General features: G+C 57.4%; 61 protein-coding genes and 1 tRNA gene (2 of these 62 running past the window's edge). 52 read left to right on the top strand and 10 right to left on the bottom strand.

Features of this window, described 5'->3' with window-relative positions; genetic code table 11:
- From rplJ to RAE21_RS14135, 10 genes are all read left to right on the top strand, one after another.
- Positions 1–287 carry the 3' portion of a 50S ribosomal protein L10 gene (gene rplJ / locus RAE21_RS14180; protein WP_313874240.1) on the top strand. 241 nt of this gene lie to the left of the window's left edge, so only the last 287 of its 528 coding nucleotides appear in the window; its start codon lies beyond the left edge, outside the window; its stop codon occupies positions 285–287.
- A 42-nt stretch (positions 288–329) separates the two neighbouring features.
- Entirely contained in the window at positions 330–704 is a 375-nt protein-coding gene (gene rplL, locus RAE21_RS14175; protein WP_296510512.1) for a 50S ribosomal protein L7/L12, read from the top strand.
- 269 nt (positions 705–973) lie between these two features.
- Positions 974–5086, top strand: coding sequence for a DNA-directed RNA polymerase subunit beta (rpoB, locus tag RAE21_RS14170; protein ID WP_313881924.1), 4113 nt, complete (start codon positions 974–976; stop codon positions 5084–5086).
- A gap of 19 nt (positions 5087–5105) precedes the next feature.
- On the top strand, positions 5106–9332 hold the full coding sequence (rpoC, locus tag RAE21_RS14165) for a DNA-directed RNA polymerase subunit beta' (RefSeq protein ID WP_313881923.1): 4227 nt from the start codon (positions 5106–5108) through the stop codon (positions 9330–9332).
- 87 nt (positions 9333–9419) lie between these two features.
- On the top strand, positions 9420–9968 hold the full coding sequence (locus RAE21_RS14160) for a hypothetical protein (protein ID WP_313881922.1): 549 nt from the start codon (positions 9420–9422) through the stop codon (positions 9966–9968).
- The gene (gene rsmB, locus RAE21_RS14155; protein ID WP_313881921.1) at positions 9965–11290 is read left to right on the top strand and encodes a 16S rRNA (cytosine(967)-C(5))-methyltransferase RsmB; all 1326 of its coding nucleotides are present in this window, start codon (positions 9965–9967) and stop codon (positions 11288–11290) included. Before RAE21_RS14160 ends, rsmB begins: the two co-directional genes overlap by 4 nt.
- A 25-nt stretch (positions 11291–11315) precedes the next feature.
- The gene (locus RAE21_RS14150) at positions 11316–11879 is read left to right on the top strand and encodes a DUF4390 domain-containing protein (protein ID WP_313881920.1); all 564 of its coding nucleotides are present in this window, start codon (positions 11316–11318) and stop codon (positions 11877–11879) included.
- 5 nt (positions 11880–11884) lie between these two features.
- The gene (locus RAE21_RS14145) at positions 11885–14167 is read left to right on the top strand and encodes a sensor histidine kinase (RefSeq protein ID WP_313881919.1); all 2283 of its coding nucleotides are present in this window, start codon (positions 11885–11887) and stop codon (positions 14165–14167) included.
- 37 nt (positions 14168–14204) lie between these two features.
- On the top strand, positions 14205–14876 hold the full coding sequence (locus RAE21_RS14140; protein ID WP_313881918.1) for a response regulator: 672 nt from the start codon (positions 14205–14207) through the stop codon (positions 14874–14876).
- A gap of 25 nt (positions 14877–14901) precedes the next feature.
- A tRNA-Phe gene (locus RAE21_RS14135) sits at positions 14902–14977 on the top strand.
- A 317-nt stretch (positions 14978–15294) separates the two neighbouring features.
- Here RAE21_RS14135 and RAE21_RS14130 read toward each other — a convergent pair.
- Together RAE21_RS14130 and RAE21_RS14125 are read right to left on the bottom strand one after the other, a co-directional pair.
- Positions 15295–15963: a hypothetical protein gene (locus RAE21_RS14130; protein WP_313881917.1), complete on the bottom strand. Its 669-nt coding sequence runs from the start codon at positions 15961–15963 to the stop codon at positions 15295–15297.
- A gap of 272 nt (positions 15964–16235) precedes the next feature.
- Entirely contained in the window at positions 16236–17480 is a 1245-nt protein-coding gene (locus RAE21_RS14125) for a hypothetical protein (RefSeq protein WP_108418354.1), read from the bottom strand.
- A gap of 217 nt (positions 17481–17697) precedes the next feature.
- On the opposite strand from RAE21_RS14125, the gene RAE21_RS14120 reads away from it, so the two are divergent.
- The 9 genes from RAE21_RS14120 to RAE21_RS14080 all read left to right on the top strand — a co-directional run bounded on the left by RAE21_RS14120 (position 17698) and on the right by RAE21_RS14080 (position 24797).
- Positions 17698–18045: a helix-turn-helix domain-containing protein gene (locus tag RAE21_RS14120; RefSeq protein ID WP_108418353.1), complete on the top strand. Its 348-nt coding sequence runs from the start codon at positions 17698–17700 to the stop codon at positions 18043–18045.
- Between the two features lie 38 nt (positions 18046–18083).
- Complete coding sequence (locus tag RAE21_RS14115; protein ID WP_233250160.1) at positions 18084–18959, top strand: ImmA/IrrE family metallo-endopeptidase; 876 nt, start codon at positions 18084–18086, stop codon at positions 18957–18959.
- Positions 18960–18980: 21 nt separating this feature from the next.
- Positions 18981–19982, top strand: coding sequence for a hypothetical protein (locus RAE21_RS14110; protein WP_313881915.1), 1002 nt, complete (start codon positions 18981–18983; stop codon positions 19980–19982).
- A gap of 99 nt (positions 19983–20081) precedes the next feature.
- Positions 20082–20291, top strand: coding sequence for a hypothetical protein (locus tag RAE21_RS14105; protein ID WP_313881914.1), 210 nt, complete (start codon positions 20082–20084; stop codon positions 20289–20291).
- A gap of 14 nt (positions 20292–20305) precedes the next feature.
- Complete coding sequence (locus RAE21_RS14100; RefSeq protein WP_108418350.1) at positions 20306–20773, top strand: DUF2924 domain-containing protein; 468 nt, start codon at positions 20306–20308, stop codon at positions 20771–20773.
- A 137-nt stretch (positions 20774–20910) separates the two neighbouring features.
- Complete coding sequence (gene istA, locus RAE21_RS14095; RefSeq protein ID WP_428984048.1) at positions 20911–21984, top strand: IS21 family transposase; 1074 nt, start codon at positions 20911–20913, stop codon at positions 21982–21984.
- Positions 21981–22808, top strand: a complete 828-nt coding sequence (gene istB, locus RAE21_RS14090; protein ID WP_313879687.1) for an IS21-like element helper ATPase IstB — start codon at positions 21981–21983, stop codon at positions 22806–22808. The genes istA and istB overlap by 4 nt, the downstream gene beginning before the upstream one ends.
- A 115-nt stretch (positions 22809–22923) precedes the next feature.
- Positions 22924–24330 (top strand): recombinase family protein, encoded by a 1407-nt coding sequence (locus RAE21_RS14085; RefSeq protein ID WP_313882710.1) that lies wholly within the window; start codon positions 22924–22926, stop codon positions 24328–24330.
- Positions 24327–24797: a hypothetical protein gene (locus tag RAE21_RS14080; protein ID WP_313881913.1), complete on the top strand. Its 471-nt coding sequence runs from the start codon at positions 24327–24329 to the stop codon at positions 24795–24797. The genes RAE21_RS14085 and RAE21_RS14080 overlap by 4 nt, the downstream gene beginning before the upstream one ends.
- Positions 24798–24862: 65 nt before the next feature.
- On the opposite strand, the gene RAE21_RS14075 is transcribed toward RAE21_RS14080, so the two are convergent.
- Positions 24863–25669, bottom strand: a complete 807-nt coding sequence (locus RAE21_RS14075) for an AraC family transcriptional regulator (protein ID WP_313881912.1) — start codon at positions 25667–25669, stop codon at positions 24863–24865.
- A 52-nt stretch (positions 25670–25721) separates the two neighbouring features.
- Here RAE21_RS14075 and RAE21_RS14070 point away from each other — a divergent pair, with 52 nt between their 5' ends.
- The 14 genes from RAE21_RS14070 (at position 25722) to RAE21_RS14005 (ending at position 36587) form a co-directional block, all read left to right on the top strand.
- The gene (locus RAE21_RS14070; protein ID WP_313881911.1) at positions 25722–26891 is read left to right on the top strand and encodes an MFS transporter; all 1170 of its coding nucleotides are present in this window, start codon (positions 25722–25724) and stop codon (positions 26889–26891) included.
- Positions 26892–27165: 274 nt separating this feature from the next.
- Positions 27166–27429 carry a helix-turn-helix transcriptional regulator gene (locus RAE21_RS14065; protein ID WP_199231834.1) on the top strand — a complete coding sequence of 88 codons (264 nt, stop codon included), beginning with the start codon at positions 27166–27168 and terminating at the stop codon, positions 27427–27429.
- A 13-nt stretch (positions 27430–27442) separates the two neighbouring features.
- Complete coding sequence (locus RAE21_RS14060) at positions 27443–27922, top strand: hypothetical protein (protein WP_313881909.1); 480 nt, start codon at positions 27443–27445, stop codon at positions 27920–27922.
- Positions 27923–27924: 2 nt separating this feature from the next.
- Positions 27925–28680, top strand: a complete 756-nt coding sequence (locus RAE21_RS14055) for a BRO-N domain-containing protein (RefSeq protein WP_313881908.1) — start codon at positions 27925–27927, stop codon at positions 28678–28680.
- Positions 28680–29498, top strand: a complete 819-nt coding sequence (locus tag RAE21_RS14050; protein ID WP_313881907.1) for an ATP-binding protein — start codon at positions 28680–28682, stop codon at positions 29496–29498. The genes RAE21_RS14055 and RAE21_RS14050 overlap by 1 nt, the downstream gene beginning before the upstream one ends.
- A 3-nt stretch (positions 29499–29501) precedes the next feature.
- On the top strand, positions 29502–30125 hold the full coding sequence (locus RAE21_RS14045; RefSeq protein ID WP_313881906.1) for a hypothetical protein: 624 nt from the start codon (positions 29502–29504) through the stop codon (positions 30123–30125).
- A 9-nt stretch (positions 30126–30134) separates the two neighbouring features.
- Positions 30135–30620 (top strand): DUF6511 domain-containing protein, encoded by a 486-nt coding sequence (locus RAE21_RS14040; protein ID WP_313881905.1) that lies wholly within the window; start codon positions 30135–30137, stop codon positions 30618–30620.
- Positions 30617–31363 (top strand): hypothetical protein, encoded by a 747-nt coding sequence (locus RAE21_RS14035; protein WP_313881904.1) that lies wholly within the window; start codon positions 30617–30619, stop codon positions 31361–31363. The genes RAE21_RS14040 and RAE21_RS14035 overlap by 4 nt, the downstream gene beginning before the upstream one ends.
- Positions 31350–31577 (top strand): MerR family transcriptional regulator, encoded by a 228-nt coding sequence (locus RAE21_RS14030; protein ID WP_108401956.1) that lies wholly within the window; start codon positions 31350–31352, stop codon positions 31575–31577. The genes RAE21_RS14035 and RAE21_RS14030 overlap by 14 nt, the downstream gene beginning before the upstream one ends.
- Positions 31570–33840 (top strand): phage/plasmid primase, P4 family, encoded by a 2271-nt coding sequence (locus RAE21_RS14025; protein ID WP_313881903.1) that lies wholly within the window; start codon positions 31570–31572, stop codon positions 33838–33840. Before RAE21_RS14030 ends, RAE21_RS14025 begins: the two co-directional genes overlap by 8 nt.
- Before the next feature lie 126 nt (positions 33841–33966).
- The gene (locus RAE21_RS14020; RefSeq protein ID WP_313881902.1) at positions 33967–34440 is read left to right on the top strand and encodes a crossover junction endodeoxyribonuclease RuvC; all 474 of its coding nucleotides are present in this window, start codon (positions 33967–33969) and stop codon (positions 34438–34440) included.
- Between the two features lies 1 nt (position 34441).
- Positions 34442–34648: a hypothetical protein gene (locus tag RAE21_RS14015; protein ID WP_108418337.1), complete on the top strand. Its 207-nt coding sequence runs from the start codon at positions 34442–34444 to the stop codon at positions 34646–34648.
- The gene (locus RAE21_RS14010; protein ID WP_313881901.1) at positions 34641–35060 is read left to right on the top strand and encodes a DUF6362 family protein; all 420 of its coding nucleotides are present in this window, start codon (positions 34641–34643) and stop codon (positions 35058–35060) included. Before RAE21_RS14015 ends, RAE21_RS14010 begins: the two co-directional genes overlap by 8 nt.
- Positions 35061–35321: 261 nt before the next feature.
- Positions 35322–36587 (top strand): site-specific DNA-methyltransferase, encoded by a 1266-nt coding sequence (locus tag RAE21_RS14005; protein ID WP_313881899.1) that lies wholly within the window; start codon positions 35322–35324, stop codon positions 36585–36587.
- Here RAE21_RS14005 and RAE21_RS14000 read toward each other — a convergent pair.
- Genes RAE21_RS14000 through RAE21_RS13985 form a run of 4 tightly spaced genes read right to left on the bottom strand, consistent with a single transcriptional unit; the run spans position 36572 to position 38053 of the window.
- Positions 36572–36949, bottom strand: a complete 378-nt coding sequence (locus RAE21_RS14000) for a hypothetical protein (protein WP_313881898.1) — start codon at positions 36947–36949, stop codon at positions 36572–36574. The genes RAE21_RS14005 and RAE21_RS14000 overlap by 16 nt on opposite strands.
- A gap of 3 nt (positions 36950–36952) precedes the next feature.
- Positions 36953–37312 (bottom strand): hypothetical protein, encoded by a 360-nt coding sequence (locus tag RAE21_RS13995; RefSeq protein ID WP_313881897.1) that lies wholly within the window; start codon positions 37310–37312, stop codon positions 36953–36955.
- Positions 37313–37319: 7 nt separating this feature from the next.
- On the bottom strand, positions 37320–37766 hold the full coding sequence (locus tag RAE21_RS13990) for a DUF3489 domain-containing protein (RefSeq protein ID WP_313881896.1): 447 nt from the start codon (positions 37764–37766) through the stop codon (positions 37320–37322).
- A 53-nt stretch (positions 37767–37819) separates the two neighbouring features.
- Complete coding sequence (locus tag RAE21_RS13985; RefSeq protein ID WP_108401947.1) at positions 37820–38053, bottom strand: DUF6900 domain-containing protein; 234 nt, start codon at positions 38051–38053, stop codon at positions 37820–37822.
- A 95-nt stretch (positions 38054–38148) separates the two neighbouring features.
- On the opposite strand from RAE21_RS13985, the gene RAE21_RS13980 reads away from it, so the two are divergent.
- The 15 genes from RAE21_RS13980 (at position 38149) to RAE21_RS13910 (ending at position 51418) form a co-directional block, all read left to right on the top strand.
- On the top strand, positions 38149–38700 hold the full coding sequence (locus RAE21_RS13980; RefSeq protein ID WP_313881895.1) for an elements of external origin: 552 nt from the start codon (positions 38149–38151) through the stop codon (positions 38698–38700).
- 42 nt (positions 38701–38742) lie between these two features.
- Positions 38743–40680, top strand: coding sequence for a phage terminase large subunit family protein (locus RAE21_RS13975; protein WP_313882709.1), 1938 nt, complete (start codon positions 38743–38745; stop codon positions 40678–40680).
- The gene (locus tag RAE21_RS13970) at positions 40680–40889 is read left to right on the top strand and encodes a phage head-tail joining protein (RefSeq protein WP_108401945.1); all 210 of its coding nucleotides are present in this window, start codon (positions 40680–40682) and stop codon (positions 40887–40889) included. Before RAE21_RS13975 ends, RAE21_RS13970 begins: the two co-directional genes overlap by 1 nt.
- Position 40890: 1 nt before the next feature.
- Positions 40891–42393, top strand: coding sequence for a phage portal protein (locus tag RAE21_RS13965; RefSeq protein ID WP_108401944.1), 1503 nt, complete (start codon positions 40891–40893; stop codon positions 42391–42393).
- 13 nt (positions 42394–42406) lie between these two features.
- A complete protein-coding gene (locus tag RAE21_RS13960; RefSeq protein WP_313881894.1) occupies positions 42407–43801 on the top strand; it encodes a S49 family peptidase in 1395 nt (464 codons plus the stop codon).
- Positions 43802–43813: 12 nt separating this feature from the next.
- A complete protein-coding gene (locus tag RAE21_RS13955) occupies positions 43814–44191 on the top strand; it encodes a head decoration protein (RefSeq protein ID WP_313881892.1) in 378 nt (125 codons plus the stop codon).
- A gap of 3 nt (positions 44192–44194) precedes the next feature.
- Entirely contained in the window at positions 44195–45199 is a 1005-nt protein-coding gene (locus RAE21_RS13950) for a major capsid protein (protein ID WP_108401942.1), read from the top strand.
- Positions 45199–45534 carry a head-tail joining protein gene (locus tag RAE21_RS13945; RefSeq protein ID WP_313881889.1) on the top strand — a complete coding sequence of 112 codons (336 nt, stop codon included), beginning with the start codon at positions 45199–45201 and terminating at the stop codon, positions 45532–45534. The genes RAE21_RS13950 and RAE21_RS13945 overlap by 1 nt, the downstream gene beginning before the upstream one ends.
- Before the next feature lie 2 nt (positions 45535–45536).
- A complete protein-coding gene (locus RAE21_RS13940) occupies positions 45537–46196 on the top strand; it encodes a DUF6441 family protein (protein ID WP_313881888.1) in 660 nt (219 codons plus the stop codon).
- 7 nt (positions 46197–46203) lie between these two features.
- Positions 46204–46644, top strand: a complete 441-nt coding sequence (locus RAE21_RS13935) for a hypothetical protein (RefSeq protein WP_313881887.1) — start codon at positions 46204–46206, stop codon at positions 46642–46644.
- Positions 46645–46679: 35 nt separating this feature from the next.
- On the top strand, positions 46680–47618 hold the full coding sequence (locus tag RAE21_RS13930) for a phage tail tube protein (protein ID WP_313881886.1): 939 nt from the start codon (positions 46680–46682) through the stop codon (positions 47616–47618).
- 15 nt (positions 47619–47633) lie between these two features.
- Positions 47634–47984 carry a hypothetical protein gene (locus tag RAE21_RS13925; RefSeq protein ID WP_313881885.1) on the top strand — a complete coding sequence of 117 codons (351 nt, stop codon included), beginning with the start codon at positions 47634–47636 and terminating at the stop codon, positions 47982–47984.
- Between the two features lie 83 nt (positions 47985–48067).
- Positions 48068–48301, top strand: a complete 234-nt coding sequence (locus RAE21_RS13920; RefSeq protein WP_313881884.1) for a DUF7697 family protein — start codon at positions 48068–48070, stop codon at positions 48299–48301.
- Positions 48294–50921: a phage tail tape measure C-terminal domain-containing protein gene (locus tag RAE21_RS13915; protein ID WP_313881883.1), complete on the top strand. Its 2628-nt coding sequence runs from the start codon at positions 48294–48296 to the stop codon at positions 50919–50921. The genes RAE21_RS13920 and RAE21_RS13915 overlap by 8 nt, the downstream gene beginning before the upstream one ends.
- On the top strand, positions 50918–51418 hold the full coding sequence (locus RAE21_RS13910; RefSeq protein WP_313881882.1) for a hypothetical protein: 501 nt from the start codon (positions 50918–50920) through the stop codon (positions 51416–51418). The genes RAE21_RS13915 and RAE21_RS13910 overlap by 4 nt, the downstream gene beginning before the upstream one ends.
- Positions 51419–51627: 209 nt before the next feature.
- Here RAE21_RS13910 and RAE21_RS13905 read toward each other — a convergent pair whose 3' ends face one another.
- The 3 genes from RAE21_RS13905 to RAE21_RS13895 all read right to left on the bottom strand — a co-directional run bounded on the left by RAE21_RS13905 (position 51628) and on the right by RAE21_RS13895 (position 53289).
- The gene (locus RAE21_RS13905; protein ID WP_313881881.1) at positions 51628–51975 is read right to left on the bottom strand and encodes a hypothetical protein; all 348 of its coding nucleotides are present in this window, start codon (positions 51973–51975) and stop codon (positions 51628–51630) included.
- A 390-nt stretch (positions 51976–52365) separates the two neighbouring features.
- Entirely contained in the window at positions 52366–52773 is a 408-nt protein-coding gene (locus tag RAE21_RS13900) for a hypothetical protein (RefSeq protein WP_108401933.1), read from the bottom strand.
- Between the two features lie 66 nt (positions 52774–52839).
- Positions 52840–53289, bottom strand: coding sequence for a hypothetical protein (locus tag RAE21_RS13895; protein WP_313881878.1), 450 nt, complete (start codon positions 53287–53289; stop codon positions 52840–52842).
- A gap of 16 nt (positions 53290–53305) precedes the next feature.
- On the opposite strand from RAE21_RS13895, the gene RAE21_RS13890 reads away from it, so the two are divergent.
- The 4 genes in view from RAE21_RS13890 to RAE21_RS13875 are tightly spaced (at most 35 nt apart) and all read left to right on the top strand, a layout consistent with a single transcriptional unit that may run on beyond the window.
- Positions 53306–54148, top strand: coding sequence for a hypothetical protein (locus RAE21_RS13890; protein WP_313881877.1), 843 nt, complete (start codon positions 53306–53308; stop codon positions 54146–54148).
- Positions 54149–54160: 12 nt separating this feature from the next.
- Complete coding sequence (locus tag RAE21_RS13885) at positions 54161–54757, top strand: hypothetical protein (protein ID WP_313881876.1); 597 nt, start codon at positions 54161–54163, stop codon at positions 54755–54757.
- An 11-nt stretch (positions 54758–54768) separates the two neighbouring features.
- Positions 54769–55572: a hypothetical protein gene (locus RAE21_RS13880; RefSeq protein ID WP_313881875.1), complete on the top strand. Its 804-nt coding sequence runs from the start codon at positions 54769–54771 to the stop codon at positions 55570–55572.
- A 35-nt stretch (positions 55573–55607) separates the two neighbouring features.
- Positions 55608–56115, top strand: partial view of a hypothetical protein gene (locus RAE21_RS13875; RefSeq protein ID WP_313881874.1) — the 5' portion only. Its footprint extends 251 nt past the window's final position; the window shows 508 of its 759 coding nt (coding positions 1–508); its start codon is at positions 55608–55610; its stop codon lies off the right edge, out of view.

Here is a 56115-nt window from a genome sequence, read left to right as displayed (position 1 = left end):
TCTACGGCTTTTCCGAAGACGCAGTAGCTGCCGCTAAGGTAGTTGCCGAGTTCGCGAAAACCAACGACAAGTTGGTGATCCGTGCTGGTGCGTACGGCGGGAAGGCTCTGGACGTGAACGGCGTGAAGCAATTGGCAAGCATCCCTTCGAAGGAAGTGTTGTTGGCTCAGTTGTTGGGCTTGATGCAATCCCCCATTTCCCGCACAGCACGTGTGTTGTCGGCATTGGCGGAGCAGCGTGGCGCTGGCGCAGCAGAAGCTGCCCCCGCAGAGGCAGCTGCAGCGTAATCGCTGCCTGTCTGTAGTAACCAATATTGTTAGGAAATCAAAATGGCATTCGATAAAGACGCATTTTTGACCGCGCTGGACAGCATGACGGTCATGGAACTCAACGACCTGGTGAAAGCCATCGAAGAGAAATTTGGTGTGAGCGCTGCTGCTATGGCTGCTCCTGCTGCTGCTGGTGGCGGTGCCGCTGCTGCTGCAGAAGAGAAGACTGAATTCAACGTTGTCTTGACTGAAGCTGGCGCAAACAAAGTGTCCGTCATCAAGGCAGTGCGCGAAATCACTGGTCTGGGCTTGAAAGAAGCCAAGGACCTGGTTGACGGCGCGCCTAAGGCAGTCAAGGAAGGCGTTTCCAAGGCTGACGCTGACGCTGCTAAGAAGAAGCTGGAAGAAGCTGGCGCTAAGGTCGAACTCAAGTAATCGACCGATTCGCATGGGCTGGAGGTTCCAAAAGGGCCTCCAGCCTTTGCCGCTTGTAGGCTCCGCATTAGTGTGCACAGGAAAGTAGTGACCAACTCCTTTCCTGTGTCTTCTGATCCGACTGCAGAAGATGCCTTGGTACGGGTCGCGTGCAACGCGCGACCGTCCGCCAATGATTGGTAGTGGCCAATCGCCAAGTCTGTTGAGAGTGCTCAACGCGACAGTCGCCTAGGACCCCCAGGATTCCTCAGCCTTTGCCCGGAGATCTAATGGCTTACACATACACAGAACGCAAGCGAATTCGCAAAAACTTCGGTAGTCGCGATAGCGTGCTAGAGATCCCTTATCTGCTGCAAATGCAAAAAGACGCCTACACAGCGTTCTTGCAAGCAGACATCACACCGAAAAAGCGTACCGCCGAGGGCTTGCAAGCTGCCTTCGAAGCTGCTTTCCCGATCGTTTCGCACAACGGTTTCGTGGAAATGAAGTACCTCGAGTACAACTTGGCCAAGCCAGCTTTTGACGTTCGTGAATGCCAGACCCGTGGCTTGACCTATGCTTCTGCGGTTCGTGCAAAAGTGCAACTGATCATTTATGACCGTGAGTCTTCGACCGGTCAGAACAAAGTGGTCAAGGAAGTCAAAGAGCAAGAGGTCTACATGGGCGAAGTGCCCCTGATGACTGGCAAGGGCTCTTTTATCATCAACGGTACTGAGCGCGTGATCGTGTCCCAGTTGCATCGCTCCCCTGGCGTGTTCTTCGAACATGACAAGGGTAAGACCCACAGCTCTGGCAAATTGCTGTTCTCTGCGCGCATCATTCCTTACCGCGGTTCTTGGCTCGACTTTGAATTTGACCCCAAAGACTTGCTGTATTTCCGCGTTGACCGTCGCCGCAAAATGCCGGTCACGATCTTGCTCAAGGCCATCGGCCTGAACAATGAGTCCATCCTCGCCAATTTCTTTGTGAACGACAACTTCCGCTTGATGGACAGTGGCGCGCAAATGGAATTCGTGGCTGAGCGTTTGCGTGGCGAAGTCGCACGCTTTGACATCACAGACAAGTCGGGCAAGGTCGTTGTTGCCAAGGACAAGCGCGTCACAGCACGTCACACCCGTGAATTGGAACAGTCCGGCACTACACACATCAGCGTCCCTGAAGACTTCTTGATTGGCCGCGTCGTCGCGCGCAATGTGGTCGACGGCGACACCGGCGAAATCGTGGCGAAGGCCAACGAAGAGCTGACAGAAGCACTCCTGAAGAAACTGCGGACTGCAGGTATTCAGGACTTGGCTTGCATCTACACCAACGAGTTGGACCAGGGCGCTTACATTTCGCAAACCCTGCGCACCGATGAAACGGTAGACGAGTTCGCAGCCCGCGTGGCTATCTACCGCATGATGCGTCCCGGCGAGCCGCCCACAGAGGACGCAGTTCAGGCGTTGTTCCAACGCTTGTTCTACAACCCCGACACCTACGATCTGTCTCGCGTGGGCCGTATGAAATTCAACGCCAAGATGGGCCGCTCGGAATCTACCGGCCCGATGGTGCTGACCAACGAAGACATCCTGGCTGTCGTCAAGATCTTGGTGGATCTGCGCAATGGCCGTGGTGACGTCGATGACATCGATCACTTGGGTAACCGCCGCGTACGTTGCGTGGGGGAATTGGCCGAGAACCAATACCGTACAGGTTTGGCACGCATCGAAAAAGCCGTGAAAGAGCGTTTGGGTCAGGCAGAGCAAGAGCCCCTGATGCCGCATGACCTGATCAACAGCAAGCCGATTTCGGCAGCCTTGAAGGAATTCTTCGGCGCCTCGCAGCTGTCCCAGTTCATGGATCAGACCAACCCGTTGGCAGAAATCACCCACAAGCGCCGTGTATCGGCCCTTGGCCCTGGTGGTTTGACCCGCGAACGCGCTGGCTTCGAAGTGCGAGACGTGCACGTGACCCACTATGGTCGCGTGTGTCCTATCGAAACTCCAGAAGGTCCAAACATCGGTCTGATCAACTCTTTGGCGCTGTACGCACGCCTGAACGAGTACGGTTTCATTGAAACCCCTTATCGCCGTGTGGTGGACAGCAAAGTCACCAATGACATCGACTACCTGTCTGCGATTGAAGAAGGCAAGTACGTTATTGCCCAGGCCAACGCGACACTGGACAAGGAAGGTACGCTGACCGGCGACTTGGTGTCTGCACGTGAAAAGGGCGAATCCATTCTGGTGAGCGCTGACCGCGTTCAGTACATGGACGTGTCGCCTGCCCAGATCGTGTCGGTGGCTGCTTCTCTGGTTCCATTCCTGGAGCACGATGACGCCAACCGCGCTTTGATGGGTGCCAACATGTCGCGCCAAGCCGTGCCTGTGTTGCGTCCTGAAAAACCGATGGTGGGTACCGGTATCGAGCGCGTCGCCGCGGTCGACTCCGGCACTGTGGTGACAGCGACCCGTGGCGGTATCGTCGATTACGTCGACGCGACTCGAGTTGTGATCCGTGTAAACGATGCAGAAGCGCAGGCTGGTGAAGTCGGTGTGGATATCTACAACCTGATTAAGTATCAGCGCTCCAACCAGAACACCAACATCCATCAGCGTCCTATCGTGAAGAAGGGCGACAAGCTCGCCAAGGGCGACGTGATTGCCGACGGCGCATCGACTGACTTGGGCGAAATCGCCATTGGTCAGAACATGTTGGTCGCGTTCATGCCATGGAACGGCTACAACTTCGAAGATTCGATCTTGATCAGCGAGCGTGTGGTGGCAGAAGACCGCTACACCTCCATTCACATCGAAGAACTCGTGGTGATGGCGCGTGACACCAAGTTGGGTGCGGAAGAAATTACGCGCGATATTCCCAACTTGAGCGAACAGCAGCTCAACCGTTTGGACGAGTCCGGCATCATCTATGTGGGTGCAGAAGTTCTGCCGGGAGACACCTTGGTTGGCAAGGTCACGCCGAAGGGCGAAACCACGCTCACCCCTGAAGAAAAGCTCTTGCGTGCGATCTTCGGCGAGAAGGCCAGCGACGTGAAGGACACTTCTCTGCGCGTGGATCAGGGCAGCTCTGGCACCGTGATCGACGTGCAAGTGTTCACCCGTGAAGGCATTCAGCGAGATCGCCGTGCCCAGCAGATCATTGACGACGAACTCAAGCGGTTCCGTCTGGATCTGAACGACCAGTTGCGTATCGTGGAAGCGGACGCATTTGATCGTATCGAAAAGTTGTTGACTGGCAAAGTCGCCAATGGCGGCCCGCAAAAGCTGGCCAAGGGCACCAAGCTCGACAAGGCTTACCTGACTTCCGTGGAGAAATTCCACTGGTTTGACATCCGTCCTGCGGACGAAGAGGTGGCAAGCCAGCTCGAAAGCATCAAAAACTCCTTGGAGCAAACTCGCCACAGTTTCGACCTCGCTTTTGAAGAAAAGCGCAAGAAGTTGACGCAAGGCGACGAGCTGCCCGCAGGCGTGTTGAAGATGGTCAAGGTCTACATCGCTGTCAAGCGTCGCTTGCAACCCGGTGACAAGATGGCCGGCCGTCACGGTAACAAGGGTGTGGTCTCCAAGATCACTCCTGTTGAAGACATGCCTTACCTCGCGGACGGTACGCCGGTGGACATCGTGCTGAACCCTCTGGGCGTTCCATCGCGTATGAACATTGGTCAGGTGTTGGAAGTGCACTTGGGCTGGGCCGGCAAGGGCTTGGGTCAGCGCATTGGCGACATGCTGCAACGCGAAGCGGCCTCTACCGAGATCCGTGGTTTCTTGGAGCAGGTGTACAACAGCACCGGCCGCAAAGAAGACCTCGCTCAGTTGACGGACAGCGAAGTTCAAGACATGGCCAAAGAGCTGATTACCGGTGTGCCGTTCGCGTCACCCGTGTTTGATGGCGCTACCGAAAAAGAAATCGGTGACATGCTGCAGTTGGCGTATCCGGATGATGTGGCCAAGGCCAAGGGCTTGACCGCTACCCGCACACAAGCCCAGCTCTATGACGGACGCAGTGGTGATGCCTTCGAGCGCACCACCACTGTCGGCTACATGCACTACCTGAAGCTGCACCACTTGGTGGACGACAAGATGCACGCCCGTTCTACCGGCCCATACAGCTTGGTGACCCAACAGCCACTGGGCGGTAAGGCCCAGTTCGGTGGCCAGCGCTTCGGTGAAATGGAAGTGTGGGCGCTGGAAGCCTACGGTGCTTCTTACGTGCTGCAGGAAATGCTGACGGTCAAGTCCGATGACGTGCAAGGTCGTACTAAGGTGTACGAAAACATCGTCAAGGGCGAACACTCTATTGAAGCCGGCATGCCGGAATCGTTCAATGTGCTGGTCAAGGAAATCCGTTCCTTGGGCATCGACATTGAGCTGGATCGTTCTTAAAGACAAGGGAAAGAGTCACATGAAATCTTTACTCGACCTGTTCAAGCAGTTCACGCCCGATGAGCATTTTGATGCCATCAAGATCGGCATGGCGTCGCCTGAAAAGATCCGTTCCTGGTCTTTCGGCGAAGTCAAAAAACCTGAAACTATCAACTACCGCACCTTCAAGCCTGAGCGTGATGGCTTGTTTTGCGCCAAGATTTTCGGGCCCATCAAGGACTACGAATGCTTGTGCGGTAAGTACAAGCGCCTGAAGCACCGCGGTGTGATCTGCGAAAAATGCGGCGTTGAAGTCACACAGACCAAAGTGCGTCGTGAGCGCATGGGTCACATTGACTTGGCTGCGCCTTGCGCACACATCTGGTTCCTGAAGTCTTTGCCGAGCCGTTTGGGCTTGGTGCTGGACATGACTTTGCGTGATATCGAGCGCGTGTTGTACTTTGAAGCATACGTGGTGACCGACCCCGGCATGACCCCGCTGAAGAAATACAGCATCATGTCTGAGGACGATTACGACGCCAAATTCCAAGAATACGGCGATGAATTCATTGCCAAAATGGGCGCCGAGGGCATCAAAGACTTGCTGGAAAGCATTGACATCGATGGTTCCATCGAGAAGCTGCGCAACGACCTGACCGGCTCTGAGCTGAAGATCAAGAAGAACGCCAAGCGCCTCAAAGTGCTGGAAGCCTTCAAGAAATCCGGCATCAAGCCTGAGTGGATGGTGTTGGACGTGTTGCCCGTTCTGCCACCGGACTTGCGTCCCCTGGTTCCCTTGGACGGCGGCCGCTTTGCGACCTCCGACTTGAACGACCTGTATCGCCGCGTGATCAACCGCAACAGCCGTCTTCGCCGTTTGCTGGAGTTGAAGGCCCCTGAAATCATTGCCCGCAACGAAAAGCGGATGCTGCAAGAAGCCGTGGACAGCTTGCTGGACAACGGCCGTCGCGGCAAGGCCATGACTGGCGCCAACAAGCGCGCCTTGAAGTCCTTGGCCGACATGATCAAGGGTAAGAGCGGCCGTTTCCGCCAGAACTTGCTGGGCAAGCGCGTAGATTACTCTGGTCGTTCCGTGATTACCGTGGGCCCAACGCTTAAACTGCACCAGTGCGGTCTGCCTAAGCTGATGGCCTTGGAATTGTTCAAGCCATTCATCTTCGCGCGCCTGGAAGCCATGGGCATTGCGACCACCATCAAGGCTGCCAAGAAAGAAGTTGAATCCGGCACCCCCGTGGTGTGGGACATTCTGGAAGAGGTCATCAAAGAGCACCCCGTGATGCTGAACCGTGCGCCAACGCTGCACCGTTTGGGTATCCAAGCTTTTGAGCCTATTCTGATTGAAGGCAAGGCTATCCAGTTGCACCCTCTCGTTTGCGCGGCCTTCAACGCCGACTTCGACGGTGACCAAATGGCTGTGCACGTACCGCTGTCGGTGGAAGCGCAAATGGAAGCTCGCACTTTGATGCTGGCCTCTAACAACGTGCTGTTCCCTGCCAACGGCGAACCTTCCATCGTTCCTTCGCAAGACGTGGTGTTGGGCTTGTACTACACCACCCGTGACCGTATCAACGGCAAGGGTGAGGGTCTGGTGTTTGCGGATACCGGTGAAGTCCAGCGCGCTTTCGACGCGGGCCAAGTGGAACTGAACGCACGTATCAACGTTCGTTTGACTGAATGGACCAAGAACAAGGAAACTGGCGAATTCGTGCCTGAAACCAAGCTGTGGGAAACCACCGCGGGTCGCGCCTTGTTGTCTGAAATCCTGCCCAAGGGACTGCCTTTCGCCAACATCAACAAAGCGTTGAAGAAGAAGGAAATTTCCAAGCTCATCAACGTGTCCTTCCGCAAGTGCGGACTGAAGGAAACCGTGGTGTTTGCCGACAAGCTGCTGCAAAGCGGTTTCCGTTTGGCAACGAAGGCAGGTATTTCCATCTGTATCGACGACATGTTGGTGCCACAGGAAAAGCACGACATCATCGGTCGCGCCCAGAAGGAAGTAAAAGAGATCGAACAGCAGTATGTGTCCGGTCTGGTGACTTCCGGTGAGCGCTACAACAAGGTGGTGGATATCTGGGGCAAGTCGGGTGACGAAGTGTCCAAGGTAATGATGGCCAAGTTGTCCAAGGAATTGGTGACCGATCGCCATGGCAACCAGGTACAACAGGAATCCTTCAACTCCATCTACATGATGGCCGACTCCGGTGCGCGCGGCTCTGCTGCCCAGATCCGTCAGGTGGCCGGCATGCGGGGTCTGATGGCCAAGCCTGATGGCTCCATTATTGAAACGCCTATTACCGCGAACTTCCGCGAAGGTCTGAACGTGTTGGAGTACTTCATCTCCACCCACGGTGCCCGTAAGGGTCTGGCCGATACCGCGTTGAAGACAGCGAACTCCGGTTACCTGACACGTCGTTTGGTCGATGTGACCCAGGATCTGGTGGTGACCGAACAAGACTGCGGCACACACGGTGGTTACCTGATGCGCGCCATTGTTGAAGGCGGTGAAGTGATTGAATCCCTGCGCGACCGTATTCTTGGTCGTACCGCTGCGGATGATGTCTTGCATCCTGAAACACGTGGCGTGCTGTTGCCCGCGGGCTCCATGCTGGACGAAGACGAAATCGAAATGCTGGAAGCTGCTGGCGTCGACGAAGTCAAGGTCCGCACCGCTCTGACTTGCGAAACCCGCTTTGGTATCTGTGCCAAGTGCTATGGACGTGACTTGGGTCGCGGTGGTTTGATCAACGGCGGCGAAGCGGTCGGCGTGATTGCAGCGCAGTCCATCGGTGAACCCGGTACTCAGCTGACCATGCGTACCTTCCACATCGGTGGTGCGGCATCCCGTGCGGCGATCGCTTCCAGCGTGGAAGCCAAATCCAACGGCAACATCGGCTTCAATGCCACGATGCGCTATGTGACCAACAGCAAGGGCGAGTTGGTGGTGATTGCTCGTTCCGGCGAAATCATCATTCACGATGAGCATGGCCGTGAGCGCGAACGCCACAAGGTTCCTTATGGTGCCGTGTTGACTGTCAAGGTGGATCAATCCATTAAGGCCGGCGCAATTTTGGCGAACTGGGATCCTTTGACACGCCCCATCATTACCGAGTTCGCGGGTAAGGCGCATTTCGAAAACGTCGAAGAAGGCCTGACCGTTGCGAAGCAGGTGGATGAGGTGACTGGCTTGTCGACTTTGGTGGTTATTGACCCCAAGCGTCGCGGCGCTGCCAAGGTAGTGCGTCCACAAGTGAAGCTGATCGATGCATCGGGTCACGAAGTGAAGATTCCCGGAACCGACCACTCCGTGACTATCGGTTTCCCTGTGGGATCGTTGGTTCAGGTGCGTGACGGTCAGGACGTGGGCCCCGGCGAAGTGCTAGCCCGTATTCCTATCGAAGGTCAAAAGACCCGCGACATTACCGGTGGTCTGCCACGCGTGGCCGAACTGTTTGAAGCACGTTCGCCGAAAGACAAGGGTGTCTTGGCTGAAGTGACCGGTACCGTGTCCTTCGGTAAAGAAACCAAAGGCAAGGTCCGCTTGCAAATCACCGATCCAGAAGGCAAGGTCTGGGAAGAGCTCGTGCCCAAGGAGAAGAACATCCTGGTGCACGAAGGCCAGGTGGTCAACAAGGGTGAGTCGGTGGTGGACGGCCCAGCCGATCCGCAAGACATTCTGCGCTTGTTGGGCTCAGAAGAGTTGGCGCGTTACATCGTGGACGAAGTTCAAGACGTTTACCGTTTGCAAGGCGTGAAGATCAACGACAAGCATATTGAAGTGATTGTTCGTCAGATGTTGCGTCGTGTCGTCGTGGAAAACGCTGGCGATTCCGGCTACATCAATGGCGAGCAGGTGGAGCGTTCTGAAATGCTCAACACCAACGACGCTTTGCGTGGTGAGGGCAAAATCCCTGCAACCTTCACCAACTTGCTTTTGGGTATTACCAAGGCATCGTTGTCGACAGACAGTTTCATTTCTGCGGCTTCGTTCCAGGAAACTACCCGTGTGTTGACCGAAGCTGCCATCATGGGCAAGCGCGACGAGCTGCGCGGACTGAAGGAAAACGTGATCGTCGGTCGCTTGATTCCTGCTGGTACCGGCTTGGCTTATCACGAAGCACGTAAAGTCCGTGAGTCCATGGATGACGCTGAACGTCGTGCCATCGCTGAAGCTGAGGCCGCTGAGCTGGCTGGTACGGCTGACTTGACAGAAGACGTGGCTGCTGCGGACGATACCTCTGCTGAGTAATCTGCGCTTCTGAACGAAAACGCCCCAGGTTGCGCGCAACTTGGGGCGTTTTTTTTGCTGAGTTGCAAATGGAGAACGAGGCTAGAAATGGGACAGACGCTTTATGTGTGGTTGCTTTGTGCCTGCCTGTTGTTTTGGTTGATGGGCGTACACAATCGCTTGATGCGGCTCCGTGCGCGGGCACTCGCGATACTGAGTGCTCTCGAGAAGCAAGTCTTGTCAGGGATACTGCCCTTACAACATCGCTTGGTTGCAAGTCCTGCGGATACGCCAAACAACGCATCAGACGAATACCGTGCGGAATGGCTACAAGCGCTGCGACTCATGGAGGAGGTCTGGGCTGCTCCCCGAAAAGATCGTCTGGATATGGATGCCCAGCAGCAGCGAACAGAGAGCTGGGCGAAGTTGATGACAGCATGGAGCGCTTGGGTTTCTGCCCCTCCTGATTTGGCAGGGCCTTGTGTTCCCGATTCATTTCGCCTCGAGTGGGAGGCGAGTACAGCAAAAGCTATCTTAATTTCAGATGCCTTGAACGCGATATTGAAAGACTACAACGAGGGCGTCAGTGAGGCGCCTGCTTGTTGGGTTGCACATTTTTTCGGATTCAAGGTTAGTGCATTAATAGGGATCAAATGAGTGAGATACAAAGGTCGCCCGAGCTGTGGCGCCAATTGAAGGCGACTGTAGATGTCCTCTTGCAGGTATCTAACGGTCAATCAGGTAGTGCTGCCATGGATGCTGTGCCGCCTCACTTGCGTGGAGCGGTTCAAGCGTTGGCTTTTCATGCGTGGCGTAATCAAGGCAGATCGACTGCGATTCGCTCGCTCCTCGCCAAAAAACCGCCAGCCCCACACGCTGACGCATTGTTGTGTCTCGCGTTGGGCCTCCTATCGAACGATGCAGATGCCAGTTATGACGCTTTCACTTTGGTGAATCAAACGGTAGAGGCTGCCAAGCAATGCCCGCGCACCCGACCCCAGGCAAATTTCATCAACGCCTGCTTGCGGCGGTATTTGAGAGAGGCTCCCCAGCTCCTTGCAGAGGCAGGTAGGCGCTTGGAGGCCCGTTGGAATCATCCCCTTTGGTGGATCAAAAAAGTACAGCAGGATCATCCCGACCGTTGGGAAGCGGTGCTGACGGCAGCAAATCGCCATCCCCCAATGACGTTGCGCGTAAACCTCCGCAAAGTGACAAGCGCGCAATACGCACTATCACTGCAAACAGCCGGTATCGAGGTCAGCAACGCCTACGGTTCATGCATAGAATTGGCAAAACCAGTCGCGGTAACCCAGCTCCCCGGTTTTCAAGAGGGGTGGGTCTCCGTGCAGGACGGTGCCGCCCAAGTTGCCGCGACACTTTTGCTTGAGGCGGCTACTCCTCAAGAACGGCCACGCATCTTGGACGCATGTGCTGCGCCAGGCGGAAAAACTGCCCACCTCTTGGAGCTCGTCGAGGCGGATGTCTTTGCGTTGGAAATTGATCCAAACCGGGCTCAGCGAATCGAGCAAACTTTGAACCGCTTGGGCCTGACTGCGACGGTGCTCTGCGCCGATGCCGCTGAGCCTCCCACTTGGTGGGATGGCCGTCCTTTTGACTACATTTTGCTGGATGCCCCCTGCACCGCTTCGGGCATTGTTCGGCGGCATCCCGACATACGTTGGCTGCGCCGCCCCACAGATGTGGCACAGCTTGCCGCAGAGCAGCGGCGGATCCTCAAGGGACTATGGCCCTTGGTGAAAGAGGGTGGGCGCTTGCTGTACTGCACCTGCTCCATTTTCAGGGCCGAGGGGGATGAACAAGTGAAAGCGTTTCTAGATAACAACAAGGACGCTCGCCTTCTTCAGTCTCCCGGCCATTTAATTCCCGCTACAGTGCCCACTCTATCCGTGATGGCCGACAATCAAATCGGTGACCATGACGGCTTCTTTTATGCACTGTTCGAAAAGACGAGGGTTTGAAAAGCTCCTGCACAGACTGTGCGCGTTGCTGCTTGTCTCCGCGCTGTGGCCTTGCTTTGCACAAACGCAAGTGGAAGTCACCCAGTTCGAGGTGGAGCGCTACGCCGAAGAAGTCGTACTCAACGCACAAGTGCAATTCGAGCTCTCCTCTTCCGTGGAGGATGCTCTGCTGCGGGGCATCCCCGTGTATTTTCGGGCGGAAGCCGAAGTGCTTAGAGAGCGCTGGTACTGGTATGACAAGTCGCTCTCCGCAGTCTCCAGGCACTACAAGCTCGCTTATCAGCCCCTGACCAGGCGGTGGCGTGTGAGCATCAGTGCCGGCCCCTCCAGTGCAGCTGGTCAGGGTTTGACACTGAGTCAGTCCTATGACACCTTGGCTGCTGCGATGTTGTCCGTGAAGAAAATCAGCCGCTGGCGAGTAGCCGGGCCCGGTGAGTTGGAACCGACCGGGCGCTATCGCTTAGATTTCCGGTTCAACTTGGATGTAAGCCAATTGCCACGCCCCTTTCAAATCGGGCTATTGGGGCAAACGGACTGGGACATCAACATCCTCCGCTCCCAGCCCCTGTTGCCGGAGTTCAGCAAGTGAGCGACATGGCCCACGCTGAAAGGGCTGATCCGACGAAAGTCCAGCACACATCGCGCCCGATGCGTCGCGCAATTGCGATTGGTTCCACGGTCATGGTGCTGATTGGCCTCACTTTGCTGTATCTCCTGACGCAGGCCACTAACAACCGTGAACTCTACGAAAGTAGCTATCAAACGCTCTTCATGGTGAATGTGGTGGTTGCGAGCCTCTTGGTGGGTGCAATTACATGGGTGAGTTACAGGCTTGTCACCCGACTGCGGCAGGGGCGATTCGGGAGCAAGCTGCTCTTAAAATTGGCCACGATTTTCGCTTTGGTGGGGGTCGCTCCGGGGCTGTTGATCTATGTCGTCTCTTACCAATTTGTATCGCGTTCGATCGAAACCTGGTTTGACGTCAAAGTCGAAGGTGCACTCGAAGCGGGTTTGAATTTGGGGAGGGTCACGTTAGATACGCTGACTGTCGACCTCGCCGGGAAGTCCAAAGCGGCGGCCGGTCTACTGGCCGAAAGTCCGGAGGGTGCTTCTGGTCTGATCGCGGAAAAGTTACTGGACCAACTGGGTGCAACCGACATCACGATCTGGAGTGGCTCAGGTGCTTTGATCGTGAGCACCGGTCAATCTAAGTTCCAACTGAGCCCGGATAAACCAACCAATAGCCAGTTTCGAAGTGCGAGACAGCAGAGATCATTGGCATGGGTAGAGGGCTTGGATGATGTGGCGATGGATGGTTTGACGACCGCCCGGATAAAAGCCTTGGTGCCAATATCAAACCCGAACCTCGGCTTGGCATCCGAAGCGCGCTACATGCTGGTTACAAAAGCGCTCCCCACAAGCCTCGTCAGCAATGCTTTGGCTGTTGATCGTGCAAACCGTGAGTATCAAGAACGTGCGTTGGGTCGGGAAGGGTTGAAGCGCATGTACATCGGAACACTCACTTTGAGCTTGTTCTTGGCGGTGTTTGCTGCAATTTTGCTGGCAGTTGTGCTGGGAAACCAGATTGCACGCCCCCTCCTGTTGTTGACAGAAGGCGTGAATCAGGTGGCGGCAGGCGACTTGACACCCAAGCTGGCTTTGCAGGGGCGCGACGAGCTCGGCGGGCTCACGCGCGCGTTTGCGTCCATGACGCAACAGCTCTCAGATGCGCGGCAGGCTGTCGAAGTCAGTATGTCGCAGGTCAATTCGGCCCGGGCCCATCTGCAAACGATCCTCGATAACCTCACGTCAGGCGTGATTGTGTTGGACCCAACCGGCGCCATCGTGAGCTCCAACCCCGGAGCCTCGCGGATCCTGAAGAAAGACTTGGAGCAGTTTGAAGGGGAGCGGCTATCCGAAATCCAAGGTCTGGAACTGTTTGGCGCTGGGGCGAAAAAGCAGTTCGACATTTTGGTTGAAGGCAATCAGGACCAAGCCATAGACCATTGGCAGCAGCCGTTTGAGTTGTCGGGTTCGGTATCCACCGTCAACAGCCCCTTCGAAGGACCCGTAACCCTTGTAGCGCGGGGTGCGGAGCTTCCTTCGCATCATCAGCTATTGGTCTTTGATGACATTACGGAAATCGTGTCGGCCCAGCGCGCGCAAGCATGGGGCGAGGTCGCCCGTCGTTTGGCACATGAAATCAAAAACCCCTTAACGCCGATTCAACTCTCCGCCGAGCGTCTAGAAAAAAAACTGAGCGGCAAGCTAGAGGCGGTTGAGCATGCAATTCTGATCAAGTCCGTCAAAACCATCGTGGATCAGGTCGACTCGATGAAGCGTCTGGTCAACGAGTTTCGTGACTACGCCCGCCTGCCTGCGGCTGAACTCAAGCCCCTAATGCTCAACAGCCTCGTGAAAAACGTGCTCCATCTGTATGACTTGGAAAACACCAAAGTACCTGTAGTCCTGGAGTTGGACCCCGAATGTCCTCCCGTTTTGGGCGATGCGGAGCAGTTGCGACAGGTCATTCACAACCTGCTGCAAAACGCCCAGGACGCCTGCCTGTCTGCAACCACTCCGCATGACATCGTGCGCACCGTGACCATTCGCACCCAGTGGCAGTCCGCCAACCGCAGGGTCCGGTTGTCTATCCGCGACCAAGGCGACGGATTCTCCGAGAACATTTTGAAAAGGGCGTTTGAGCCCTATGTCACCACCAAAACCCGAGGAACTGGCCTGGGACTTGCTGTGGTGAAGAAGATTTCTGACGAGCATGGCTCACGGATTGACATAGGCAACATACAAAAAGACGGCGTCATCTTGGGTGCGCAAGTGTCGTTATCATTGGCTATTGCACCCGACGCAGCGACCTGAACGCTAAACGGGTTTCACAAGGGGCAGCGCAAGCAATATGGCGAATATTTTGGTGGTGGATGACGAGCACGGCATCCGTGAGCTTCTTTCCGAAATCCTTAATGATGAAGGACATACGGTAGAGCTCGCCGAAAACGCAGCGCAAGCCCGCGCAGCCCGCCTGCGGGAGCGCCCGGACCTTGTCTTGCTGGATATCTGGATGCCTGACACCGACGGCGTCACCCTGTTGAAGGAGTGGGCTTCCACTGGTGCCCTCACCATGCCGGTGATCATGATGAGCGGGCACGCGACCATCGACACTGCGGTCGAAGCTACCAAAATAGGAGCACTCGCGTTCCTCGAGAAGCCCGTCACACTTCAAAAGCTCTTGAAAGCGGTCGAGCAAGGGCTCACGCGTGGTGCGGTGCGCAAGGCGGCGCCAACACCCATCGAATACAGCGCATTGCCAGAACCCATCGCTGTCGATTCCCTCTCGGTGGTGAGTCTTGTTGAAACGGGTCCACAAGCGCATCAAGATTTCGAATTGGACAAGCCATTGCGGGAAGCTCGCGATGAGTTTGAAAAGGCTTACTTTGAATACCATTTGGTCAAAGAAAATGGCTCAATGACGCGGGTCGCCGAGCGGACCGGGCTGGAAAGAACCCACCTTTACCGCAAGCTGAAACAACTCGGAGTTGATCTTTCTCGCGGCAAACGAAATAACGTCTAAATTTAATGCTAGAATTCAAGGCTTAGGCCCGGTAGCTCAGTCGGTAGAGCAGAGGATTGAAAATCCTTGTGTCGGTGGTTCGATTCCGCCCCAGGCCACCAATCCAAGACGCCCAACTGTTCTCAGTTGGGCGTTTTCATTTGGGCCATCCCCAGAGCACGCGGGGTGCGGCGCAATTCTACGTGTGCCAACCCCCTCCAGTACTTGGGGCGGTATTGACCCCCAAATCTCATATTCCGCCTTCTCTTCTCACTAAACTTCTGCAAACCCTCACGCTGTGGCACACGCAGAACGCCTTTCACGGCAACAACTTACGCGTGTGTCGGATACGAAGGTTTTGCTATCGACTTGCTGAGGCAAACCATGAGGTTTGTGTGTTGTCGCACACAACGCTTTGAGAAATCGCCCCCGAAAGTAGTCACCCAGCGGAGCACGGCATCGAGTAAAGCCCCGGTCTTTGCACCGTGACCACCAACTCTCGGTACGCCATCAACGGACGATCGGCTCCCGGTTTTCCTTTGTCACGTGACTTCACCTTGAACACATCGATGGGCTTGTCGCTGTCCAAACCTGCACGCTCCATGATTCGTTCGGCACGCATGGGCTCACCCTTGAACGACCAAAGCGACTGGAACACGGATGCCTGCGCCTCGGTGAGGTTGATGTGGCCGTACTCTGGCAGCAGCACCGTGCGGAAGTCGTCCGCGAAGGGGCCGTAAACCGGTTTAGCGGGCTCACGTGGCGTTTCTTCCGGGCGGTTGCCCTGTGGGGCGATAAAGGAGATGCCGTCGCCGTAAAAGGCGAACCGCTCCTGAAGTGGCAGCCACTCGATGTCGGCAGCGAACGGGTGGGCAGTCTGGTCGATGGGTTTGGGTGTGATGACCCGCAGGCTTGCACCCTTGACTCGGAAACCATCCAAGATCCCAGGTGTGCGCACAAGGGTAGAAAGGCTGCGGGCCAGAATGACCGGCCCCTGCCTGGCATCTCCCAGCCGCCAAATGCCCGGGCCAACCTGATCGATGCCGTCGCGGCTGTTGATCTCCAAGGCCAAGCGCAACTTCTTGCGCAGCCAATCCTCGTTGAGCACGACCGCTGCCAGATCCTGTGGCTCGATTTGGATTGGGCCGCATTCAGGGCATTGGCAAAGCCTGCCGCCTTTGCCATCACCGACGACTTGCCCACGGTGCAGGTTGCAATGTGGGCAAAGTACGTATTGCTGATTGACGGGCGCAGGCTTTATGGCAGAGCCGAGCAAGGTGCATGCAGCCACCTCGTGAGGGGACAACGCCCAGCGATGGACGTGCGTTCCCTCAGCGAACAAGCGACACACCAACGACCAAGCATGATGTGAGTTCACGCTCACTCCTGGTACGCGGGTTCGGACTGGAAGGCGTCTTCACCGGGCGGCTGCTCGTTGGCGTTCAGCGTTTGGTCGGCACCCAGAATGCCGAGGGCAACCAGGTAGCCTTCGAGCTGCGCCTGCATCTTGGCGTCGAACTTGTGAAGGTTCAGTCGGCCTTTGCGGGTGATCTCGATGGTGATGACCTTCGATCGCATCTTGCCGGGTTCGGGTGGGTAGTACAGGTTGATGTGCGCCGAGTTGATCTGCCAGTTGCGCTTGAGCGGGTTCTCGTTGGGGAAGGACTCTGCGATCAGTTCGGTCACACATTGCTGGTCGCTTGATGCGGTGGCCGTGCATTCAACCTTCAGGTCGCCGTGGGGGCTGAGCAGTGAAAGGGTCTTGATCTGCACCGCCATGAACCCATCGGTGGTCAGCGCCTGGGGCACATCAAAACCCAGCCGCAACGCAGACAGGTCCAGTGTGGGCGGCTTGATGCGGTGGGCATCGACCTTCGTGCCCAGCAGATGCTCTGCGAATGCCTCTAGCAGCATGTTGTGGTACTTGACCCCGCCCTTGACCAGGGTGCGCGCCACACCGGTCTTGGCCGAATACTCCAGCACCATGTGAATGTTGGGATTGCCGACGCGACGGGTCAGGTTCGAGCCTTCGAACTCCAGACGCAGCATAGCTAGGTCTTTGACATGGACCGTCAGCAGATAGACATCGGGGGAGCGCTCCAGCACATAGGCCACGCTGCCGTCGCCGCATTGCAGCTCCCGCTGATAGAACGCCGAGATGGATTGGCGCATGCCGAGCATTGCGGCTTCGGATGTGTTGGGCTTGCGTTTGACGCCCAGATCGTTCTGTTGTGCCTGGGTGCCATGGCGCTCGAAGAAGTCCACATCACCGGCCAGATCAAACAGCTCGGGGTGGTTCACGTACAGCCAGAACGAGCGATGGATGTCACTTTGGCTGGCGACCAACCCCATCAATGCGGCACCGTCCTTTTGGGCCACCTGAAACATTGCCTGTTTGCCCGCTGCATCCCCCAGTCCAACGCTTGCCATGAGTTTGGCAATGAGTGCATCACGGGCAATTTCGTCAGGCCAAGACCGGATGGCCTCGATCACGGTCTGGGTGACCTCTTGGCCATCCGACCAGGACAGATCGTCCGGTAAGGGCAGCCCGTTGGCAGCCAGGAAGTTTTGCAAGGTGGCGTCTACGGGCAGCTCGAGCAGCACATCGACAAAGGTTTTTTTCATTTTTCTGGTCCTTATGAAATGTCGGTGTTCTGCGTACAGGGGATGCTGGCGCGGGCCGACGGGTTGTTTACAAATACCCCGTCAAAGTAAAGTGGCGAGATACAGCGTAATTGTGTCCCGCTTATTTCCGCTTGTCAAACAACGTAGAACATGGTGGTGGATGGTGTATCTTGGTGCTATACTATTAGGCTGTTTTGATTCAGACAGGAGCTGTGCCATGGCATCGACCTTAGGAGCGCGGTTGCGACGTCTGCGGGAGGCCAAGAAGCTGACATTGCAGCAAGTGGCCGACGCAGTTGGCTGCACCAAGGCATACATCTGGGAACTGGAAATGAAAGAGGGGCAGCGCCCTTCCGCCGAGCGGGTTCATCTGCTGGCCAAGGTTCTGGGGGTCACGATGGAAGACCTCATGAACGAGACCAACGAACAGGTCCCCGAGGCCACGGTTGAAGATGTGGCTTTCTTCCGCCAGTACGCCACCATGTCGGAGGATGAGAAAAATCGCGTTCAAGACATGATGAAGCTGATGTTCCCCGGCTCTGCACAAGAGGAACCCAAGCGTTGAGTGGCAGCTTAGACCTGACCCCAAGCAAAGCGGCGAACATGATCCTGCGTTGGATGCGTGTCGCCGATGAGGAGAAGGCTGCGTACATTGATCTCGACAGGGTTCGGGAGGGGCTGCCAACTACGCCCTACGGTGAAGGGGTCAAAATCATCAAGCCCCCTATGGCCTCAACCGTGAGCAGTGTTGAAGGGATGCTGGTTTGCAATCCCAATGATCCTGCCGAGTGGGGAATCTTCTACAACCCAGAGGCCAGCCCTGAGCGCCAGCGATTCACCATTGCTCATGAGCTGGGGCACTTTGTTCTGCACAGGGCAAAGCGACGCACCTTCAATTGCGACAAAGCCGCAGTTCATTTCAGTCAAGACACAGCAGCCAACATTGAACGCGAGGCGGATGAATTCGCCAGCAATCTGTTGATGCCTGGCGATGTCCTGCGTGATCGCATCACCAGTCAGGACGTTGACCTTCACTTGCTCAGTGGCTTGGCCAAAACATTCGGCGTGTCGTTCGAGGCCTTATGCATCCGCTTCATCAAGTTCACGGAGAAGCGTGCGATCTTGCTGCACTGGGACAACGGCTTTCTCAAGTACGAATGGCGCAGCCGCAGTGCTGTGTTGAGCAACACCCGCATTCGAAGGCTGAGTGATCCCGCTGAACCTCTGCGCGATACCGTAGCAGCAGATGAGTCCATTCCTCAGGAGTGGAATGGGATCGATATGTCCGCTGCTGTGTGGTGCGTCGGTGAGCAGCCATACATGAAGCTGCAGGAGTTCAAGCACAGCTATGGCGGACGCGACCGCGTGCTGACGTTGTTGATCCTTGAAGATGCCGAACCACGCCGATGGGATAACTCCTGGCAGAATCAGGAGAGCTTCGACAGCTTCGATCAGTTTGTCAGCGATAGAAAATCCTGACATCAGGAATCTGGACTGACCATGTTCAAGGCCATTAAGACGTTCATCCAAAATGCCAGAGTCAACTTTGACTACCCGCGATATGAGCGTGAGCTGCGAAAGCACCACTTGGCGCAGGCAGAGTTGCGCTTTGATTCAAGCGAACTCAACAGGGAAGCATCTCAGATAAGGAGCCAGGCAACTATCGCCGGTGAACAGAAATTTTCTGGGGATATCAACCCTCTACGGCGTCAGGTATCTGCTATTGAGACTGAGCTTCAAAAAAATCAACAACTGCTGCTGGTTTTTGAAAGAGACTACAAGACTGAGCTTGATGATTTGTACGCAAGGAAAAACCATCTCTTAGAGCAAAAAAATGCCCTGATCGAAGAATCAAAAAGCATAAAGGCCGATCGCACAGAAGCGCATGATGACCTCAAAGATGCCTACGAAGATCTTGAAGACGCAAAAGGAGATGTTGGCCGCTGGTATTCCAAATCTGAACGCAATCCACTTCTGTTTGGAAATGGCGGAAAGAAGTTGCCACGGCACTCAATGTTTGGCCAAAGTCACGGAGACCTGTCAGCAGCAAAAAGTCGTCGTGGCCAAGCTGTAGGTGATATTGGCAGTGGCAAAAGAAGACTCGCTTCGATCAAAGCTAAGCAAGCTGAGAACAGGCAGGACATAGAGAAAAATTTCGCCGACGTTGGAGAGGTCAAAGAACTCATCACGAAAGTGAAGGCTGATCGACAACGGATGTATGACCTTAAAGCCGAAGGCTTTGATCCAACGGTGCTGCGTAATGCAATTCAATCAAGTCAATCTTCTCTGGCCGAGTTAAAACGGCGATTGCAGGTCCTAGAGGATAGGCAGCGCGCATCGGTTGTAGAAACGCAGGCTCGAATGGGGTTGGGTGAGAAGGAGACAGCAATTTTGGCGTTGCAGAAAAGTAAGGCCAAATTCATAGATGATTTTGATTCCGAAACAAGTCAAGCGACCAGACGCGATGAGCACCGTAAGCAATGGGTGGCAGGTCACAGGTGACCCAAACCTCTACGACATAGGATGATCCACCACATAACACGTTACGCCAAGTGACCTTGGCCCATAGCATGAGAAGCGTTTTTTACAGGAACGCTGACCATGCACAACAACGAACAAACCTCTAATCTCAGGGCTGGCGCAGGCCCTCGACACCCGCAACAAGAAGTCGTCGATCTAATCGCAGTGGCCCTGCTGCGACTGCGCGAAGCTGAGTCATCTGCGCAGAAACCTTCACCTATTCGCGACAGTAGGAAGGTTTCACTTGGCTTCGCTGGCCAGAAGAGCGTGAATGCAAACACCGATCACTAAGAAGGAGTTTGCACATGACGACACACGCAGAACAATCAAAAACAGTATCCATCGCGGCGCAAGTTGCGCAGCTTCCGCATTTGCCCATGCAGAACATCTGGGCCATGTGGGACGCGCATTTTGATGAACGCCCACAGCACCACCATCGCACCTGGCTGGAGTCCCGACTGGCCTACAAGATTCAGGAAAAGGCCTTCGGCTCTCTCAAGCCGACGACGCGTAGGAAGTTGGAGGAAATCGGCGAAACAGGGGTGCTTCCCAAGCGCTTGCAAGGTGATGCTGATCGCCTGCTGCCGGGCACCATGCTCAGCCGGTTCTTTGACGACCAAGAGCACAAGGTGGTTGTGCGCGGCGTGCGCGACTTCGAATATCGTGGCCAACGGTTCAAGAGCTTGTCGGCGATCGCACGACTGATCGCTGGTTGCCCGTGGTCTGGCCCTGCCTTTTTTGGGTTGAAGTCGACCAAGAAGGAGGCCGCATGAGAACCTCTCGCACAGCAGTGGCAAGCACGCCCTCGTTCATTGTCACGCGCAGTATGAAAATGACACGCAAACGCGGTGAGGAATTGATACACCTCGACTAACGTGCCAAGCCATCCGAACCATGGATGGGACTGGCAATGATTACGAACGAGGAGTACATGGAACTCAAGGTTTTAAGGAAGCACAGGCTGAGCTTGCGCGAGATATCGGCGCAAACTGGAATGGCAGTCAACACGGTGCGTAAGTATTTGGAGGGCGGTCCGCCGGCCATGAAGAAACTGCCGGAACGTAAAAGCAAGCTCGATCCATTCAAGGACTACTTGGCTGGACGTATTCAGGCGGCCAAGCCTGATTGGATTCCCGCAACGGTGCTGCAGCGTGAGATTGCCGCACAGGGGTATACGGGCTCCGTGCGCATCCTGCAGGAGTACCTCAAGGAGTTGCGTCCACAGGCGCGCCCGGATCCGGTTGTGCGGTTCGAGACCCAGCCCGGTGAGCAAATGCAGATGGACTGGATCGAGTTCCGCAAGTCTGGGCATAAAGACGGCATGTTGGCGGCGTTTGTGGCAACGCTTGGCCACAGCCGGGCGACCTTCGCGGAGTTTGTCACAGACATGAAGCTGGAGACACTACTGGCGTGCCATGTCAGGGCGTTCGAGAGCTTTGGTGGAGTCACCCGTGAAGTGCTGTACGACAACATGAAGACCGTCATCCTCAAGCGTGACGCCTACGGCAAGAACCTGCACCAGTTCCAGGGTGCCTTTGCTGACTTTGCGCACCACCATGGCTTTGTGCCGCGGGTGTGCAAGCCCTATCGGGCCAAGACCAAGGGCAAAGTCGAACGCATGAATGGCTACATCCGGCGCAGCTTCTGGGTGCCATTGGTGGCGAGTATGAAGCAGCAATGCTTGGTGGTGGACGCGGACACAGCCAATCGGGAAATGCGCACCTGGCTGCGTGACGTTGCCAATGTGCGGATCCACGGAACCACTGGGTGTGTGCCGGCACTGGCTTTGCAACAGGAGCGCACACATCTGCTGGCCATCCCCAGCGCCTACAGTGGGCGAACAGTGCGTCAATTGCAAAAAGTCACCGGTAGCGGCGCAGCAGTCCGGCCAATTCCAGCCGCGGCATGGCGAGGCCTGCAGCATCCTCTGGCGATGTATGACACGCTGGTGCACAACCAAGCCTCAGCAGGAGGACGACCATGAGCCTGCAAATGGAAAGACTGCGTGAACTGTGTGATCAGCTGCGCCTGCTCAACTTACCCGATCAGCTTGCCCACTTGGGGCAAATGGCGGCCAAGAAAGAGCTGGGGTACCTGGAGTTCCTGGAGCAAGCCTTGCGTGGCGAGGCTCTAGCCAGAGTGGAGAGAACACGCGCCATGCTCACGCGCATAGCGGGCTTCCCCGCCATCAAGACGCTTGATGAGTTTGACTTCCAGTTTGCCAGCGGCGTGCCCAAACCCCTGGTACAGGAGCTTGGCAGTCTGGCCTTCGTGGAGCGCAGCGAGAACGTGGTCTTGCTGGGCGCCAGTGGGGTGGGCAAAACCCACTTGGCCATCGCCTTGGGCTACAGGGCAACCCAGGCTGGAATCAAGACGCGTTTCATCACGGCGGCAGATCTGCTGATGACACTGAGCACGGCACTACGGCAGAACACCCTGGAAGAGGCTATCAAACGCATCGTGCGTCCCTACCGGCTGTTGATCATTGACGAGGTCGGGTACCTTCCCATGAATCGGGAACAGGCGAATCTTCTGTTCCAAGTCATTGCCAAACGCTATGAAGTGGGAAGTCTCATCCTGACCTCCAATCTGCCGTTTGGGCAATGGGACCAGACGTTTGCAGACGATGCCACGCTGACAGCGGCGCTACTTGACCGACTGCTCCACCACGCCCATGTGGTCCCGATTTCAGGAGACTCCTATCGCCTGAAAGATAAGCGGCGTGCCGGTGTGATTGCCGCCAGCAGCAATACCCTACTCAAACGAAAACGCAGTCACCTTGATACACAGGAGGAACAGGCAGCCTAAGGGCGCCAAGCAGTCAGTGGCGAGCCACTGACTGCTTGAAAGACAAGCAAAGACAAAACAGACAATCGCCCCACACAACGGTGTATCAAATCCACGCCGCGTTTGCGTTCGACAGCTGTATCAAATCGAAACTGCGTTTGACATCATCCCCAAAAAGCGCTGCGCGATCTACACGCGCAAGTCGACCGATGAAGGCTTGGACCAGGAGTACAACAGCCTGGAAGCACAACGCGATGCTGGTCTCGCATTCGTGAGCAGCCAACGCCACGAAGGTTGGCTGGCGCTGGATGACACATACGACGACGGCGGATTCTCCGGTGGCAATATTGATCGTCCTGGACTCAAACGCCTGATGGCAGACATCGAGGCCAGAAAAATTGATGTGGTGGTGGTCTACAAGATCGACCGGCTCACACGCAGCCTGCCCGACTTTGCCAAGCTGGTGGAGGTGTTCGATCGCAACAACGTCTCGTTTGTCTCGGTCACACAGCAGTTCAATACGACCACTTCGATGGGGCGACTGACGCTCAACATCTTGCTGTCCTTTGCACAGTTTGAACGTGAGGTCACGGGCGAACGCATCCGAGACAAGATCGCAGCCAGCAAGGCCAAGGGCATGTGGATGGGGGGTACGCCTCCGTTGGGCTATGACGTGGTCGATCGCAAACTGCTGGTCAACGAGCGAGAGGCCAGTCTGGTGCAGGACATCTTTCGTCGGTACGCGGAGCACGGTTCGGCAGCACGCCTTGTGCGCGAACTGGAGATCGAAGGTCACAGCACTAAGTCTTGGGTCACACAATCCGGCCAGCACCGTGCGGGTCGCCCCATCGATCAGCAGTACCTGTTTTGCCTGCTGCGAAACCGGCTCTACCTTGGCGAGATCAGCCACAAGGGTGAGTTCTTCCCAGCGCAACACACCAGCATCATTTCGCAGGAGCTGTGGGATGGCGTGCAAGCGTTCGTCAACCGGCGCAAGCAAGGCCCAAGGGTGCGCAAAGACGAATACCCGGCGCTGTTGGGCGGCTTGTTGTTTGCACCCGATGGCCAGCGCATGATCCATCACTACACCAAGAAAAAGAATGGCCGCATGTATCGGTACTACGTGCCGTACTTGGAAAAGCGACGCAGCGCAGGCGCAACCCAAGATGGACGCGGGCAAAGCATCGGTGCGCTCCCGGCAGCTGAAATCGAGGCTGCGGTTTTGAATGAAATCGAGCTGGCGCTGATGGAGCCGGAGCCACTGATTGGCGTTTGGCGATCATGCCTGCAGCACAGTGCCGGAGCCGATCTTCAAGAAGACCAGGTGGTGGTGTCGATGCGACGAATTGCCGATGTCTGGAAGCAGTTGTTTCCGGCGGAGCAACAGCGCATTGCACAGTTGCTCATTGAACGCGTGGACTTCAGGGACGGTAGCTTGGACATCCATTGGCGCGAGGATGGCTGGATCGGACTGGATCCAAGCATCGTGGCCCACCCCTACGTGGAAGAGACCAAGGAATACGCAGAGGAGGTGATGGCATGACGAGCGAGGCATATCAAGGCAACCCAAGGCTGCGCAGTGTGCGCATTGATGTGGGGGGGGCGGCGCGGCAAATCATGGATGGCACTCAGCGTGTGACCATGGTCCCGCTGACGATCCGCCGCAAACAAAACCGCAAGCTGCTGACCCCACCGTCAGGCACTGGGGCCAACGTCATGTCCGGCGGCTTGGACATTCCGATGATTAAAACGCTGGGCAAGGCGTTTTATTGGCAGCGCTTGCTCGATGAGGGCAAGTACGCCACTGCGACCGATCTGGCTCGGGCTTTCAAGCTGGAGCCGGGCTGGGTCGCGGAGGTCATGCGCATGGCGAATCTGGCACCCGAAATCATTGAGGCCATCCTGGACGGTTCCCAGCCACGGCATCTGAATCTGCAGACGATCCGTGGGCGTCATGAGCCCCTGCCACGCGACTGGGAAAAGCAAAAAAGGATGCTTGCCTTTGTGTGATTTGGCTCAGCTTGATTTGACTGAAAACGGCCAGGAGCGGTCATTCATCGCAAGCCTATAAGTCCTTACAGAACCTCTCTGGGCGATTGATTGAACATCTTGCGAAACATTTTTGCGAAGGCTGATGTGCTGCTGTACCCCAGTTCCTGAGCGATGGCACCGATGGGCTTGCCTTGTTCTCCTAACGCAAATGCGTGCATCAGTCTTGCCTGCTGCCGCCAACTGTGAAGCGTGAGCCCTGTCTCCAAAGGGAATAACCTGATGATGCTTCGCTCCGAGAGGCCCACGCGTTTGCCCAACTCAGCAATCGACACCGATTCATCCAAAGTGTCGAGTAAATGCCGTGCAATTTGTGCAAGACGTCTGTCTGCGGGAACTTTGAGCGAGAACGGCAATTTTTGTTGCTGATTGATTTCATCCACGATCACTTGCATGAGTCGGCCATCAGCCCCTTTCTGGTTGTACAGAGGCGGGACGGTCATTGATCGCACAATGAGTTCACGCAACAGTGGTGAAACGGCACGCACTTGACACTCATCAGACGGCGCCTTCACCGTGCCTGGCTGGAGATACAAGGTCCGCATCTCGACGGCGGTGTTCATCTTGACCGAATGCTCGACAAGCGCCGGAATCCAAAGGCTGTAGTTGGAAGGAATGGTCCAGATCGAACCCAGAGCCTCGATGGTCATGACACCTCGGATGGCGTAAATGAGTTGATCGCGCTCATGGAAATGGTGCTTGATGACATGACCAGCTTTGTCCTTTCGAGCAAAGGCTGACACAGGGCGAGGCACTTCATTGGCCTTGTGGGAGTCCGGGTGGTGACTCAAGGCGTCAGACGACTTGGGGTGCTTTGGCGGTTTTGGATTCATTTATGGCGTTTGGGGATATATCAGTCAGGCCATCCTAAGGCAACATTTGGCCATGCACAACAAATCTACCAACCTTCTTCTCAACATCGGTCACGCGCTTGACCATATGTTTCTCTTGATATTTGCCACAGCGGTCACCACCATCGCCAAAGATTTCGGGGTGGAACGGTGGGAAGACCTCATGCCCTACAGCGTGGCGGCGTTTTTCTTCTTTGGTCTGGGTTCCATGCCCGCAGGCCGATTGGGTGATCTGTGGGGGAGGCGTCAGATGATGATTGTCTTTTTTGTGGGCATCGGGCTGGCCTCTATCCTGGTCGCAACAACGAATTCGCCAATGCAGCTGGCACTTGCCCTGGCAATTCTGGGCTGTGCAGCATCCATCTATCACCCGGTTGGCATCCCCATGCTGGTTCAGGGCGCTGAGCGTCCTGGCTGGACCATCGGTGTGAACGGATTGGCTGGCAATTTGGGTCTGGCCGTCGCCGCCGCCGTGACCGGGCTGTTCATCAAGTATTTCGGCTGGCGAATGGCATTCGTGATTCCCGGCGTGATCAGCATCTTGTGCGGGGTGGTGTTCGCCTTGTGCGCTCCCAGCGAAGCCACTGCCCCCGCCAAAAAGAAGGCGGCAACAGGTCAGCACGATGGCATCTCTATTCCCAAGCTGCTGATGATCATGACGATTGCCGCCACCAGTGGCAGCATGCTGTTCAACTTCTCTACAAGCAGCAACTTTGAGCTGCTGACGAACAAATTTTCCGAGATCTCACAGGACCCAGCACTGATCGGTGCGTTCCTGGCTGGCGTCTACGTTTTGGCTTCATTGACCCAACTGCTGATTGGGCACTTGCTGGACAAAGTCGCGTTGAAAACGCTCTACCGCTCTGTGATCGTGGTGCAGTTCATAGCCTTAGTGCTAGCGAACAATACAGAAGGCTGGATGTTCTACCTGGCCCAATTGTTGTTCATGGCCGCCATCTTCGGTGCCATCCCATTCACCGATGTCATGGTCGTCCGTTTTGTGGACGATGCCATGCGGTCCCGAGTTTCAGGCATGCGTTTGGCCGTATCGCTGGGGGCCAGTTCACTGGCGGTCTGGTTGATTGGCCCTATCGTCAAAGCCGCAGGATTCACAACCCTGATTTGGGTTATGGCTGCAACGTCGTGCATGACCTTCGCCGTGGTGAGCTTGCTACCAAGCGCACAGAAAAAGGCTTCCAAGTAAAGCGAATCGCCTGCTTATTGATTCAACGACGGCTTTGGGTCGGACTGAGACACTCACCTAACAGTGCCCGTAAAGGACATCTGGACTACAAAAATTTAGTACCTGAACATCAGGCAAATTCACCACCGGCGAGCCAAGTGCTCGCCGTTTTCATTTGTGGCGGTGCATTGGCGAACCAGAAGTTTCCGCGTGGTTCGCCAATCGGTCCCTCGTATGTTCGCCACCCGAAATCTCCAATGACACCTGTTCCTCAACAACGTCAAAGGAGTACTTCATGCCAGCAACGGCAACCTCACTTACTCGATCGACTCAAGAAGCGATCAACACCCTGTCACCCGGAGATCGCCGGGTGCTCAACGAGAACGAACTGGCCCAGCGCTGGGGCATCAGCCCCAAAACACTTCAACGCTGGCGCTGCGAAGGTCGTGGTCCCAAGTATCTGAAATTGTCCAAGCGCGTGAGCTATGCGCTCGAGATGATTTTGGATTTCGAGAAAAACGCTCTGCACGTTTCGACGTCCGAGCGCGCGACGGCCTGAAGGGAGGACAGAGATGAACGACTTGTCCATTTTCCCTGCCGACATTGCTGAGATGTCCGTTTCCCAGCTGGCCAACCTGCCTGCGCAGCAACTGGTGGAGGTCGATACCAATTTGGATCAGGCCATTGCCTGGCTCAAAGCGGCTCGTACAAAACTGGATGGCGCTCTGGACCAACGCTTCGGTGCGCAAGGTCGCGAGAGCCTCAACGCTTCCGGGCGTGATTTCGGGACCGCGCACGTCAAAGCCGATGGCTTGCACGTGAAGTTCGATCTGCCCAAGAAAGTCTCCTGGGATCAGAAGAAGCTCAAGACCATCGCCGAGCGCATCGTCGCCTCCGGTGAAACCGTGGAGAGCTATCTCGACGTCAAGTTGTCGGTACCTGAATCCCGGTACACGAACTGGCCGCCCGCATTGCAGCAGCAATTCGCCGACGCCCGCACGGTCGAGGCAGGCAAGCCCTCTTTCCACATTTCCCCTGAATCGGAGGTCTGATCATGAATCAGCAATTGATGCCGTTCGACTATGAAGGTCGAGAAATTCGTGTCGTGAAAGACGACCAAGGTGATCCCTGGTTTGTTGCAGCCGACGTATGCGCAGTCTTGCAACTGCCCGAAACCCACAAGGCTGTCGCCCGTCTGGATGAAGACGAAAAGGATCGGAATTCAATTCCGACCCCTGGCGGGAGTCAGTCCATGACCGTGGTCAGCGAGTCTGGCCTCTACAACCTCGTGCTTGGTAGTCGTAAAGCGGAAGCAAAACGATTTAAGCGTTGGGTCACGCATGAGGTTCTGCCCGCCATCCGTAAGACCGGCTCTTATGCCGTGCCTGCGATGGCTGCATTGCCCGCACCTACTCAAGACCGAGTTACCTCGCTGCTTCTGATTGGTGAGGCAGTGGCTAAGGTGCCAGGGGTGAAGGCGGGCATTGCAATGGCGGCCACGCTGACCTGCATCCATGAAAACACCGGACTGACCATCGAGACCTTGCGTCGCGCTCTGCCTGCAGCCAACGAGCCGATCTGCTCTCTCAATGCCACGCAACTGGGCAAGCTGGTCGGCCTCTCGGCCAAGACCACCAACCTGCGCCTGGCCAACCTGGGTCTGCAGGTGCGCAATGAGCGTGATGAGTGGGAGCTTACCGAACCGGGTGAGGCGTGGGCGGAAGCGATGCCGTACTCACGCAATGGACACAGCGGATACCAGATTCTCTGGAATCCGAGCGTTGCTCAAGAACTGCGTGAGGTGGCGTGATGGGACTTCCAATCATTACCGCCGACCAACGCATGCGCGAGAAAAAGGGCGTGAAGCTGGTTCTGCTCGGCAAGAGTGGCATCGGAAAAACCACCCAGCTGAAGACACTGCCTGAAGACAAGACCTTGTTCGTTGATCTTGAGGCAGGAGACCTCGCTGTCAAAGACTGGCGTGGTGACTGCGTGCGTCCAACCACCTGGCCGGAGTTCCGCGACCTGGTCGTGTTTTTGGCAGGACCTAATCCTGCGCTGCCTCCTGAGGCTCCCTATTCGCAGGCGCACTACGCGCATGTTTGCGAACAGTTCGGTGACCCTACTCAGTTGGCCAAGTACGACTGCTATTTCGTTGACAGCATCACAGTGCTGGCGCGTCTGGCGCTCATCTGGGCGAAGACACAGCCGCAAGCTGTTTCTGACCGTACAGGCAAGCCAGACACCCGTGGTGCGTATGGATTGCTCGGCTCGGAAATGTTGGGTGCCCTCATGCACCTGCAGCACGCACGCGGCAAGAACGTCGTGTTCGTGGCCATCCTGGATGAACGACTGGACGACTTCAATCGCAAGGTGTTTGTCCCGCAAATCGAAGGCTCCAAGACAGCAGCTGAGTTGCCTGGAATCGTCGATGAAGTTGTGACGCTGGCCGAGATAAAGGCTGAAGACGGTGCGTCTTATCGCGCGTTCGTCACGCACACGCTCAACCCCTATGGCTTCCCTGCCAAAGACCGTTCGGGCCAGCTGGAAATGCTCGAACCCCCAAACCTGCTCGCACTCATCGAAAAGTGCGCTGCTGCAACCCAACCTCAAAACAACAAGGAGTAAACCATGTCCGCTTGGAACGATTTCAACGATGCCGAACAACAACAATCTTTTGACCTGATCCCCAAGGGCACGGTAGCTCCGGTGCGCATGACGATCAAACCCGGTGGCCACGATGATGCAGCTCAGGGCTGGACCGGTGGCTATGCAACTCAGAGCTTTGAAACCGGGAGCATCTTTCTGGCTTGCGAGTTCGTGATCTTGGACGGCGAATATGCCCGTCGCAAGATGTGGTCGAACGTCGGTCTGCAAAGCAACAAAGGTCCTGCGTGGGGAAACATGGGTCGCACCTTCATCCGTGCGGTGCTCAACTCCTCGCGCAACATCTCACCGCAAGACAACTCTGCCCAAGCGGCAGCGGCGCGTCGCATTCAAGGTTTTCATGAGCTCGATGGCATTGAGTTTATGGCCCGCATCGATGTCGAGAAGGACGGTCGCGGGGAATTGCGCAACGTGGTGAAGATCGCCGTGGAACCTGGTGAACCCGGCTACTCGTCCTCGGGAGTACCAGCAGTTCAGCGTCCTGCCGCTACCTATCAAGCCCCTCCTTCCAGCAGCGCACCAGCCAATAGTTCGGCTGCTCAGGCTCAACGCGCACCTGTCTCGGGCAAGCCGAGCTGGGCTCAGTAAGGAGGGTTAATGAAATGCTGGGTCTGCAACAGACAGGCCCGGGGTTTCGGTCACACCGACAACCGTCACGGTGTGGGCAATCCCCGGCGCTACCCAATCGACTGGGTTTTCTGCTCGAAAAAATGTCAGGACGTCTTCCATGCGATGTACGGGAATTGGCAGCGCGTGCTCGATGGGCGGATCGATATCAAGGAGGTCAACATGATCGATCCCTCTGATATTGAAGTGGCCTCAATGAAGAAGTGCCTCAAGGCATTCGGTGAGTCAGCTGGCGAGATTGGTTTTGCCAAACCCCTGGGCGATTACTCGGAGGCAGAAGCACTGCGCGTCATCGATGCCATCGTGACGTGCTGGACCGAAGCCATGCTGGCGCACCACGAGCAGTCGAAGTTTCCGCCTGTGCGTGGAATGCAACCGACGCCCGATCCTCTGGCACACCCGTTTGCCGACTTGGAGGATGACTTGCCCTGGGTGGTGGAAGGAGGGAAGAAATGATGGACTTCAATTCATCCTCCAGCATCTCGGGCCAGGTTAGCGCGTTGATCGATGTGGGATTGCAAAAGCGTCAAGCTGAGCAACGCCCAAGGACTTACCTCGGAGCGTCCCGTTTAGGCGTCTCCTGTGAACGGGCATTGCAATACGAATTTGCAAAGGCCCCTGTAGATCCTGGTCGTGAGCATCCTGGTCGACTGCTTCGCATCTTCGAGCGTGGCCATCTATCTGAAGACAGCATGATCAAGTGGCTTCGCGACGCAGGTTTTGATCTGCGAACCACGAAGGCTAATGGTGAGCAATTTGGCTTTGCTGCACTGGACGGTCGACTGGCTGGACACATCGATGGCGTGATCGTCGGCGGTCCCGATGGCTTCAAGTACCCCGCCTTGTGGGAGAACAAGTGCCTCGGTTCCAAGTCGTGGCGTGACCTCGAAAAAAACAAGCTGGCCATCTCCAAACCGATCTATCACGCTCAGGTGGTGCTTTACCAAGCCTATCTGGAGCTGCACGAGAACCCTGCGGTTTTCACGGCGGTGAACGCCGACACCATGGAGATCTACACCGAGCTCGTGCCCTTTGATGCGGCATTAGCGCAGCGCATGTCAGACCGTGCACTCAAGGTGATCTCTGCAACCGACGCGGGCGAACTGCTCGTTCGCGCCTATCAAGACCCCACTCATTTTGAATGCCGGATGTGCGCATGGCAGGACCGGTGCTGGAGACAAAGCAATGACGGACGCTAATCAAATCCTCACCGAAAGACTGGTCGATGCACGCGAGGCAGCTTACTGCCTGAAAGTGCCCATCTACTTACTCACCCATCCCAAAGAGCGCCAGCGTCTTGGCCTGCCGCATTACCGCGTCGGCAAGATGGTCCGCTTCAAGGTCAGTGAGTTGATGGCCTGGATGCAAGCGAAAGCAGAAGCAGAGGCGAAAGGAGAGTCGTCGGATGCTTGATTTCAATGACAACGACTCAACTGCACACAAAGATACAGACGCTACTCGAGAGCAGTTGCGTGCGTCGCTGATCGATCGCCTGGAATCGGTGCTGAGCACTCTGTTTCCCGCTGGCAAGAAGCGCCGTGGCAAGTTCCTGATGGGCGACGTCTTGGGCAGTCCCGGTGACAGCCTGGAGGTCGTTCTTGATGGGGAGAAGGCAGGACTGTGGACCGATCGCGCCACGGGCGACGGCGGAGATGTCTTTGGTTTGATTGCTGCTTACCTTGGTGCAGACGTTCAATCCGACTTCCCCCGGGTATTGGACTACGCGGCAGATCTGGTTGGCCAGGCAGCACCTACCCAATCCCGTAAAGCCAAGAAAGAAGCTCCGGTCGACGAGTTGGGACCAGCCACGGCCAAGTGGGATTACTTTGACCCCGCCGGTCATCTGATCGCTGTGGTCTATCGCTATGACCCGCCTGGGGGCAAGAAGGAGTTCCGTCCATGGGACGCCAAGCGTCGCAAGATGGCCCCACCCGATCCTCGCCCCCTGTTCAACCAACCGGGGATGGTCAGTGCCGATCGGGTGATCTTGGTTGAGGGTGAGAAGTGTGCCCAGGCATTGATCGCCACTGGAATCACAGCCACGACTGCCATGCACGGGGCCAATGCACCGGTGGACAAAACCGACTGGTCACCACTCACAGGCAAGGCCGTTTTGATCTGGCCCGACCGAGACAAGCCAGGCTGGGAGTACGCCATGGCGGCGGCGCAAGCTGTCCTGGATGCGGGCGCGCATTCCTGCGATGTTCTCTTGCCGCCCGATGACAAGGCTGATGGCTGGGACGCTGCCGATGCACTGCTCGAGGGTTTTGATGTGACCACGTTCATTGCCTCTGGGCCGCGTATGTGCGTGAAGACCACCAAGGCCATGACTACTCAAGACGCCACGGTGTGGGCGACCGATGATGCGCTGACGCTGGCGTTCACATCTCGCTATGCCGACGAGTGGCGCTATTGCGCGGCTTGGGGAAAGTGGCTGGTGTGGACCGGTTGCCGCTGGCAGCCCGATGAGACCTTGATGTCCCATCACCTCATTCGCGCCATCTGCCGTGAGGCCGCACTCAAGGTGGACTCCCACCGCCTCGCAGCCAAGTTGCTCGCCAGTAGCACCGTGGGTGGTGTCGATCGCATGGCGAGGTCTGATCGCCGTCATGCATCCACCACTGAGGAGTGGGACGCAGACCTGTTCTTGCTCAACACCCCTGGTGGCGTCGTTAACCTCAAGGTGGGCGTCACGCGTCCGCATGACCGTGCAGACCGCATGACCAAGATTGCGACGGCCACACCAAAGGGTGACTGTCCACAGTGGAAAGCGTTTTTGAACGACGTGACCGGCGGCGACCTGCTTTTGCAGGAGTACTTGCAGCGCATGGCGGGGTACTGTCTGACCGGGGCAACCAGCGCCCATGCATTGTTCTTTCTGTACGGGACTGGCGCGAACGGCAAGTCGGTGTTCGTCAATACCTTGGCCAGCATCTTGGGCGACTACGCCACGAGCGCACCCATGGACACCTTCATGGATGCCCGGGGTGATCGACACCCCACTGATCTGGCCGGATTGCGCGGCGCACGCTTTGTCGCGTCAGTGGAAACCGAGCAAGGCAGGCGCTGGAACGAGTCGAAGGTTAAGGCAATCACGGGTGGTGACAAGGTGTCTGCTCGCTTCATGCGACAGGACTTCTTCGAGTACATCCCGCAGTTCAAGCTGTTGATCGCAGGCAACCACAAGCCCTCGATCCGCAACGTGGACGAAGCCATGAAGCGGCGTCTGCACCTGATCCCGTTCACGGTGACGATCCCGCCCGAGAGGCGCGACGGCAAGCTGACCGAGAAACTGTACGCGGAGCGTGACGGTATTTTGGCCTGGGCGGTCGAAGGGGGTCTCGCATGGCAACGCGATGGCCTGCGTCCACCCGAGTGCGTGGTCTCGGCAACTGAGGAGTATTTCGAAGCGGAAGACGCCTTGGGCCAATGGATCGAAGAGCGCTGCATTTTGAGCAAGACCCATCGCGAAGGCGTGTCGGATCTGTTCACTGATTGGCGCGAATGGGCTGAGCGTGCTGGCGAGTACGTGGGCTCGATCAAGCGGTTCTCAGAGCTGATGTCGACCCGCAAGTTCGAGAAATGCCGACTGCATGGCGGTGCACGCGCAATCGCGGGAATCAGTCTACGACCTAAGCCTCATAGCGGTGGCGGCTACCCATACCGAGACGATTGAACCAAACCATGGTGACGGATTTGACAGTCTTACTGATTAACCCCTCACGCGTGCGCGCACACACACGATAGAGGAATAACCGTGAAACCTGTCCAACCCGTCACCCGAACAAATTCTGGAGACGAAATGAACATGACGATTCTTGCCCTGGACTTGGGCACAACGACTGGCTGGGCCTTGATGGGTTCAGACGATCAGATCACAAGCGGCAGCCAATCCTTCAAGCCCCAACGCTTTGAAGGTGGTGGTATGCGGTTCCTGAAATTCAAACGCTGGCTCACGGACGTGAAGCAATGCACCACAGGCATTGATCTGGTCGTGTTTGAAGAGGTGCGCAGGCATGTTGGCGTGGATGCTGCCCATGCATACGGTGGCTTCATGGGACAACTGACAGCCTGGTGTGAGCACCATCAGATCCCCTACGAAGGCATACCGGTCGGCACGATCAAAAAGCACGCGACCGGCAAAGGCAATGCAGGCAAGGACGAGATGATCGCAAGCGTTCAAGCGCGTGGACATCAACCTGCAGACGACAACGAAGCAGACGCAATTGCACTGGCCTATCTGGCCCGCGATCGTCAGACGACACAGGAGGTGTGAGATGAAAGTCCCAGCACAACCGTATCGCTGCGCTCTTGGAAAAGTGCAGCCTGTCGTGACAGATCTGGATGCCGTCAAGCGTTCAGGCTGGCGTGAGCAACACATCCTGGTCGTGTCAGATCAAGACGAGCGACTGGACTTCCTCGAGCGTGAGTTCATTCGACGCATTGGTGAACGCCTCTATGGCCCAGGAGGCAAGCATGGCTAAGACGATCACCATCTGGACTGTTGACGATGTGGCCGCACGTTTTAGCGATGCAGCTCACACGTCATATCGCCTTCCACCCGTGCGGGTTCAGGGGTATGCCAGCCCTTGGATGAGCTTGGCCATGCAAGTGCCCAATCGCTACCCTGACCCCGAACGTGTTTACCGCCCCATGCCACCCGGTCCTGAGGCAGTGGAACGCATGCTCGAGACCATGCGCTGGGTTCAGTGGCTGGAGGAAGAGCAACGCCATCTGGTGTGGATGCGGGCCAAGCGTTACGAGTGGCATCAAATCGGCAGACGCTTTGCTTGCGATCGGAACACGGCAGCCAGGCGTTGGAAGAAGGCAATGCAACTGGTGGCCGACAGGCTCAACGGGTCATTCAACTCATGCGCGGAAATTGGCGTGAATTGATTGGAATGGTAGCGTGTGTGGGTGCATCTGAGGCAATGAGCGACTTTACCCAGTGAAGCATTTGGTGCCATTTGAGCGTACATTTTCAGCTATGGTGTGGAAAGGAGTGCAGGCCACTCCCTCCATACAAATTTCCGGGTCCTTCTTTGCCAAATCCCTATGCGGGGGGCAAAGGCCCGAGATTTCGATAGTGACAGATTGAAAAACCGGGTTTGCAGTTCGCACCGGGTTTGCACCTCCCCCTCACCCCCCAAGGACTTTATGACTCCCGAGATCAGAATGATCGCGGTGGATTCGCTCATCCCTTATGCGCGAAACGCCCGAACACACAGCGACGGCCAGGTGGCTCAGATTGCAGCATCCATTGCGGAGTTTGGTTTCACCAACCCGATCCTGTCGGATGGCGAGCGCGGAGTGATTGCTGGGCATGGCCGATTGATGGCTGCTCGCAAGCTGGGGCTCACAGAAGTGCCTGTGATCGAGTTGGCGCACCTGACGCCCACCCAGAAAAAGGCCTACATCCTGGCCGACAACCGGATTGCCGAAAACGCAGGCTGGGATGAAGAGCTTCTGAAACTGGAGCTGGCTGAGCTGCAGGCTGCTGAGTACGACTTGGACCTGATGGGCTTTACCGATGAGGAGATCGACAAGCTGCTCAATGGCGATGAACAAAGCGATGGTCTGACCGACGAAGACGCAGTACCGGAAACCCCAGTAGAACCGACCTCAAAGCCGGGGGACCTGTGGATCCTCGGCAACCATCGCTTGCTTTGCGGAGACTCCACGGTCCTGTCGGACGTGGAGCGCCTGATGGATGGCCAGCTGGCTGACATGGCATTCACCGATCCACCCTACAACGTGGATTACGGCAACAGCGCCAAGGACAAAATGCGCGGCAAAGACCGACGCATCCTCAACGACGCGTTGGGCGACGGTTTCTACCAGTTTCTCTATGACGCTTGCGTTAACCTGCTGGTGGTCACCAAGGGCGCATGCTACGTGTGCATGAGTTCATCGGAGCTACACACCTTGCAAAAGGCCTGGCTGGATGCTGGCGGCAAGTGGTCGACTTTCGTGATTTGGGCAAAGAACACGTTCACGCTGGGCAGAGCTGATTACCAACGCCAGTACGAACCGATCTTGTACGGCTGGAAACAGGGAACAGATCACTTTTGGTGTGGCGACCGAGACCAGGCTGATGTCTGGTTCTACAACAAGCCGCGCGTCAACGATCTGCACCCGACCATGAAACCGGTCGAGCTGGTTGAGCGGGCCATTCGCAATTCGTCTAAGAGCCGCGATGTCGTTCTGGATCTGTTTGGTGGCTCCGGCACCACCTTGATTGCGTGCGAGAAGACGGGGCGTCAAGCTCGCTTGATTGAACTCGATCCGAAGTTCGTGGACGTGATCGTCAAACGCTGGGAAGACTACACCGGCAAGAAAGCCGTTCGAGAAAACGGTGGTTCAGAGGTGGAGCAAACACCGCAGACCGATGAGCAAGAGACGGTGGATCAGGTGAAGTCCTGATCTATCCCGCTCTGGATTACAAATCCGGTTAGGTAAGGCAGTTCCTTTGGAATTCCGTGGCTGCGCTGGATCGTGTGTCCTATCGTCCAGTTCATCCGCTTCTCGATGGCCATTGCGACGGCCAGGTGCATGTCAGGGTTGCTCAAAAGAGCGTCTTGTACCGCATCGGCAAAGTGACGGCCATGGCGGCTGTCCAGAAATATACGGACGTATTCAAACGGCTCACCGGTGGCCTTGGAGATTCCCGTCATGGCTATTGGCCATGCGATGCTGGCGTAGCCGCCCATCGTTCCCCAAAAGCCCCAGGACTTGTTTTCAGAGGCAGGGATTTTGACGAAGTCATTTGCTTGTGAAGATCGCATGGCTCAACCCAATCGAGCAACGTAGCGTGGGTAATCCCCGCCAGACGGATCGATGAACAGATAGGGGCGACCGGGCGCTTGAACTTGGACGCATAAGCGCCCTTGTCCCAAGTAGCCGCCCTTGCCCTTGAGCCAGTCGCGCGACTTAAAGAGATTCATCGCGAATCCGTCGAACTCTTCGGGTTCCATCTCGCGGACCTCGGTGACGTAGACGATGTAATCGCCGCTGCCTTCGATGTCGTTGATGTCGCTGGGTTTGCGTCCGAAGGGTAAGCGGATGCTCAGCTCTTGAACCTCAATCTCCTGGCCGTCGAAATCCACGGTCAAGGGTTTGCATTCGATGTTGAGGGTGATGTTTTTCATGTGAACCTCAGGCAATGCGATAGGTGCGTTGTTGGCCATCGGTTTTCTCGGAAACGATGCTCAAACCGAGCTTCTTTTTCAGGGCTCCGGCCATGCAGCCCCTGACCGTGTGCTGTTGCCATCCGGTGGCCTGGACCATCTGCTCGAGCGTTGCCCCCTCCGGACGCTGGAGCAATTCGATCAGCGTGGCCTGCTTAGTGCCCTCTCGTTTGGAGGGTGTTGCCTTGGCTTCGATCGCAATGCCAAGGGCGCTGCGCCCTGTGTCTGTGATTGCAAATCGCGTGGTGCCGTCCTCGGCTTGGCTGTGGACGGCAATGAGATTGGCGTTGGCCAGGGATGTCAAAACCTTAAGCCGCGCACCCCCTTTGAGATTGGCCGGGAATTCGGTCAGCAAGTGCTCTGGATGCTGGGCCGCTGCGGTGAGCAGATTGGTTTGGGTCTCGGAGAGTTTCATGGTTTTTCCTTTAAAAAATGGTGATGTGATGAACGCTTCATTCCGCTCGCTTATCAAGCGATTTCTGAATCTTTTTTCTTCCCCTGTTGCTTCTTCGTCTGTGCCTGCAGGCCAGCTTGATAAGCCGCTTGCAGAGCTGCCTCAATCCCCCAAACCGACACGTCGTGAAAGTCCAGCCGGTCCGAGCTCTGCGTCTGCAGCGTCTGGACAAAAAGGTGCTCGCGTGCGATCTGCTCCAAAAGGCAAGAAGGCGCGTTGATGGCGTTGGTGGTTTTCTTGTGGTTCATGCGGCGCTCCAAAAAACGTTGATTGATGACCGTATGAACGCTTCATTTCCGAACAACATCAAGTCAATTTCTTAGCCAGACTCTTTCACTTGGGTATGACCGATCGACTCTCAATTCGGGCCTATGCGCGCCACCGAGGGGTGTCCGATACGGCGGTGCGCAAGGCCATCGAGGCCGGGCGGATTACCCCCAACGCAGACGGCACGATCAATGCGGCGCAAGCCGACGCTCAATGGAGCAAAAACACAGACGCTGCGCAGCAACGGGGCAAACACAAGCCCGTCTCCAATGAGGTGATTGCGGGAATACGGGAAACGCTGGGTGAATCAGCGGGCGCGTTTGAACCCAAAGGCGGTGGCACCACCTTGCTGCAGGCCAAGACCGCCAATGAGGTGCTCAAGGCGCAGACCAATCGGGTGCGACTGGCCCGCCTCAAAGGCGAGTTGATCAATCGTGACCAGGCCGTCGCACACGTTTTCAAGATGGCGCGCGCCGAGCGCGATGCCTGGTTGAACTGGCCTGCGCGGGTGGCTGCGCAGATGGCCGCTGACCTCAACGCCGATGGGCATACCTTGCATGTGCTGCTGGAAAAAGCCGTGCGCAATCACTTGATCGAACTGGGCGATTTGGCCGTTCGATTGGACTGAACCCTAATTGGGGCTTGAGGCTTTACGGAATGCAGGAATGTGTTGGAACACTATGACGGATTTGATGCCATTGCTGAGGCGTGGCGCGAAGGGCTCACCCCCGACCCACTGCTGACCGTGTCTGAATGGGCTGATCAGTACCGAGTGCTTTCAGGAAAGTCGGCCTCGGAGCCGGGCAAGTGGCGAACCAATCGCACGCCCTATCTCAAAGAGATCATGGACTGTCTCTCGCCGACGTCACCCGTCGAGCGGGTGGTGTTCATGAAAGGCGCGCAGGTCGGCGGCACGGAGTGCGGCAACAACTGGATTGGCTATGTGATCCATTTGGCCCCTGGTCCCATGATGGCTGTTGCGCCGACGGTCGAGATGGCCAAGCGCAACTCCAAGCAGCGGATTGATCCTCTCATTGAAGAGAGCCCGACGCTCTCTAGCTTGATCGCCCCCGCAAGGGCGCGCGATTCAGGCAACACCATCCTGGGCAAAGAGTTCCGTGGTGGCGTTCTGGTGATGACGGGCGCAAACAGCGCCGTGGGTCTGCGCTCGATGCCGGTGCGCTATTTGTTTCTGGACGAAGTTGATGGCTACCCGGGTGACGTTGAAGGAGAAGGTGATGCGATTGCACTGGCTGAGGCTCGAACCCGAACCTTTGCACGCAGAAAAATTTTCATCGTCTCGACGCCAACAATTTCTGGATCGTCGCGCATCGAGCGCGAGTACGAGCAAACAGACCAGCGACAGTTCATGGTCCCGTGCCCGCACTGCGAGCACGAACAAGTCCTGACCTTCGAACAACTGATCTGGGAAAAAGGACTGCCCGAGACGGCGCACTACAAGTGCGAGTCGTGCGAGCAGCCAATTTACGAATACCAAAAGACCGAGATGCTCGAACGGGGACGGTGGCAGTCATCGATTCCGGATTACGTTGGCAAAACGGTGGGGTTTCACCTGTCCAGTCTGTACAGCCCAGTGGGTTGGCGCAGTTGGGCCGACATCGCCGCAGCCTGGGAAGCGGCGCAAGGATCTGCAACTGCCTTGAAAGCATTCAAAAACACAGAGCTGGGCGAGACCTGGGTCGAGCAAGGCGAAACCCCTGAATGGGAGCGTTTGCTTGAGCGCCGTGAGGACTACCGAATCGGCACCGTCCCACTGGGGGCGGCGTTGCTGTGCGCCGGGGTGGACGTTCAGAAGGACCGCATCGAGGTTTCTGTCTGGGCATTCGGTCGGGGCAAAGAAGCCTGGTTGGTGGAGCACCGTGTGCTGGCAGGCGACACCTCCCGCGAGACGGTCTGGCAGCGACTGCGCGAAATGCTCGATGAGTCGTGGACGCATGCGTCTGGGGTTCAGTTGCGCCTCACGCGCATCGGTTTGGACACGGGCTTTGCCACGCAAGAGGCCTATGCTTTTGTGCGCAAGTTGCGTGATTCCAGGTTGCTGCCCATGAAGGGCGTGGCCCGGGGCGCTGCATTGGTCGGATTGCCGACAGCGGTGGACATGACCGTGGGTGGCAAGAAGCTGCGCCGGGGTGTTCGGGTCTATTCGGTGGTGGGTGGCATTGCCAAGCTGGAGTTCTACAACCACCTGCGCAAGACTCTGGATGTGACCGAAGACGGCGAGATCCTGTATCCCGCTGGGTACATCCATTTGCCCAAGGTCGATGCCGAATTTGTGCAGCAGTTGTGCTCAGAGCAGTTGGTCACGCGCAGGGACCGTAATGGTTATCCGGTGCGTGAGTGGCAAAAAATCCGCGAACGCAACGAAGCACTTGATTGCTACGTCTACGCACGGGCCGCCGCGAGCCTCGCTGGCCTGGACCGATATGAGGAGCGTCATTGGCGCGAATTGGAAAAACCGCTGGGCATGGCAGGACCACCTGAAGACGCCCAATTAACCAAGCAAGAAGCCACCCCCAGCGGTGGCTTCGTTGTTTCTAAAGGACCACAACGCGGCAGGCGCTTGATTCGCAGCCGGTGGATGAACTGATGACGACCTATACCCCTGAACATGCCCAAGCGCTGCGAGAAGCCATTGCCAGTGGCGAGCATCGGGTGACTTACGACGGCAAGACCATTGAGTACCGCACGGTCTCCGATCTCAAGTTGGCCTTGGCCGAAGTTGAGGCAGCGCTGGCATACGACAGCGGCAAAACCAAGACTCGCCAGATTCGGGTCACCACATCCAAAGGGTTCTGAGATGGCCTTTTGGAAAAAACTCACGGCCTATGTGGGCTGGAATTCCGTTCACGAGGCTGCTGGCTCAGGTCGCAGGTCTCGTGTCTGGAATCCTGGTGATCCGGGAGCTGTCTCGGCGATGCTGGCCACGGGCAACCAGCTGCGGGTCAAGTCTCGGGATCTGGTGCGCAGAAACGCCTGGGCGGCCAACGCGGTCGACAGCTTTGTCTCCAATGCCATCGGCACGGGGATCAAGCCGCAATCCTTGGTGGATGACCCCAAGTTCCGGGAGAAGGTTCATGCGCTGTGGTGGCAGTGGGTGGAGGAAGCAGACAGCAACAACCTCACCGATTTCTACGGCCTGCAGTCACTTGCTTGCAGGGCGATGGTCGAGGGCGGTGAATGCCTGATCCGCATCCGCAATCGACGGCAAGAGGATGGCCTGAGTGTGCCGATCCAGCTGCAGATTCTGGAGCCCGAGCACCTGCCTTTGAGCCTGAACACGATCAGTGCATCGGGCAACCCGATCCGCAGCGGCATCGAGTTTGATGCCCTTGGGCGTCGGGTTGCCTACCACCTGTACCGCGAGCATCCGGGTGACCCGAACTTGACGGTCAACGGCAACGATCTGGTGCCGGTCCCAGCTGAGGAGATCGTCCACCTTTTTCGCCCCCTGCGACCTGGACAGATTCGCGGCGAGCCCTGGCTGTCGCGGGCCTTGGTCAAGCTCAACGAGCTCGATCAGTACGACGACGCAGAGTTGGTGCGAAAGAAGACGGCTGCCATGTTCGCAGGCTTCATCACACGCCAGTCGCCTGAAGACCAATTGCTGGGCGAAGGCGAAGCGGATGAAATGGGCGTAGCCATGACGGGATTGGAGCCGGGTACCTTGCAAGTTCTGGAGCCTGGTGAGGACGTGAAGTTCTCCGATCCAGCAGATGTTGGTGGTTCCTATGCGGAGTTCCTGCGGGTGCAGTTTCGTGCAGTCGCGGTGGCCATGGGCATCACCTACGAACAGTTGACGGGCGATCTGTCGGGCGTGAACTACTCGTCGATCCGTGCCGGTCTGCTGGAGTTCCGTCGCCGATGTGAAGCCATCCAGCATGGCGTGATCGTGCATCAGATGTGTCGCCCGATCTGGCGTGCATGGATGGATGCGGCAGTGCTCAGTGGCGCACTGACTGCGCTGGGGTATGCCAAGAGCCGTCAGTCCGCCAGAGCATGGCAGGCGGCGAAATGGATACCGCAAGGCTGGCAGTGGGTGGACCCTGAGAAGGAGTTCAAAGCCCTGCAGCTGGCCATTCGATCCGGATTGATGAGCCGCTCTGAGGCTATTTCGTCCTTTGGCTACGACGCGGAAACGATCGACAAAGAGATCGCGGCGGACAACGCCAGGGCCGATTCGTTGGGGCTCGTTCTTGATACGGACCCCAGGCAAGTGGCTCGCAACGGTGCAACCAACTCGGCTGCTCCCTCGCTCCCTCCTGACTCACCAAGCGCGCCCTTGGTGGATCAGCAAACCTGAAACCAGAGGATTTATGAACCACATCTCGTCGATGCCACATCTGGCATCGCGAATCTTTGGCACGCCCCTGCTGATTCACCCCAGAAAACTGGATGTGATTCTCTCGGTGCTTGGCCCCCGTTTGGGAGTGGCCATGTCAGACGATTCGCAACAACTCATCAAGCACTTGGCTGCGCAGGCCCCGCCTGCCAGTCCAACCTCGTTGACATCGAACATCGCAGTCATCAGCGTGTCCGGGACATTGGTGCGGCGAGCGGCAGCAGTCGATGCAGCCTCAGGCCTGACCAGTTACGCAGCCATCAGCGCGCAGCTTGCGCAGGCCGTGCGTGACCCTGCGGTCAATGCGATCTTGCTGGACATCGATTCACCAGGCGGTGAGGCTGGTGGTGCGTTTGATCTGGCAGACCAGATCGTGGCGGCCCGTCAGATCAAGCCCATCTGGGCTGTTGCCAACGACGATGCGTTCTCGGCAGCGTATGCCATTGCCAGCGCAGCCACCCGGGTCTATGTCACCCGAACCGGTGGTGTGGGCTCTGTTGGCGTGATCGCACTGCATGTGGATCAGTCTCAGCGGGACGCTATGAGCGGGCTTCGCTACACGGCGGTGTATGCCGGGGATCGCAAGAACGACATGTCGCCCCATGCGCCTTTGTCCACCGATGCGGCGCAAGCCCTGCAGGCCGAAGTGGACCGGCTGTATGGCCTGTTCGTGTCGACGGTCGCAGTCAACCGAAACCTCTCAGCGCAAGACGTTCAAGACACCGAAGCCGGGCTGTATTTCGCACAAGACGCGATTGATGCCGGTCTGGCCGATGTGGTCGGGACGCTTGATGACGCACTCATCGCTCTGAGTGAAGAGCTCCAAATGAAAACGACATCCATCGCGCGAATTCAAGGTTCGGGCCGCGAGATGGGGATCTCCACGCCCGGGCCGTCCATGAAAAGGAGCGTTTGCATGCAAAACGATGCAACCCAAACTGCCGATGGGCAGACCAACCAAGAAGAGCAACACCAACCAGCCGACCAGACAGGTACTGGGCCTGCAAAAGATGGCGATGCCGCGCAAAGCACGGGTGATCAACCCGGCGCTCAGGTGCAAGCCAGTGCCGCAGCTCAAGGCCATGACATCAAGGCGGCCAGTGCACAGGTGCTGGCCATTGCCGAGATGTGTCTTCTGGCGGGCAAGTCCGAGATGACGGCGGCCCTGATCGAGCGTGGTGTCTCAGTTGACCAAGCACGCAAGGAGCTGTTGGCGGCCAAGGCCTCTGGCTCTCCCGAAATCTCCAGCCGCATCTTGCCCGAGGCAGGAACCCAAACCCAAGCCAAGCCCGAAGACAGCCCCGTCGTTCGTGCGGCGCAGCAGCGCGCTCAAAAGCAGCGTGACGCAGCGCTCGTCACCCACCGTTAATAGGAGAACCTGATGACTGCCATTACCAATGACCTCACCTTGGGCGACCTGCTCAAGTACGAAGAGGAAAACCTGTATTCCCGTGACCAGGTCACGGTGCTTTCTGGACAAAACCTCAAGCTCGGTGCCGTGATTGGCCGAGTCAGTGCGACCCAAAAGGTCAAAGCACTCGACCCTTCTGCAACAGACGGTTCCGAGGTCGCGGCTGGCGTGGTGCTGCAAAGCATCGATGCCAGTGCCGCAGAAAAAAACAACGGCCTGATTGTTTCGCGCCAGGCCATCGTGGCGGATCACGCGCTCATCTGGCCTTCTGCCATCACCACGGAAGAAAAAACCGCAGCCATCGCTCAGCTCGAAGCGATCGGCGTCCTCGTTCGCCAAGGAGTCTAAGCAATGAACAATCCTTTCCAGTCCCCCGCGTTTTCGATGACGGCGCTCACCGCTGCCATCAACATCCTGCCCAACCAGTTCGGCAAGCTCGATCAGATCAACCTGATGCCTGCTCGCCCTGTGCGCTTTCGCCAGATCGCTGTGGAAGAGCGCAACGGCGTTCTGAATTTGCTGCCCACGCTGCCCGTCGGTGCCCCTGGCACGGTGGGCAAGCGCGGTCGCCGCACTCTGCGCTCGTTCATCATCCCGCACATTCCGCACGACGATGTGGTGCTGCCCGAAGAGGTTCAAGGCCTTCGCGCCTTCGGCTCTGAAACCGACACCGAAACCATTGCGAACGTGATGGCCGAGCATCTGCAGTCGATGCGCAACAAGCACGCCATCACGCTGGAGCATTTGCGCATGGGCGCTCTCAAAGGCGTGATCCTCGATGCGGACGGCTCGGTCCTCTACAACCTCTTCGATGAGTTCGGCATTGAGCCCAAGGAGTTCAACTTCGCGCTCAACAACGAAAAAACGGACGTCAAAAAGAAGTGCCTGGATCTCAAGCGTTACCTTGAGCTCAACCTCAAGGGCGAGTACATGACCGGCGTTCGCGTGCTGGTCTCGCCGGAATTCTTTGACCTGCTGACGGCTCACCCCAATGTGGTCAAGGCGTATCAGTGGTATCAGGAGAGTCTGGCGCTGCGTGCAGACCAACGCACGGGCTTCACCTTCGCAGGCGTCACCTTCGAGGAGTACCTGGGTCAGGCGTCCGATGTTGATGGCAATGTGCGCAAGTTCATCGCCTCTGGCGAAGGCCATGCCTTCCCCGAAGGCACGGTGGACACTTTTGCCACGTACTTCGCACCGGCTGACTTCAATGAGACGGTCAATACGCTGGGCCAGCCCCTGTACGCCAAACAAGAGCCTCGTGAATTTGGTCGCGGCACGGATCTGCACACGCAGAGCAACCCGCTGCCGATGTGCCATCGCCCGGGTCTTTTGGTCAAGCTCCTGGCCAGCTGATGCCACGCGATCCGTTTGCACTGGGTGTCAAACGGCTGTTCGCAAGTTTGGGCTCCCCGGCGCAGTACAGCACTGTGGCCGGGGAGACCATCGAAATCAAGGTCATCAGCAAGGCACCGGATTCGGTACAGGAATTCGGCCAGTCACATCTGGCGGTGACCTCGTATCGGTTTGACTTGCAAGCGGCAGATGTCGCCCGGCCTCAAGAGGGCGATCGCCTGACGTGGCGGGGTGTCATCTACGTCATTCAAGGCGATGCGCTGGTCGACCGTGATCGTTTGATCTGGACGGTGAGCGCCTACCCCTTGCCTAACTATCCGGCGACGGCGAGGTGAGCATGAGCGTCAGATTGCTGGCCGCCCTGCAGGGCGACCTCTCCAAGATGATGGCGCAGGAGCTGAATTCCGCGCGGGTGGCGGTGACTACAGGCGTGCGAGAGGCGACGCAAGGGCTCAAGAGTGAATTGCGTTCGCAAATCGAAGGCTCTGGTCTGGGCTCGCGTCTGGCCAATACCTGGCGTGGGGAGGTGTACCCGAAGGGACGCCCCAGCTTGGGTTCGGCGGGGTTGGTGTACAGCCGAGCGCCTGTTGTCGTCGCGGCGCATGACCAAGGCGCGTTGATTCGCTCGAAGAATGGGTTCTGGCTCGCCATCCCGCTCCCTGCAGCAGGCACAGGGCCGCGAGGCAAACGCATGACGCCTGGTCTGTGGGAGCGCATGCGTGGTCAACGACTGCGCTTTGTGTATCGCTCAGGCAAACCGTCGCTCTTGGTGGCGGACAACTTTCGGGCCAAAACAGGCAAGCGCGGAGGCTTTGCTGCGGCATCGGCTTCTGCTCAGAAATCAGGACGGGGGCTGACCACAGTCCCCATTTTTTTGCTGGTACCGCAAGCCCAACTCAAGAAGAAATTCGACATCGCCAGTGCTGCCCAGCGGTGGCAAGACAGGCTGATGGTGTTGGTCACGCAGTCGTGGCCAGAAGAAAGTTCGGACACATGAAATGACCATGAAAACCAGCCAACGAGAAGCAGCGCTGGGGGCTTTGTTCACGCTGTTGGACGGATTGCCCCTGCAGCCCAATGCGATACGCAGGAATTCATCCCTGCCGGAGCGGCTCAGCGAGCACGCCATGGTGTTCCTGCGCGATGGGGACATGACCCAGGTCGATGTCACCTTGTCGCCTGTGACCTACCTGTGGGAACACGCGGCAAGCATCGAAATCTATGTCGCGCACCCCGAGGCATCTGCCAGGGACGCGCGCATGGATGAGTTGCTTCAGGCGTTGGGCACCCTGGTCTTGGTCGATCCGACCTTGTCTGGGCAGATCGACCACGCCGAAGTGATGCCGCCCAAATTTGAAGACGTCACCCCTGAAGGTTCTGTGGGCATCAAGGCCTGCACGCTGGACGTGGTGATGCATTACGCGAGCAGCCATCCCTTGGCCTGATGGCGCCACAAACCTTAACCACTTGGAGATTCATCATGGCTCGTGCTTATGGCGCGAACGCCAGCCTTTTGGCTGCGTTTAAACCCACCTACGGAAACACACCGACGGGAGACTTCGGGAAAATTCCCTTTGTCTCCACCACCCTGGGCTCGGAACAGGGCTTGATTGCCAACGATCTGATTGGCTTGGGTCGAGACCCGAGTGCGCCCATCCGGGACGTGATCAAAGTCGAGGGTGACATCGTCATTCCCATTGACCTGCGCAACATCGGCATGTGGATCAAAGCCCTGCTGGGCAACCCGGTGAGCGTTGGAGACACCGCGCACACCCACACTTTCGTGTCTGGCAATTCGGGGCTGCCGAGCCTGTCATTGGAGACAGGACTGCCCGATATCCCGGCGTACTTCCTGGCCTCTGGTGTGATGGCCAACTCGCTGCAGGTGAAGTTCGCACGCTCTGGCGCAGCGGATGCCACCTTGGGCCTGATTGCCCAAGGCGAAGTCAAGCGAACCGCCAGCGCAGACGCGACGCCCACGACCTTGCCGATCACTCGCTTTAATCAGTTCCAGGGTTCGATCAAAAAGAATGGCCAGGCCCTGGGCAACGTGGTCGCGGCGCAGTTGACTTATTCGAACAATCTGGCGCGCATCGAAACGATTCGCTCCGACGGAAAAATCGAAGGAGCCGACCCCACAGTGGCCAGCCTGACGGGCAATTTGGAGGTGCGGTTTGCGGATACGGAATTGATCGACGCCGCGACCAACAACACCCCGCTGGAGTTGACCTTCAGCTATGTCATTGACGCCACCAAGAGCCTGACCTTCATCGCGCATGAGGTCTATCTGCCCAAGCCCAAGCTCTCGATCTCTGGCCCCGGTGGCATTCAGGCCACCTTTGACTGGCAGGCTGCCAAGAACACCGCAGCCGGTCACATGCTGACCGTGCAACTCGTCAATGACGTGGTTGCGTACTGAACTTAAGAGGCAAACATGCTCAAACTCAATCTCAAACGTGAGCCTTATTGGCTCGACCTGGTCCAAGGCGTGCGCATCAAAGTCAAGCCTGCGACCACTGCGCTGGTCATGGCAGCTCGCCATGCAGCGGCCCTGATCGATGGCAAAGATCACACGGCAGCCGGAGAGCGCACGGCCACCCTCATCACCGAGTTGGCCAAGGCTGCCATCTTGGCTTGGGAGGGTGTGGGTGACGACAAAGGCAAAGCCGCAGCCGTCACGCCGGACGGCATTTCTGCGCTCATGGAGCTGTGGCCTGTGGCCGATGCCTTCGAGCGTGAATACCTGGCTGCACTCTATCTTTTGGATGCCGAAAAAAACGGCTGAAGGCCCGCACCGAATGGCACTTCGGTGGCGGGGCCACGTACTGCGGCGCGTGCGAGTCGACCTGTCCTGAGTGTCCGTACCAGGTGAATTCACCTCGGACCGAAGAGGGCTGGCAGGCACTCGCGGTGCTCGATGTCTGCTCATCCCAAGTGCGTGCAGTTCAAGGCGCAGTGCTGGGCATGGACTTCAACGCGTGGGTGTCTGCCAGCCAGGCATTGGATGCAGATCCCACTGCCATGACCCATTTATTCCCTGCCGTCGAGGCGGGCCTGACGCAAGCATTGAACAAACCATCTCCGGACAACCCACATGGCTGAACGTAACCTATCGATTCGACTGGCTGTCATTGACGGCGGCAAAGTCAAAGCCGAACTGGCAGACGTGGGCGAAGCCGGAGAGCGATCGCTCAAAAAAATCGAATCGGCCTCTCAACCTGCTTCTGCCGGTTTGAATCTGCTGTCCAAGGCGGCCAACGATGCCTTCGTGCGCATGGAAGATGCCACTTCCCGTCTAGGGATGCTGGGCAGTGTGCTCGGTCGTCTTGGCCCCGCCGGTTTGATCGTGGGGGCATCCGTTGCAGCGCTCGGCTATGGCATGCACCAGTTAGTCGTGCCTGTCGCTGAGGTGGGCGAAGAGCTCAACAAGCTCTCCCAAAAAACCGCCGTCTCGGTCGAAGCCTTGTCGGCGCTGCTGTATGCATCCGAGTTGTCGGACGTGAGTGCGGAGAGTCTGACCAAGGCGCTCAAATTCCTCTCGACCGCCATGTTCGACGCCAAGGTCAAGGGTGGCGAAGGCAGTGCTGCGCTCAAGGCTTTCGGTGTGTCGGCGCTGGATGCGCAAGGGCAGATTCGACCAACTGAGCAGGTGCTGCTGGACCTGGCAGAGAAATTCGCTGCCATGCCCGATAGCGCAGAAAAGGCGGCGCTCGCCGTCAAACTATTCGGCAAAAACGGGTTGGACATGATCCCCATGCTCAACCAGGGGCGCGATGGACTGACTGAGATGATGGAAGAGGCCAAGCGCCTCGGGTTGGTCATGTCTGCCGATGCAGCACGCGCTGCAGAGGAGTTCAACGACAACATGAAGCGCTTGCACGCGGTCAACGAAGGCGTGCAGCGCCAAATCGGATCCGCGTTGCTGCCGATCCTCGCTGACCTGACGGAGCAGATGTTCCTGGCCAAAACCGAGGCCGGTGGATTCACCAGCGAGTTGCAGGCCATCACGCACAACCGACAACAGGTCCTGTCATTCCTCGAGGAGGTCGCAACCGGGCTGGGTTTCATTGCCGAGTCGGCGGTGCTTGCCAAGCGCGTGATCAGCCAGCCGTTTGACAGTCTGCAGGTGGTCGCCAAGGACGTTGAGACCTGGATCAAGACCGACATGCTGCGCTCCATGAAGTCCATGGGCTATGACGAGACGCAGATCAATGCCGAAATCGCCAAGTTGCAAGCGGCGCGCGATCGGTTTGTCGAAGCGGCCAACGACCGCTTAACGCATCTGACGGACAACCCAGGGTACGTCAACAAAATCGAAAAGTTCTTCGATGAGCAACGCCGCACGGTGCGTGTCATGGGGCAAAAGTTTGTCTTGGAAACGGCAGAGCAAGCTGCGCAGGTTCAGAAGATCTATGACGAATTCTTGCTCAAGATGCCCCGCAAGCCACCCAGTGGTCTAGATCTGTCTGGCTTTGAGAAGAACAACGAAGGCTTGCAGTTCTTAAAGCAGTTGGAGCAGCGCGCGCTGCGTGTCACACAAGGCGAAGGCGCTGAGTTGCGCGCACGGGCCTTGGAGCTCGAGCGCAAGGGCTACGCAGGTGTTGTCAAGGAAGCGGAAAAGTACATCGACGCTATCGAGCGGATGGAAAAACAGAAGGAGGCCGACAAGAAGTTCGAGGAGTACGAGAAGGAGCTGCAAAAGGTCCATCAGATCACCGAGAACTACATCGGCAACAACCGCCTCAAGCAGGAAGAGTTGCAGTTAAAGCGCCAGCTTCTGGATGTGGGTGAGGTTGAGCGGGCCGCTTTGCAGACGCGCTTTGACATGGAAAAAGCCGCTGTCATGGCATTGCGTCAGGCTGAGCAAATCAACGATCCAGGACTCAAGGCCGAGGCCATCGCTGCGATCAACGACGCCTTGGCGCGGCAGTTGCCAATCGTGGAAGAACTCGCCCGTGCCAACGTGGAATACCAGCGCAGCTTTGACTATGGCCTTCGCAGTTCCCTGCGCACCTACATTGAGGACGCTACCAATGCGGCCAAGCAGGCTGAACGTGCCGTAACCGGTGCCTTCAAGGGCATGGAGGACGCGATGGTTCAGTTTGTGACGACCGGCAAGGTGGACTTCAACAACTTGGCCAACTCGATCATTGCGGACCTGGTGCGCATCCAGATCCAAAAAATGATCACCTTGCCTTTGGCCGGGTGGATGAGCGGACTGAACCTATTTGGTGGTTCAAGCGGCAATGGGTTGGGTGGTGCATTCCCAGCTGGAGCTACGGACCTGATGTCGGGCGGCACGATGGTGGCGCATACCGGTGGCTTGATTGGCAGCGATGTATTGGCCACACGCTCGGTCGGGCTGCAGCACTTCGATGGCGCGCAGCGGTTTCATACCGGTGGCTTGGTGGCGGGCGAGGTGCCCATCATCGCGCAGCCGGGTGAGGCGGTTTTCACGCCGGGCCAGTTGCGTGCCTTGGGCGGTGCATTGGCAAAAAACAATCCGTCGCCGGTCAAGGTGCTGGTGAATGTGACCAACCATGCCCCGGGCGTGGATGCGAGAGTTCAAACCACTCAGCAGCCCGACGGTAGCACTCGGCTGGATGTGATCGTCGAGCAGATCGAGGCGCGCATGAATCGTTCCATCAACCAGGGCGTGGGCATTGCCCCCACGCTTGAGCGTCGTTATGGGCTCAACCCAGCGGTAGGAGCTTTGCGATGAGTGATGTGACCTTGCCTGCTGAGATCCCTGTCTGGCCGGACACCTTGCCGCTGCCGCGCATCGAGGGCTATGGGTTGGCCCCGCAATCAAATGCGGTGCGAACGGACATCGATGCCGGGGCGGCTCGGATGCGCTTGCGCTCCACGAGCACGCTTTATCGGGTGCGTGCGGAGTGGCGTTTCTCGCAGGAGGCGTTTGCCGTTTTTGATGCCTGGTGGATGCATGTCCTCAACCAAGGCGTTCTCTGGTTTGCGATGCCCTTGGCGGGTGGCTTGGGTGTTCAGGCGGTGCAGTCCCGGTTCATTGCGCCGTGGGACACCGAGCTGTTGACCGGCAACCGATGGCAAGTCAAAGCGCAATTGGAAGTGCAGGAATTTCCACGGCTCACAGCCGATGAAACCCAAGTCGCTGCGGTGCTGGGGCCGGATGCCATTGCGCTGGGCGAGCGCCTGCACACCTGGCTCAACCAATCCATGGCGGCGGCTGATTACTGGTAGATCAATTAAAGGAACCCAATCATGACCCTCAAGACCCGGCTGGATGAAGCTGTGGGAACGATCGAGGGGGATGCCCAACTGCTCCATGAGATCGTCCACGGGGATGATCAGACGACCGTGACCACGGAAGGTGGCCAGGTCAAGAGCGTGGCCAACGTCATTCATGGGGTTCAAACCCAACTTGATGCGTCCCGCCAAGATCTGACCAATCAGGTGGCTACGGCCACCCAACAAGCAAGCAATGCTGCGCAATCGGCCAGCAGTGCAGCGACATCGGCCTCGACAGCCAGCACCAAGGCAACTGCGGCCAGTGATTCTGCAACCAGTGCGTCAAGTTCCGCGACTGCCGCAGCGACTTCGGCAACCACGGCCAGTACCAAGGCCAGCGATGCCAGCAGCAGTAAAACGGCAGCGGCCACTTCGGCGACCAATGCGGCCACCAGTGCCACCAATGCAGCGAGCTCGGCAACAGCGGCGGCAGCCTCGGCCACCACCGCGACGCAAAAGGCCAGCGATGCGGCCACCAGTGCCAGTTCGGCGGCGAGCTCCGCCTCCACGGCCAGCAGTAAGGCAACAGATGCACAGACCGCTTTGGCGTCGGCTCAGTCGCAGGCTTCGTTGGCGTCTGACTGGGCGCAAAAAACCGCTGCAACCGTTGACGGCACTGGGTATTCGGCGAAGTATTGGGCCGGTCAGGCAGCCAACTCGGCAGCAGTGGTGACCACCAATACGGTGATTCCGGCTGATGTGTTTGCAGGGGATGGCGTCAAGACGGATTTCACCCTCAGCCATCCCGTGGCCTATCCGGGTGCTGTGTTGGTGACGGTGGCTGGAGTTCCTCAAGCACCGATAGATTCGTACTCGGTCCCCGCAAGTACGACCCTGCGCTTTGTGTCCGCACCGGCAACAGGTGTGGGCATCAGTGTTCGGTATCTCGACAAGGAGGCTCAATCTGGCGCAGCGTCTGCACAGGAGTGGGCCACCAAAACCGGCGGTGTGGTCTCCGGCTCGACGGAATATTCGGCCAAGTACCACGCCCAGGCAGCTGCTGCGAGTGCCACTTCGGCATCGTCGTCTGCGACGGCGGCATCTGGAAGTGCGACATCGGCAGCAGGCTCCGCAACCACGGCCACGACCAAGGCTGCCGATGCAGGGACATCGGCCACCAATGCGGCAACTTCAGCCACCACAGCCAGCACCAAGGCCAGCGACGCTGCGACATCGGCGACCAATGCTGCCAACAGTGCCAGTGGTGCATCTGCCTCTGCAACAATAGCAACGGCTAAGGCCACCGATGCAAACAGCAGCGCAACAGCTGCAGCAAGTTCGGCCAGCAGTGCATCTGGCAGTGCCATTCTGGCGCAGGATTGGGCGACCAAAACGACAGCCCCCGTCAGCGGCAGCGACTATTCGGCCAAGTATTACGCCCAGTCGATCTCTGCTTCAGCATCAACCGCCACGCAAAAGGCAACGGATGCGGCGGCCAGTGCGACGGCTGCGGCTGGTTCAGCAAGTACCGCCTCGACCAAAGCCTCGGATGCCGCAACGTCGGCGACCAATGCAGCGACTTCTGCCAGTACCGCCAGTACGCAGGCGGCTGCAGCGGCAACCTCAGCTACGAATGCGGCGAGCTCCGCTACTGCAGCGGCAGGTTCGGCCACCACCGCAAGTGGCAAAGCGACGGACGCAGCCAACAGTGCCACAGCGGCAGCAACCTCGGCCAGCAACGCCAGCACGAGTGCCACCAATGCAGCAACTTCGGCCACGTCGGCAACTGGGTCAGCCACAACGGCAACGACCAAAGCTGGAGATGCAACGGCGAGTGCAACTGCTGCCGCTAATTCGGCGACTGCGGCGGCAGGCAGTGCCACAAGCGCAGCAGGGTCGTTGACGGCATCGCAGGTGCAAGCAGCACTGGCTTCTGATTGGGCGCAAAAAACCACCGGTACGGTCGACGGTAGTGGTTACTCAGCCAAATACTGGGCAGGGCAAGCGGCAGGATCGGCAGCGGCGGTGACGGCCAATACGGTCATCCCCGCCGATGTGTTCACCGGGGACGGCGTGAAGACGGATTTCACAATCAGTCGACCAGTTGGGTATCCCGGTGCATTGATGGTGACAGTTGCCGGGGTGCCTCAAGCGCCCTTGGACGCCTACACCACACCAGCCACGACGACGCTCAGATTCAGTTCGGCTCCGGCCAGTGGCGTCGTGATCAGCGTGCGCTACCTGGACAAAGAAGCGCAGTCTGGCGCAGCCGCAGCCGAGGAATGGGCGAACAAGACGTCGGGTCCTGTTTCAGGATCGACGGAGTATTCGGCCAAGTACTACGCACAGTCCATTGCCGCCAATGCAGCGACGGCCAGTCAGCAAGCAACCAGTGCCGCGAATTCGGCTGCGGCATCGGCTGGCAGTGCCACCGCATCGGCGAACTCTGCGACGGCTTCAGCAGCATCGGCCACACAGGCTCAGAGCTACATGAGCCAAGCGCAGGGGTATGCCGCTGCCGCGGGCGGCTCCAACGTCGCCCCACAGGTCTTTACTGGCAATGGTTCGGCGACGGACTTCAGTCTGAGCACTGCAGCGTCCAGCGTCCACAAATTGATCGTGACGGTCAATTACGTGGTGCAGGACTCGCTCGATGCCTACGTCCTGGTCAATTCCGGGGCGACTTTGCGATTCACATCAGCACCAGCCGCTAGCGCGCGGATTGTGGTGCGTTACATCTAACTAGGAGAAATCATGGCGATTACGCGCATCCCCAAGGCGGGGCTGGATGATGCCTTGCAGACTGAAATCAACGGCAAGTTGGACAAGGCCGGTGGGACCATGACCGGAACCCTCACCATGTCCAACGGGGCGCTCTTCAAAAGCAGCGTGACGAGTGACGATGCTCGCAACACGGGCTACAAAATGGGAGACGGCCAAGACATCGGAGAGATGGGGCGCTCGAGCCAGTACTACGACGATCGGGCCAGCAACTGCAATGGCTATCTGCCCAATGGTAATTGCGCAAGCAACGCCAACTGGGTTCCCCCCAATGTGAACTGGTGGACATGGGGCCTGGGGTTCAACTATTGCGCCAACAGCGGTCAGTACGACGGAGTCGGTGGAACGAGTTATGCCAACTACGCCGTCCCTTCCGTTGGTCTGAACTATGACGGCTACTACTTGGCGCAAGACGAAATCGGTGGCGCGGAGTACCACCGCTGGTACCGAGCCTGCAATTGCAACTGTAACTGCGGAAGCTACTCCAACTGCAACTGTGGCTCCACTGCCTTCAATTGCCGAACCAATTGCAATTGCAACTGCAATTGCAACTGCAGCACCGATTGCTGAGGGGTTGAAAGATGGCAAATTCAACTACCGTTGGCGGTCGCCTGTTTAATATTCCGTCTCCAGCCGAATCGTTCGGTGCTTTCCCTGTCAGTTACCGCGTCGAGCGGGACGTACAAGCTCAGACGATCACGGTGACGCCTTGGCGCATCAACCCGGAGACGAATGAGAAGGAATATGGCTCACGCCCCTTCGTGTTTGATCCGGCGGCCATCAAGCAGCACATTGACCTTGGCAAGCATTGGGGCATCCATACCAACTGGGCATTGGAGGCCCGCTTTGGCTGGGAGGACCTGGGGCATTTGCATTCCGTTTTCCCGCAGACGAATCTGCATAAAAACCCGTTCTTACTTGGGCGTCCCCTGCATCCACGCACGGTGTTGTTCTTCGTCCCCTTTGAGGACAGCCCGATCGAGGAGGTGGCGGTCCTGGTTTACGCGCCGCAAACCATGGCACCCGAAGGCTTTGCCGAGTTTCTCGAAGTTCGGTCGCGTGTGTCGCTCTACAACGCCGTGCTGCCCTCGCTGGAGTTGGACGTCCCGAATTCCTGTGCCGCAGGTGAAACTATCACTTGCACGGTCAGGCTCATTCAGCCCGTCTATGAAACTGAAGGCATGCCTGCAATCGAAACGCGCAGTGGTGTTCTGTACCTGGAGTGCGAGGCCGGTTTTCTTCCAAAGACCAAGGTGCCTATCGTTGGTGGTGTCGCAAGCTTCAAATGGATGGCTTTGGGACTGGAGTCACAGGACCAGGCGCTGATCAAGGTGGGCTTCAAGTATTTCAGCCACAAGATCGGTGCTGCTGTGGAGGTGGTTTGATGTGGGCGGTGCATGCGGACAGCATTCCAAGCCACATGACGGTTGCCACCTACCTGCGGCGCGCGACAGATTTCGAGGAAGCCATCAAGGCTGTTTCAAATCCGGAGCTTGAGCATCTCGTAGCGATCAGGGACGTGCCTGGTGTGACGGTGCCATCCAATCTGGACCATGCATTCGCCGCAGCATTTGATCGTTTCGATTCGCTGATCTGGGAGTCCCAAGTCAGTGCAGCCAGTCCGGGCCTGTTTCGCAACCTGTCGTTGGCCCACACGGGGCATCCCGTTGAGGCGATGGACCCTTATTTGTGCCAGGACCCATGTCGGTACAGCGGTGCCGACCATTTGGCGTTTACGCATCGCTCGGAGGCGGGGCGATACCTGGCCATCGGGACGATGCTCGATCAGTTCACCCTGACCATTGGGTCGGGGCGGCTGACAGTGTTGGTCCCGCCCAATCCTCGGGGTGTTCCTCTGGTGCATCCACACCGAGACACCTCGATTTTTGAGGAGCTCAGGTTGGACATTTGCCTAGCTGTGTCACCGG

The sequence above is a fragment of the Rhodoferax potami genome, from assembly GCF_032193765.1.
GTDB classification, from domain to species: domain Bacteria; phylum Pseudomonadota; class Gammaproteobacteria; order Burkholderiales; family Burkholderiaceae_C; genus Allorhodoferax; species Allorhodoferax potami.
This window is presented reverse-complemented; position numbering and strand designations above follow the sequence as displayed.

Bases quoted from the DNA above. Each gene is read 5' to 3' on its own strand.
- rplL (WP_296510512.1), top strand. From the start codon at position 330: ATGGCATTCGATAAAGACGCATTTTTGACCGCGCTGGACAGCATGACG.
- rpoB (WP_313881924.1), top strand. From the start codon at position 974: ATGGCTTACACATACACAGAACGCAAGCGAATTCGCAAAAACTTCGGT.
- rpoC (WP_313881923.1), top strand. From the start codon at position 5,106: ATGAAATCTTTACTCGACCTGTTCAAGCAGTTCACGCCCGATGAGCAT.
- RAE21_RS14160 (WP_313881922.1), top strand. From the start codon at position 9,420: ATGGGACAGACGCTTTATGTGTGGTTGCTTTGTGCCTGCCTGTTGTTT.
- rsmB (WP_313881921.1), top strand. From the start codon at position 9,965: ATGAGTGAGATACAAAGGTCGCCCGAGCTGTGGCGCCAATTGAAGGCG.
- RAE21_RS14145 (WP_313881919.1), top strand. From the start codon at position 11,885: ATGGCCCACGCTGAAAGGGCTGATCCGACGAAAGTCCAGCACACATCG.
- RAE21_RS14140 (WP_313881918.1), top strand. From the start codon at position 14,205: ATGGCGAATATTTTGGTGGTGGATGACGAGCACGGCATCCGTGAGCTT.
- RAE21_RS14125 (WP_108418354.1), bottom strand. From the start codon at position 17,480: ATGAAAAAAACCTTTGTCGATGTGCTGCTCGAGCTGCCCGTAGACGCC.
- RAE21_RS14120 (WP_108418353.1), top strand. From the start codon at position 17,698: ATGGCATCGACCTTAGGAGCGCGGTTGCGACGTCTGCGGGAGGCCAAG.
- RAE21_RS14115 (WP_233250160.1), top strand. From the start codon at position 18,084: ATGATCCTGCGTTGGATGCGTGTCGCCGATGAGGAGAAGGCTGCGTAC.
- RAE21_RS14110 (WP_313881915.1), top strand. From the start codon at position 18,981: ATGTTCAAGGCCATTAAGACGTTCATCCAAAATGCCAGAGTCAACTTT.
- RAE21_RS14105 (WP_313881914.1), top strand. From the start codon at position 20,082: ATGCACAACAACGAACAAACCTCTAATCTCAGGGCTGGCGCAGGCCCT.
- RAE21_RS14100 (WP_108418350.1), top strand. From the start codon at position 20,306: ATGACGACACACGCAGAACAATCAAAAACAGTATCCATCGCGGCGCAA.
- istA (WP_428984048.1), top strand. From the start codon at position 20,911: ATGATTACGAACGAGGAGTACATGGAACTCAAGGTTTTAAGGAAGCAC.
- istB (WP_313879687.1), top strand. From the start codon at position 21,981: ATGAGCCTGCAAATGGAAAGACTGCGTGAACTGTGTGATCAGCTGCGC.
- RAE21_RS14080 (WP_313881913.1), top strand. From the start codon at position 24,327: ATGACGAGCGAGGCATATCAAGGCAACCCAAGGCTGCGCAGTGTGCGC.
- RAE21_RS14075 (WP_313881912.1), bottom strand. From the start codon at position 25,669: ATGAATCCAAAACCGCCAAAGCACCCCAAGTCGTCTGACGCCTTGAGT.
- RAE21_RS14070 (WP_313881911.1), top strand. From the start codon at position 25,722: ATGCACAACAAATCTACCAACCTTCTTCTCAACATCGGTCACGCGCTT.
- RAE21_RS14065 (WP_199231834.1), top strand. From the start codon at position 27,166: ATGCCAGCAACGGCAACCTCACTTACTCGATCGACTCAAGAAGCGATC.
- RAE21_RS14060 (WP_313881909.1), top strand. From the start codon at position 27,443: ATGAACGACTTGTCCATTTTCCCTGCCGACATTGCTGAGATGTCCGTT.
- RAE21_RS14055 (WP_313881908.1), top strand. From the start codon at position 27,925: ATGAATCAGCAATTGATGCCGTTCGACTATGAAGGTCGAGAAATTCGT.
- RAE21_RS14050 (WP_313881907.1), top strand. From the start codon at position 28,680: ATGGGACTTCCAATCATTACCGCCGACCAACGCATGCGCGAGAAAAAG.
- RAE21_RS14045 (WP_313881906.1), top strand. From the start codon at position 29,502: ATGTCCGCTTGGAACGATTTCAACGATGCCGAACAACAACAATCTTTT.
- RAE21_RS14040 (WP_313881905.1), top strand. From the start codon at position 30,135: ATGAAATGCTGGGTCTGCAACAGACAGGCCCGGGGTTTCGGTCACACC.
- RAE21_RS14035 (WP_313881904.1), top strand. From the start codon at position 30,617: ATGATGGACTTCAATTCATCCTCCAGCATCTCGGGCCAGGTTAGCGCG.
- RAE21_RS14030 (WP_108401956.1), top strand. From the start codon at position 31,350: ATGACGGACGCTAATCAAATCCTCACCGAAAGACTGGTCGATGCACGC.
- RAE21_RS14025 (WP_313881903.1), top strand. From the start codon at position 31,570: ATGCTTGATTTCAATGACAACGACTCAACTGCACACAAAGATACAGAC.
- RAE21_RS14020 (WP_313881902.1), top strand. From the start codon at position 33,967: ATGAACATGACGATTCTTGCCCTGGACTTGGGCACAACGACTGGCTGG.
- RAE21_RS14015 (WP_108418337.1), top strand. From the start codon at position 34,442: ATGAAAGTCCCAGCACAACCGTATCGCTGCGCTCTTGGAAAAGTGCAG.
- RAE21_RS14010 (WP_313881901.1), top strand. From the start codon at position 34,641: ATGGCTAAGACGATCACCATCTGGACTGTTGACGATGTGGCCGCACGT.
- RAE21_RS14005 (WP_313881899.1), top strand. From the start codon at position 35,322: ATGACTCCCGAGATCAGAATGATCGCGGTGGATTCGCTCATCCCTTAT.
- RAE21_RS14000 (WP_313881898.1), bottom strand. From the start codon at position 36,949: ATGCGATCTTCACAAGCAAATGACTTCGTCAAAATCCCTGCCTCTGAA.
- RAE21_RS13995 (WP_313881897.1), bottom strand. From the start codon at position 37,312: ATGAAAAACATCACCCTCAACATCGAATGCAAACCCTTGACCGTGGAT.
- RAE21_RS13990 (WP_313881896.1), bottom strand. From the start codon at position 37,766: ATGAAACTCTCCGAGACCCAAACCAATCTGCTCACCGCAGCGGCCCAG.
- RAE21_RS13985 (WP_108401947.1), bottom strand. From the start codon at position 38,053: ATGAACCACAAGAAAACCACCAACGCCATCAACGCGCCTTCTTGCCTT.
- RAE21_RS13980 (WP_313881895.1), top strand. From the start codon at position 38,149: ATGACCGATCGACTCTCAATTCGGGCCTATGCGCGCCACCGAGGGGTG.
- RAE21_RS13970 (WP_108401945.1), top strand. From the start codon at position 40,680: ATGACGACCTATACCCCTGAACATGCCCAAGCGCTGCGAGAAGCCATT.
- RAE21_RS13965 (WP_108401944.1), top strand. From the start codon at position 40,891: ATGGCCTTTTGGAAAAAACTCACGGCCTATGTGGGCTGGAATTCCGTT.
- RAE21_RS13960 (WP_313881894.1), top strand. From the start codon at position 42,407: ATGAACCACATCTCGTCGATGCCACATCTGGCATCGCGAATCTTTGGC.
- RAE21_RS13955 (WP_313881892.1), top strand. From the start codon at position 43,814: ATGACTGCCATTACCAATGACCTCACCTTGGGCGACCTGCTCAAGTAC.
- RAE21_RS13950 (WP_108401942.1), top strand. From the start codon at position 44,195: ATGAACAATCCTTTCCAGTCCCCCGCGTTTTCGATGACGGCGCTCACC.
- RAE21_RS13945 (WP_313881889.1), top strand. From the start codon at position 45,199: ATGCCACGCGATCCGTTTGCACTGGGTGTCAAACGGCTGTTCGCAAGT.
- RAE21_RS13940 (WP_313881888.1), top strand. From the start codon at position 45,537: ATGAGCGTCAGATTGCTGGCCGCCCTGCAGGGCGACCTCTCCAAGATG.
- RAE21_RS13935 (WP_313881887.1), top strand. From the start codon at position 46,204: ATGAAAACCAGCCAACGAGAAGCAGCGCTGGGGGCTTTGTTCACGCTG.
- RAE21_RS13930 (WP_313881886.1), top strand. From the start codon at position 46,680: ATGGCTCGTGCTTATGGCGCGAACGCCAGCCTTTTGGCTGCGTTTAAA.
- RAE21_RS13925 (WP_313881885.1), top strand. From the start codon at position 47,634: ATGCTCAAACTCAATCTCAAACGTGAGCCTTATTGGCTCGACCTGGTC.
- RAE21_RS13915 (WP_313881883.1), top strand. From the start codon at position 48,294: ATGGCTGAACGTAACCTATCGATTCGACTGGCTGTCATTGACGGCGGC.
- RAE21_RS13910 (WP_313881882.1), top strand. From the start codon at position 50,918: ATGAGTGATGTGACCTTGCCTGCTGAGATCCCTGTCTGGCCGGACACC.
- RAE21_RS13900 (WP_108401933.1), bottom strand. From the start codon at position 52,773: ATGGCACTGCCAGATGCACTGCTGGCCGAACTTGCTGCAGCTGTTGCG.
- RAE21_RS13885 (WP_313881876.1), top strand. From the start codon at position 54,161: ATGGCGATTACGCGCATCCCCAAGGCGGGGCTGGATGATGCCTTGCAG.
- RAE21_RS13880 (WP_313881875.1), top strand. From the start codon at position 54,769: ATGGCAAATTCAACTACCGTTGGCGGTCGCCTGTTTAATATTCCGTCT.